This window comes from Mycobacterium sp. D16R24 (genome assembly GCF_002013385.1).
GTDB lineage: Bacteria > Actinomycetota > Actinomycetes > Mycobacteriales > Mycobacteriaceae > Mycobacterium.
Window position 1 is genome coordinate 1 of record NZ_MAEV01000004.1, and the last position, 54,309, is coordinate 54,309.

63 protein-coding genes and 1 tRNA gene (1 of these 64 only partly in view) are annotated in these 54,309 nt (G+C 64.0%); 34 read left to right on the plus strand and 30 right to left on the minus strand.

The genetic code is table 11. The features are described from left to right. Positions 1–10: 10 nt before the first annotated feature. Positions 11–784, plus strand: coding sequence for an S-methyl-5'-thioadenosine phosphorylase (locus B4383_RS02320; protein ID WP_078288702.1), 774 nt, complete (start codon positions 11–13; stop codon positions 782–784). Here B4383_RS02320 and B4383_RS02325 read toward each other — a convergent pair. Beyond that, positions 781–1,278 carry a pyridoxamine 5'-phosphate oxidase family protein gene (locus tag B4383_RS02325; protein WP_078288699.1) on the minus strand — a complete coding sequence of 166 codons (498 nt, stop codon included), beginning with the start codon at positions 1,276–1,278 and terminating at the stop codon, positions 781–783. The genes B4383_RS02320 and B4383_RS02325 overlap by 4 nt on opposite strands. Positions 1,279–1,330: 52 nt before the next feature. Between B4383_RS02325 and B4383_RS02330 the strand changes: the two genes are divergently transcribed. Then, complete coding sequence (locus tag B4383_RS02330) at positions 1,331–1,789, plus strand: SRPBCC family protein (RefSeq protein WP_078288786.1); 459 nt, start codon at positions 1,331–1,333, stop codon at positions 1,787–1,789. Here the strand turns inward: B4383_RS02330 and B4383_RS02335 are convergent, their stop codons facing one another. From B4383_RS02335 to B4383_RS02345, 3 genes are read right to left on the minus strand one after another with little or no spacing between them, the layout of a single operon-like run. Further along, positions 1,790–2,311, minus strand: a complete 522-nt coding sequence (locus B4383_RS02335) for a cupin domain-containing protein (protein WP_078288697.1) — start codon at positions 2,309–2,311, stop codon at positions 1,790–1,792. A 34-nt stretch (positions 2,312–2,345) separates the two neighbouring features. Next, positions 2,346–3,494: an o-succinylbenzoate--CoA ligase gene (gene menE / locus B4383_RS02340; RefSeq protein WP_078288695.1), complete on the minus strand. Its 1,149-nt coding sequence runs from the start codon at positions 3,492–3,494 to the stop codon at positions 2,346–2,348. Beyond that, entirely contained in the window at positions 3,491–3,832 is a 342-nt protein-coding gene (locus B4383_RS02345) for a DUF3349 domain-containing protein (protein ID WP_078288693.1), read from the minus strand. Before B4383_RS02345 ends, menE begins: the two co-directional genes overlap by 4 nt. A 260-nt stretch (positions 3,833–4,092) precedes the next feature. Here B4383_RS02345 and B4383_RS02355 point away from each other — a divergent pair, with 260 nt between their 5' ends. After that, the gene (locus tag B4383_RS02355) at positions 4,093–5,376 is read left to right on the plus strand and encodes an inorganic phosphate transporter (protein WP_078288691.1); all 1,284 of its coding nucleotides are present in this window, start codon (positions 4,093–4,095) and stop codon (positions 5,374–5,376) included. A 45-nt stretch (positions 5,377–5,421) separates the two neighbouring features. Then, positions 5,422–5,700 carry a hypothetical protein gene (locus tag B4383_RS02360; RefSeq protein ID WP_078288689.1) on the plus strand — a complete coding sequence of 93 codons (279 nt, stop codon included), beginning with the start codon at positions 5,422–5,424 and terminating at the stop codon, positions 5,698–5,700. 34 nt (positions 5,701–5,734) lie between these two features. Here B4383_RS02360 and B4383_RS02365 read toward each other — a convergent pair whose 3' ends face one another. Beyond that, positions 5,735–6,121, minus strand: coding sequence for a VOC family protein (locus B4383_RS02365; protein ID WP_078288686.1), 387 nt, complete (start codon positions 6,119–6,121; stop codon positions 5,735–5,737). A 30-nt stretch (positions 6,122–6,151) separates the two neighbouring features. Continuing rightward, positions 6,152–7,036: an SDR family oxidoreductase gene (locus B4383_RS02370; protein WP_078288684.1), complete on the minus strand. Its 885-nt coding sequence runs from the start codon at positions 7,034–7,036 to the stop codon at positions 6,152–6,154. A gap of 109 nt (positions 7,037–7,145) precedes the next feature. Between B4383_RS02370 and B4383_RS02375 the strand changes: the two genes are divergently transcribed. Continuing rightward, positions 7,146–7,982, plus strand: coding sequence for an NAD(P)-dependent oxidoreductase (locus B4383_RS02375; RefSeq protein WP_078288680.1), 837 nt, complete (start codon positions 7,146–7,148; stop codon positions 7,980–7,982). Between the two features lie 131 nt (positions 7,983–8,113). Here the strand turns inward: B4383_RS02375 and B4383_RS02380 are convergent, their stop codons facing one another. From B4383_RS02380 to B4383_RS02395, 4 genes are all read right to left on the minus strand, one after another. Then, positions 8,114–9,034 (minus strand): 1,4-dihydroxy-2-naphthoyl-CoA synthase, encoded by a 921-nt coding sequence (locus tag B4383_RS02380; RefSeq protein WP_078288678.1) that lies wholly within the window; start codon positions 9,032–9,034, stop codon positions 8,114–8,116. A gap of 56 nt (positions 9,035–9,090) precedes the next feature. Then, a complete protein-coding gene (locus B4383_RS02385) occupies positions 9,091–9,789 on the minus strand; it encodes a hypothetical protein (protein WP_078288676.1) in 699 nt (232 codons plus the stop codon). Between the two features lie 112 nt (positions 9,790–9,901). Further along, complete coding sequence (locus B4383_RS02390) at positions 9,902–10,360, minus strand: carboxymuconolactone decarboxylase family protein (protein WP_078288674.1); 459 nt, start codon at positions 10,358–10,360, stop codon at positions 9,902–9,904. Next, positions 10,357–10,707, minus strand: a complete 351-nt coding sequence (locus tag B4383_RS02395; protein ID WP_078288672.1) for a GNAT family N-acetyltransferase — start codon at positions 10,705–10,707, stop codon at positions 10,357–10,359. The genes B4383_RS02390 and B4383_RS02395 overlap by 4 nt, the downstream gene beginning before the upstream one ends. 49 nt (positions 10,708–10,756) lie before the next feature. On the opposite strand from B4383_RS02395, the gene B4383_RS02400 reads away from it, so the two are divergent. Continuing rightward, the gene (locus tag B4383_RS02400) at positions 10,757–11,764 is read left to right on the plus strand and encodes a pirin family protein (protein ID WP_078288784.1); all 1,008 of its coding nucleotides are present in this window, start codon (positions 10,757–10,759) and stop codon (positions 11,762–11,764) included. Further along, complete coding sequence (locus B4383_RS02405) at positions 11,765–12,937, plus strand: GGDEF domain-containing protein (RefSeq protein WP_139360497.1); 1,173 nt, start codon at positions 11,765–11,767, stop codon at positions 12,935–12,937. Positions 12,938–13,553: 616 nt separating this feature from the next. On the opposite strand, the gene B4383_RS02410 is transcribed toward B4383_RS02405, so the two are convergent. The 6 genes from B4383_RS02410 to B4383_RS02435 all read right to left on the minus strand — a co-directional run bounded on the left by B4383_RS02410 (position 13,554) and on the right by B4383_RS02435 (position 20,396). After that, the gene (locus B4383_RS02410) at positions 13,554–14,573 is read right to left on the minus strand and encodes an alpha/beta hydrolase (protein ID WP_078288670.1); all 1,020 of its coding nucleotides are present in this window, start codon (positions 14,571–14,573) and stop codon (positions 13,554–13,556) included. Between the two features lie 226 nt (positions 14,574–14,799). Beyond that, on the minus strand, positions 14,800–15,744 hold the full coding sequence (locus B4383_RS02415; protein WP_078288668.1) for an amidohydrolase family protein: 945 nt from the start codon (positions 15,742–15,744) through the stop codon (positions 14,800–14,802). Positions 15,745–15,820: 76 nt separating this feature from the next. Next, positions 15,821–16,738 carry an alpha/beta hydrolase gene (locus tag B4383_RS02420; protein WP_078288665.1) on the minus strand — a complete coding sequence of 306 codons (918 nt, stop codon included), beginning with the start codon at positions 16,736–16,738 and terminating at the stop codon, positions 15,821–15,823. A gap of 162 nt (positions 16,739–16,900) precedes the next feature. Further along, the gene (locus tag B4383_RS02425) at positions 16,901–17,923 is read right to left on the minus strand and encodes a VOC family protein (RefSeq protein WP_286143952.1); all 1,023 of its coding nucleotides are present in this window, start codon (positions 17,921–17,923) and stop codon (positions 16,901–16,903) included. Further along, positions 17,920–18,801, minus strand: a complete 882-nt coding sequence (locus B4383_RS02430) for an alpha/beta fold hydrolase (RefSeq protein WP_078288663.1) — start codon at positions 18,799–18,801, stop codon at positions 17,920–17,922. Before B4383_RS02430 ends, B4383_RS02425 begins: the two co-directional genes overlap by 4 nt. After that, positions 18,798–20,396: a bifunctional 3-(3-hydroxy-phenyl)propionate/3-hydroxycinnamic acid hydroxylase gene (locus tag B4383_RS02435; RefSeq protein WP_286143953.1), complete on the minus strand. Its 1,599-nt coding sequence runs from the start codon at positions 20,394–20,396 to the stop codon at positions 18,798–18,800. The genes B4383_RS02430 and B4383_RS02435 overlap by 4 nt, the downstream gene beginning before the upstream one ends. Positions 20,397–20,510: 114 nt before the next feature. On the opposite strand from B4383_RS02435, the gene B4383_RS02440 reads away from it, so the two are divergent. From B4383_RS02440 to B4383_RS02490, 10 genes are all read left to right on the plus strand, one after another. Continuing rightward, a complete protein-coding gene (locus B4383_RS02440; protein ID WP_078288659.1) occupies positions 20,511–21,149 on the plus strand; it encodes a TetR/AcrR family transcriptional regulator in 639 nt (212 codons plus the stop codon). Further along, the gene (locus B4383_RS02445; RefSeq protein WP_078288657.1) at positions 21,149–21,937 is read left to right on the plus strand and encodes a fumarylacetoacetate hydrolase family protein; all 789 of its coding nucleotides are present in this window, start codon (positions 21,149–21,151) and stop codon (positions 21,935–21,937) included. Before B4383_RS02440 ends, B4383_RS02445 begins: the two co-directional genes overlap by 1 nt. Before the next feature lie 9 nt (positions 21,938–21,946). Next, on the plus strand, positions 21,947–22,903 hold the full coding sequence (locus B4383_RS02450; protein WP_078288655.1) for an acetaldehyde dehydrogenase (acetylating): 957 nt from the start codon (positions 21,947–21,949) through the stop codon (positions 22,901–22,903). Continuing rightward, complete coding sequence (dmpG, locus tag B4383_RS02455; protein WP_078288653.1) at positions 22,900–23,925, plus strand: 4-hydroxy-2-oxovalerate aldolase; 1,026 nt, start codon at positions 22,900–22,902, stop codon at positions 23,923–23,925. Before B4383_RS02450 ends, dmpG begins: the two co-directional genes overlap by 4 nt. Positions 23,926–24,411: 486 nt before the next feature. Continuing rightward, positions 24,412–25,380: an o-succinylbenzoate synthase gene (locus tag B4383_RS02465; protein ID WP_078288651.1), complete on the plus strand. Its 969-nt coding sequence runs from the start codon at positions 24,412–24,414 to the stop codon at positions 25,378–25,380. Between the two features lie 11 nt (positions 25,381–25,391). After that, positions 25,392–26,228 (plus strand): alpha/beta hydrolase, encoded by an 837-nt coding sequence (locus B4383_RS02470; protein ID WP_078288649.1) that lies wholly within the window; start codon positions 25,392–25,394, stop codon positions 26,226–26,228. A 12-nt stretch (positions 26,229–26,240) separates the two neighbouring features. Next, positions 26,241–27,863, plus strand: coding sequence for a 2-succinyl-5-enolpyruvyl-6-hydroxy-3-cyclohexene-1-carboxylic-acid synthase (gene menD, locus B4383_RS02475; protein WP_078288647.1), 1,623 nt, complete (start codon positions 26,241–26,243; stop codon positions 27,861–27,863). Then, a complete protein-coding gene (locus B4383_RS02480; protein ID WP_078288645.1) occupies positions 27,860–28,300 on the plus strand; it encodes a DUF3592 domain-containing protein in 441 nt (146 codons plus the stop codon). Before menD ends, B4383_RS02480 begins: the two co-directional genes overlap by 4 nt. A 61-nt stretch (positions 28,301–28,361) precedes the next feature. Continuing rightward, positions 28,362–29,504, plus strand: a complete 1,143-nt coding sequence (locus B4383_RS02485; RefSeq protein WP_078288644.1) for a glycosyltransferase family 1 protein — start codon at positions 28,362–28,364, stop codon at positions 29,502–29,504. 19 nt (positions 29,505–29,523) lie between these two features. Further along, positions 29,524–30,207 carry a demethylmenaquinone methyltransferase gene (locus B4383_RS02490; RefSeq protein WP_078288642.1) on the plus strand — a complete coding sequence of 228 codons (684 nt, stop codon included), beginning with the start codon at positions 29,524–29,526 and terminating at the stop codon, positions 30,205–30,207. Positions 30,208–30,220: 13 nt separating this feature from the next. On the opposite strand, the gene menJ is transcribed toward B4383_RS02490, so the two are convergent. Continuing rightward, a complete protein-coding gene (menJ, locus tag B4383_RS02495; protein ID WP_078288779.1) occupies positions 30,221–31,450 on the minus strand; it encodes a menaquinone reductase in 1,230 nt (409 codons plus the stop codon). 38 nt (positions 31,451–31,488) lie between these two features. Between menJ and B4383_RS02500 the strand changes: the two genes are divergently transcribed. Both B4383_RS02500 and htpX read left to right on the plus strand, forming a co-directional pair. Next, positions 31,489–32,475, plus strand: coding sequence for a polyprenyl synthetase family protein (locus B4383_RS02500; RefSeq protein ID WP_078288640.1), 987 nt, complete (start codon positions 31,489–31,491; stop codon positions 32,473–32,475). A gap of 77 nt (positions 32,476–32,552) precedes the next feature. After that, on the plus strand, positions 32,553–33,413 hold the full coding sequence (htpX, locus tag B4383_RS02505) for a zinc metalloprotease HtpX (protein ID WP_078288638.1): 861 nt from the start codon (positions 32,553–32,555) through the stop codon (positions 33,411–33,413). A 76-nt stretch (positions 33,414–33,489) separates the two neighbouring features. On the opposite strand, the gene B4383_RS02510 is transcribed toward htpX, so the two are convergent. Next, positions 33,490–34,053 (minus strand): TIGR03086 family metal-binding protein, encoded by a 564-nt coding sequence (locus B4383_RS02510; protein WP_078288636.1) that lies wholly within the window; start codon positions 34,051–34,053, stop codon positions 33,490–33,492. Then, positions 34,053–34,493, minus strand: coding sequence for a PaaI family thioesterase (locus tag B4383_RS02515; RefSeq protein WP_078288634.1), 441 nt, complete (start codon positions 34,491–34,493; stop codon positions 34,053–34,055). The genes B4383_RS02510 and B4383_RS02515 overlap by 1 nt, the downstream gene beginning before the upstream one ends. Positions 34,494–34,558: 65 nt before the next feature. Between B4383_RS02515 and B4383_RS02520 the strand changes: the two genes are divergently transcribed. Then, entirely contained in the window at positions 34,559–35,143 is a 585-nt protein-coding gene (locus B4383_RS02520; protein WP_078288632.1) for a TetR/AcrR family transcriptional regulator, read from the plus strand. 12 nt (positions 35,144–35,155) lie between these two features. Here B4383_RS02520 and B4383_RS02525 read toward each other — a convergent pair whose 3' ends face one another. Further along, positions 35,156–35,521 (minus strand): DUF4873 domain-containing protein, encoded by a 366-nt coding sequence (locus tag B4383_RS02525; RefSeq protein ID WP_078288630.1) that lies wholly within the window; start codon positions 35,519–35,521, stop codon positions 35,156–35,158. Between the two features lie 135 nt (positions 35,522–35,656). On the opposite strand from B4383_RS02525, the gene B4383_RS02530 reads away from it, so the two are divergent. From B4383_RS02530 to B4383_RS02560, 7 genes are all read left to right on the plus strand, one after another. Beyond that, positions 35,657–36,640, plus strand: a complete 984-nt coding sequence (locus B4383_RS02530; RefSeq protein WP_078288628.1) for a diiron oxygenase — start codon at positions 35,657–35,659, stop codon at positions 36,638–36,640. A gap of 91 nt (positions 36,641–36,731) precedes the next feature. Further along, positions 36,732–37,715 carry a diiron oxygenase gene (locus B4383_RS02535; protein WP_078288626.1) on the plus strand — a complete coding sequence of 328 codons (984 nt, stop codon included), beginning with the start codon at positions 36,732–36,734 and terminating at the stop codon, positions 37,713–37,715. A 91-nt stretch (positions 37,716–37,806) separates the two neighbouring features. Beyond that, positions 37,807–39,411 (plus strand): NAD(P)/FAD-dependent oxidoreductase, encoded by a 1,605-nt coding sequence (locus tag B4383_RS02540; protein ID WP_078288624.1) that lies wholly within the window; start codon positions 37,807–37,809, stop codon positions 39,409–39,411. Between the two features lie 29 nt (positions 39,412–39,440). Continuing rightward, on the plus strand, positions 39,441–40,304 hold the full coding sequence (locus tag B4383_RS02545) for an SDR family NAD(P)-dependent oxidoreductase (RefSeq protein WP_078288622.1): 864 nt from the start codon (positions 39,441–39,443) through the stop codon (positions 40,302–40,304). 10 nt (positions 40,305–40,314) lie between these two features. Further along, complete coding sequence (locus tag B4383_RS02550; RefSeq protein WP_078288619.1) at positions 40,315–41,385, plus strand: ferredoxin--NADP reductase; 1,071 nt, start codon at positions 40,315–40,317, stop codon at positions 41,383–41,385. 37 nt (positions 41,386–41,422) lie between these two features. Next, complete coding sequence (locus B4383_RS02555; protein WP_078288616.1) at positions 41,423–41,914, plus strand: hypothetical protein; 492 nt, start codon at positions 41,423–41,425, stop codon at positions 41,912–41,914. 20 nt (positions 41,915–41,934) lie between these two features. Further along, on the plus strand, positions 41,935–42,747 hold the full coding sequence (locus B4383_RS02560) for an RsiV family protein (protein ID WP_078288613.1): 813 nt from the start codon (positions 41,935–41,937) through the stop codon (positions 42,745–42,747). On the opposite strand, the gene B4383_RS02565 is transcribed toward B4383_RS02560, so the two are convergent. Beyond that, positions 42,748–43,770, minus strand: a complete 1,023-nt coding sequence (locus B4383_RS02565) for an NAD(P)H-dependent glycerol-3-phosphate dehydrogenase (RefSeq protein ID WP_078288610.1) — start codon at positions 43,768–43,770, stop codon at positions 42,748–42,750. Between the two features lie 34 nt (positions 43,771–43,804). On the opposite strand from B4383_RS02565, the gene B4383_RS02570 reads away from it, so the two are divergent. Further along, a complete protein-coding gene (locus tag B4383_RS02570; RefSeq protein ID WP_078288608.1) occupies positions 43,805–44,854 on the plus strand; it encodes a TIGR03617 family F420-dependent LLM class oxidoreductase in 1,050 nt (349 codons plus the stop codon). On the opposite strand, the gene B4383_RS02575 is transcribed toward B4383_RS02570, so the two are convergent. Beyond that, positions 44,851–45,489: a LysE family translocator gene (locus B4383_RS02575; RefSeq protein WP_078288604.1), complete on the minus strand. Its 639-nt coding sequence runs from the start codon at positions 45,487–45,489 to the stop codon at positions 44,851–44,853. The genes B4383_RS02570 and B4383_RS02575 overlap by 4 nt on opposite strands. Positions 45,490–45,501: 12 nt before the next feature. Then, positions 45,502–45,993: a YajQ family cyclic di-GMP-binding protein gene (locus tag B4383_RS02580; RefSeq protein WP_078288602.1), complete on the minus strand. Its 492-nt coding sequence runs from the start codon at positions 45,991–45,993 to the stop codon at positions 45,502–45,504. A 91-nt stretch (positions 45,994–46,084) separates the two neighbouring features. Between B4383_RS02580 and B4383_RS02585 the strand changes: the two genes are divergently transcribed. The 4 genes from B4383_RS02585 (at position 46,085) to B4383_RS02600 (ending at position 49,217) form a co-directional block, all read left to right on the plus strand. Next, a tRNA-Tyr gene (locus B4383_RS02585) sits at positions 46,085–46,167 on the plus strand. A gap of 457 nt (positions 46,168–46,624) precedes the next feature. Beyond that, complete coding sequence (locus B4383_RS02590) at positions 46,625–48,112, plus strand: hypothetical protein (protein ID WP_078288600.1); 1,488 nt, start codon at positions 46,625–46,627, stop codon at positions 48,110–48,112. Positions 48,113–48,136: 24 nt separating this feature from the next. Further along, positions 48,137–48,643: a hypothetical protein gene (locus B4383_RS26565; protein ID WP_176126553.1), complete on the plus strand. Its 507-nt coding sequence runs from the start codon at positions 48,137–48,139 to the stop codon at positions 48,641–48,643. 4 nt (positions 48,644–48,647) lie between these two features. Beyond that, the gene (locus B4383_RS02600) at positions 48,648–49,217 is read left to right on the plus strand and encodes a hypothetical protein (RefSeq protein WP_286143954.1); all 570 of its coding nucleotides are present in this window, start codon (positions 48,648–48,650) and stop codon (positions 49,215–49,217) included. A gap of 447 nt (positions 49,218–49,664) precedes the next feature. Here B4383_RS02600 and B4383_RS02610 read toward each other — a convergent pair whose 3' ends face one another. After that, the gene (locus B4383_RS02610) at positions 49,665–49,883 is read right to left on the minus strand and encodes a hypothetical protein (protein ID WP_078288594.1); all 219 of its coding nucleotides are present in this window, start codon (positions 49,881–49,883) and stop codon (positions 49,665–49,667) included. Between the two features lie 168 nt (positions 49,884–50,051). Here B4383_RS02610 and B4383_RS02615 point away from each other — a divergent pair, with 168 nt between their 5' ends. Beyond that, positions 50,052–50,315, plus strand: coding sequence for a hypothetical protein (locus B4383_RS02615; RefSeq protein WP_078288592.1), 264 nt, complete (start codon positions 50,052–50,054; stop codon positions 50,313–50,315). Positions 50,316–50,343: 28 nt separating this feature from the next. On the opposite strand, the gene B4383_RS02620 is transcribed toward B4383_RS02615, so the two are convergent. The 3 genes from B4383_RS02620 to B4383_RS02630 are packed head-to-tail and all read right to left on the minus strand — an operon-like array spanning position 50,344 to position 52,039. Further along, entirely contained in the window at positions 50,344–51,201 is an 858-nt protein-coding gene (locus B4383_RS02620) for a metal-dependent hydrolase (protein ID WP_078288590.1), read from the minus strand. Further along, the gene (locus B4383_RS02625; RefSeq protein WP_078288587.1) at positions 51,198–51,575 is read right to left on the minus strand and encodes a 2TM domain-containing protein; all 378 of its coding nucleotides are present in this window, start codon (positions 51,573–51,575) and stop codon (positions 51,198–51,200) included. Before B4383_RS02625 ends, B4383_RS02620 begins: the two co-directional genes overlap by 4 nt. After that, a complete protein-coding gene (locus tag B4383_RS02630) occupies positions 51,575–52,039 on the minus strand; it encodes a PadR family transcriptional regulator (RefSeq protein WP_078288585.1) in 465 nt (154 codons plus the stop codon). Before B4383_RS02630 ends, B4383_RS02625 begins: the two co-directional genes overlap by 1 nt. Positions 52,040–52,214: 175 nt before the next feature. On the opposite strand from B4383_RS02630, the gene B4383_RS02635 reads away from it, so the two are divergent. Further along, positions 52,215–52,463, plus strand: coding sequence for a hypothetical protein (locus B4383_RS02635; RefSeq protein WP_286143955.1), 249 nt, complete (start codon positions 52,215–52,217; stop codon positions 52,461–52,463). Between the two features lie 16 nt (positions 52,464–52,479). Here B4383_RS02635 and B4383_RS02640 read toward each other — a convergent pair whose 3' ends face one another. From B4383_RS02640 to B4383_RS02650, 3 genes are all read right to left on the minus strand, one after another. Then, positions 52,480–52,722, minus strand: coding sequence for a hypothetical protein (locus B4383_RS02640; RefSeq protein WP_078297793.1), 243 nt, complete (start codon positions 52,720–52,722; stop codon positions 52,480–52,482). A 45-nt stretch (positions 52,723–52,767) separates the two neighbouring features. Then, complete coding sequence (locus B4383_RS02645; RefSeq protein ID WP_078288581.1) at positions 52,768–53,712, minus strand: trypsin-like serine protease; 945 nt, start codon at positions 53,710–53,712, stop codon at positions 52,768–52,770. Between the two features lie 125 nt (positions 53,713–53,837). Beyond that, positions 53,838–54,309: the 3' portion of a serine/threonine protein kinase gene (locus B4383_RS02650; RefSeq protein WP_078288579.1), read on the minus strand. Its footprint extends 803 nt past the window's final position; the window shows 472 of its 1,275 coding nt (coding positions 804–1,275); its start codon lies beyond the right edge, outside the window; its stop codon occupies positions 53,838–53,840.

Below are 54,309 nucleotides of genomic sequence, written 5' to 3' on the forward strand. Positions count from 1 at the left end.
CAATATCGGCATGCTCGCGGTGATCGGTGGTAGCGGTTTCTACTCGTTCTTCGACAAACCGGTGCGGACCGTCACCCCGGCGACGCCGTACGGGCAGGCCAGTGCGCCCATCACGATTGGGCTGGTGGGGGAGCGCGAAGTGGCGTTTCTGCCCCGGCATGGCAGTCGCCACGAGTTCTCGCCGCACACCGTGCCCTATCGCGCCAACATGTGGGCGCTACGTGCCCTTGGGGTGCGCCGGGTCTTTGCGCCGTGCGCCGTGGGCAGCCTCACCCCCGATCTGGGTCCCGGCACCATCGTGGTGCCCGATCAGCTGGTGGACCGCACCAGTGGGCGTGAGCAGACATTCTTCGACAGTGCCGGTATCCACGTGGAATTCGCTGACCCCTACTGCCCCGGGCTGCGCGCCGTATCGCTGCAACCAGAGACCGTCGACGGCGGCACGATGGTGGTGGTGCAGGGGCCGCGGTTCTCGACACGGGCCGAAAGCCGGTGGTACGCATCGCAGGGTTTCACTCTGGTCAACATGACCGGATATCCCGAGGCGGTACTGGCTCGCGAGCTTGAAATCTGCTATGCCGCAATCGCTTTGGTCACCGATTTGGATGCCGGAATCGAACACGGCCAGGGCGTCCGGGCGGTTGACGTGTTCGCCGAGTTCGAGCGGAACATCGGCGGATTCAAGGAGCTGGTGCGCTCCGCGGTGACCGCGACCGAATCCGTCGACACCTGTGGGCACTGCCGTGCACATGACGGCGTCACACTGCCGATCGAACTTCCCTAGGGAGCGTAGCGCGTCTGTCCGTGCGGATTCTTGGTAAAGGACAGCACCTTCGACGGAACAACCTTGTATACGGCGGCGAACTGATCGCCCTCGCCGAATCCGCCCTCACTCGGCGTGAATTTCCAGTCCTCGCCGTACTTTTCGAAGTAGGCGTTCGCCAGTTTTTGTAGGGCCGCGGCATCGAGCACCCGTTCGGCTGTTCCTTCGACGACGACATCATGTCCGTCATTCCAGGTATTGACGCCGGTCGTGACGGCCACCGTGCAGTTCGCGTCGAGATTGCGTGCCTTCTGCTCGGTAGACCCGGTACAGAACACGAAGAAGTCCCCCTGCCACAGCCCGACCAGAGGAGTCGTGTGTGGGCTGCCGTCGGCGCGGACGGTGGTCATCCAGTACAGCTCGGCGGCGGCCAGTAGCGCCGATACGTCGCGCCATGCGGGCGCGGTGGCATCGGGCTCGCTGAACCGCTGATCGAAATGGGAGGTAAGGGTCATGGTGATAGAGACCCCGCCCGTCACCGAGATTCATCGCGGGTACCGTAACGCCATGCGTGATTCGGTCACCGTGCACATCGCCGCTCCTGCCGACAAGATCTGGGAACTGGTCAGCGATATCACCAACACCGGGAAGTTCAGTCCGGAGACGTTCGAGGCCGAATGGCTCGACGGCGCCACCGGCCCTGCGGTGGGTGTGCGCTTCCGCGGTCATGTGAAGCGCAATCAGAAGGGGCCCGTCTACTGGACGGTGTGCCGAATCGTCGACTGCGACCGCGGTCGGTCCTTCGGTTTCGCGGTGCTCTGGCCCAACGGTAAGACGGTGAACACTTGGCGCTATCGGTTCGAGCCCACGGGCGACGGTACGGATGTCACCGAATCCTTTGAGCTGACACCGACGTTGCCGCTGCGCATCTACTGGGCGCTACTCGGCTGGGCACGCGGACGCACCAACCGTAACGGCATGCGTGAGACCCTCAACAGGATCAAAGCGGTCGCCGAGGCTCGCTGATCAAGGGGCGGCGTCGAGTGCTGACAGGCCACGCCCCTCGGACCACACCGGGCTCTCGATAAAGTGGTTGTCATAGCTTTCCTGCGCGGCCCGCAGCTCGCTGATATCGGCCTGGCCGTGTACGATTCGGTCCAGCAGCCGAAAGTAGTCGAAGCGCTGTACGCCGGGGGAGAGCACCGTGAAAATATTGGCATCGCTGTCGCCGGTGGCGCCGAACGCGTGCGGCATCAGCCGGGGAACCAACAGTGTGTCGCCCTGTTCCAGCACCTCGATGCGATCTCCCGCCAGGATTTCCAGCCGCCCCGACACCAGGTAGAACAACTCGGTGGATCGAGTGTGAAAATGCGGGGCAGCGCCATTCGCGCCCTTGGGCAGGTAGATACTCAGGACGCTGACCGCCCCACCCGTGACGTCGGAGTCCATCACCAATCCGGTCTCGTTCCCGGCCGCGGTGCTGACGATCTCGCGGTCGCCGTCCCGAACCAGAGGCGCCGGATCCGGCTCAAACTCTTCACGTGTCATGGCATCAACGCTATGAACTCAAGTCAGCTTGAGGTCAAGAGAAGCGTTTGACGAGGGCGCGGCGGTCCAGTTTTCCGATCCCGCGCCGGGGTAGTTCGTCGAGAAGGTGCAGTTCGCGCGGGGCGGCGGTGTCTTCGAGTGCCGCAGTGATATGCGCCCGCAGATCCTCCAACGTCGGGGTGCCTTCCGGGGAGGGCACCACCGCGACAGCGACGCGCTGGCCGAGCCGGTCGTCGGGCACGCCGAACACAGCGCATTCGGCGACCATCGGGTGAGTGGCCAGAACCGCCTCCACCACCTGCGGAACCACGGTAAGCCCACCGGTGCCGATGGCCTCGTCCAATCTTCCCAGCACCCGTAATCGGCCCTCGTAGAGCTCGCCGAAGTCCTCGGTATGGAACCATGTGGGATCTGCAAATGCCTTGTGGTCCGGCATATTTCGATACCCCGATGCCACGGTGGCGCCACCGAGGCTGATCCGGCCTTCCGGGCCGATGCGCACCTGGACGCCCGCGAGGGCCAGGCCGTCGTACACGCACCCGCCGCAGGTCTCGCTCATTCCGTAGGTCCGGACCACCGGGACACGGGCCTGCTCTGCCCTAATGGCGACGGAGGCGGGTAGCGGACCGCCACCCAGGAGTACGGCGTCAAAGGAGGCGAGCGCCTCCGATGCCACGGGATCGTCCAGCACCTTCACCAACTGTGTTGCCACCAAGGAGATGTACCGGCGATTCCCGGTCATTTCGGCGGACCCCCGTACGAAGTCGGATAGGGAGAAGCCGGCCGACACGTCAATGACGACGGGTTCGGTTCCGGCCTGGATGCTGCGCAGCAGCACCTGCATTCCGGCGATGTGATGGGGTGGAAGTGCCAGCAGCCATTGGCCGATACCGCCCAGGCGGGCGTGCGTGGCCGAGCCGCTGGCCGCGAGGGCATCGCCGGTGAGCATGGCGCCCTTGGGTTTTCCCGTTGTGCCTGACGTTGAGACCACCACCGCGACGTCCTCGGCGATCGGTTTATCGGCGGCGAGCTCAGAGGCGAGGAAATGGGCCTGATCGGCGTCGTCGGCGGGTACGGGCAAGATCGCGTCGCCGCGGCCGTCCAGCAGCTCCGCCAGGCGGGGCAGGAGGCCAAGCATGGTCTGCCCGCTCGGTACGGGCAGGGCGCGCAGTAGCCGGGTCACGCCGGGTGGTCGGAGGCCTGACCGGAGCCCGGCTCGTCACGATGATCCGCGGGCTCACGCGGATCATCAAGGGGCCAACCCTTTTTCGCCAGTCGCTCGCGGACGCGCTCGATATCTTCTCCGGTCGGCAGCTCATCGGTTACCTGGGTGATGAGCACGGCGATGTCGATGTTGTCGAAGTCGCCCCGGGCCATCAGTTCACGCGCCACGGTTTTGACTTCGTCATTGCTCAATCTGCGTCCCAGTAGCGCCAGCAGCGGAACATAGTCAGGTGGCGGGACGCCTTCGGGGTACCCCGCCCGAAGCCAGGTGACGATCTTGCTTAGAAATGCGTTCACGGCCTCAAACTCCTGTACGGACGGGCGGCCGTCCTGTTCGTATCGACTGCTAGGGATCGTAGTGCTGTTGGCGGGCGTTGTCGCCAGGCAAAACTAGCCGCAATCAGCCAGGAAGCCCGCGTCCAATCCGAACAGTCAGCACCCGGAAGGTTAACGGAATGTGAACTCCTTGCGGGAAATATCAAACTGGCCGGTCAGCGCCCAAACTTGCTCTTCCATCAGCTGGTCAAAGTCAAGGCCTTTACCCCAGAATTAGCGCCATGGACGCAACCATGATCATTCTGGTGCTGTTGATCGCAACGGCATTGGCCTTCGACTTCACCAACGGGTTTCATGACACCGGTAACGCCATGGCGACGTCCATCGCAACGGGTGCGCTCAAGCCCAAGACCGCGGTTCTGCTCGCCGGCGTCCTCAACCTGGTCGGTGCCTTCCTCTCCGTAGAGGTCGCCGTCACCGTGACCACCTCGGTTATCAAGGTGCAGGACAGTAAGACCGGTCATCTGCTGCCCAACATCACCCCGTCCATGGGTCTGACGATCATCTTCGCGGGCCTCATCGGCGGCATCCTGTGGAACCTGCTGACGTGGCTCTTCGGTATTCCGTCCAGCTCGTCGCACGCGCTCTTCGGTGGCCTTATCGGTGCTGCCCTCGCCGCCATCGGTTTGTCGGGCGTGAAGTGGGACGGCATCCTGCAGAAGGTCATCATCCCCGCGTTCGCCGCGCCCCTTATCGCGGGCCTGGTCGCCGCCGCCGGCACCTGGCTGGTCTACCGCCTCACCCGCAACGTGGTGAAGAAGCGTCGCGAGGAGGGTTTCCGCTGGGGCCAGATCGCCACCGCGTCCCTGGTTGCGCTGTCCCACGGAACCAATGACGCGCAGAAGACCATGGGCGTCATCGCCCTGGCGCTCATCACCACCGGCCATCTGTCCGGAAACGTCAAGGAGACCGGTCTGCCGTTCTGGATCATCGCCAGCTGCGCTCTCGCGATCGGCCTCGGCACCTACCTCGGGGGATGGCGAGTCATCCGCACCCTGGGCAAGGGCCTCGTCGAGATCGAGTCGCCGCAGGGTCTGGCCGCCGAAGCGTCCTCGGCCGCGATCATCCTGAGCTCCAGCGCCGCCGGTATGGCCCTGTCCACCACGCACGTGGCCACCGGCTCCATCCTGGGCAGTGGCGTCGGCAAGCCCGGTGCCGAGGTGCGCTGGGCCGTGGCCGGGCGCATGGTGCTGGCCTGGCTGGTCACCTTGCCTGCCGCCGGTATCGTCGGCGCGCTGTCCTACTGGGTGTCCAAGGGCATCGGAGATCTCACCACTCCGATGGTCGGCGACCTCATCATCTTCGGCCTGCTCGTCGTGCTCTCCGGTTACATGTGGTGGCGTGCTCAGCAGGAGAAGGTCGACTCCAGCAACGTCAACGCCGACTGGGACGACGCCACCAACTCGGTGGTGCCCGCCGATGTCCGCGAGTCCAAGACCGAAGTGCCCGCCGAGAGCAAGGATGCCTCGAAGCAGGACTCCGCCAACGACACGGCCTCGGTCTAACCCAGTCCAGCGCAGTAGACCCAAAGAAATAGTAAGGAAGCCTCAATGAACTACTTGGAAGCCATCGGCAAGGTGCTCGTTGTTGGGTTGGTCCTCGGTGCGGGTCTGCCGGCGGTGTTCGCGGCGGGCCTGGTCGCCTACTCGTCGGGTGTTGGCGGCACCAATGAGGACGGCACCGTCGCCGCACCCAATCCGGCCGTGAAGTTCCTGGGACTGGCGCTCTTCACTCTGGTCGGAGCGGTTGTCGTCCTCGCGCTGTTGTGGATTACCCGGACGACGATCATCCACCACACGGGCATCGACTTCTTCCCGTTCGTTAAGTAGTAACGCGACCTACTCCAAAGACACCCGGCGGAAGCTACCGCCGGGTGTCTTTGCGTAGTGGGTGGTCCGGGGGGATCTGCACGAAGATCAGCGTGACGCCGTCGGGGGCCGCGACATGCATCTCATGCAGGCCCCACGGCTCCTGTTGTGCGGCGCGGCTTATCGATGCGCCGTGGCCTTCGAGGTCGGCCTGGGCCGCGTAGACGTCGCGCACCTGGAGCCAGAGCGCACCGGGAAATGCCGTGGGGGGTCCGTCCGCTTGGCCGTGTCCGGCGATCTCGATGAGGGATTGTCCGGCGAAGAACACCATGCCCGCGCCGTAGTCGCGCGCGACAGCAAGGCCCAGCGTGTCCCGATAGAACTCCAGCGTCGCGTCATAGTTATTAGGCCGCAACAGTATTCGGCTGGACAATATCTCCATACCTGTGTCTACCACGGGTATGGAGCCCTATCAGAGGGTTTCGCGCCCCGACATAGCCACCTTTGTCACCAGGCTGGGTGCCACGGCATTGGTGGCGGCTGACATCACCGAGATCCTCGGCGCGATGCGCACCACGCGAGTGCGGGCCGCCAGCACCATCCACTCGGCGGCCTCCGCGGAGGTCAGCGCCGCCGCGTTGGTGTATGCCTCGGTGGGCGCGATCATCGGGGTGCGCACCAACGGGAAGTACAGGGTGGTGGTGTGCACGTTGTACTTGCCGTATTCGGCGTCCACGATTCGGCTGACCGTCGACAGCGCGGCCTTGGAGGCGTTGTACACGGCGAACTGCGGCACGACGTCCGTGAGCACGCCCCAGGTGGCCACGTTGATGATGTGACCGCTGCGACGTTCGACCATGCCGGGGGCGAACCCGCGGATTAGCCGCAACGGCGAGAAGTAGTTGAGCTGCATGGTCCGCTCGGCGTCATGCCAGCGATCCAGAGACTCGTAGGTCTTGCGCCGGATGGAGCGACCGGCGTTGTTGACCAGGATGTCGACGCCGCCATGGCGTTGGTTCACGGTCTCCACCAGCTTGTCGATCGCGTCCAGGTCGGATAGGTCGCATGCGATGGCATCCGCGGTGCCGCCGGCGGCGGTGATACGCGCGGCGACCTCGTTCAGCAGGTCTTCACGCCGTGCCACCACGATGACCTTGGCGCCGAGCTTGCCGAATTGGTACGCGGCCTCCTCGCCGATACCCGAGGACGCGCCGGTGATGAGGACGCGCTTGTCCTTGACCGAGACACCGTAGTTTGCGTCGAGCTTCGCCCGAAGGAGCGATGGGCTGGGGAAAGGCTGCATCAGGGCACGCGCAAAGGCGGTGTTGAGCCGCTTGCTCACCGAGTTCTTACTCACGAGTAAGAATCGTAGGCCCCATCGACCAAGTGGGGTACCGGTGGGCCCTCGTGACGTACGTCTCGTCCTAGGCTGGGCTCATTCACCCTATGACGACAAGGACGTAGCTATGGGATCGCTGGCAGGTAAGACCATCATCATGTCGGGAGGCAGCCGCGGCATCGGGCTGGCGATCGCACTTCGGGCCGCGCGGGACGGCGCGAATATCGCGATCATGGCGAAGACGGCAGAGCCGCACCCGAAGCTGCCCGGCACCATCTACACGGCCGCCGAGGAAATCGAGGCCGCCGGTGGTCATGCGCTCCCGATTCTCGGCGACGTCCGTGATGACGAGGTCGTGGCCTCGGCCGTGGCCCAGACAGTCGAGAAGTTCGGCGGGATCGACATCGTGGTCAACAATGCGAGCGCGTTGAATCTCGCTCCTTCGGAATCGATTTCGATGAAGGCCTACGACCTGATGCAGGACATCAACGCGCGGGGCGCCTTCTCGCTCTCGACGTCGGCGATCGGCGCGCTCAAGGAGGCGGAGAATCCGCACATCCTGACCCTGTCGCCGCCCATCACGCTGGAACCCAAGTGGTTCGATCAGACCACTACCGCGTACACCATCTCGAAGTTCTCCATGAGCTTGGTGGCCATCGGGCTGGCCGCCGAACTACGCAAGTACGGCATCGCGTCGAACTCGCTGTGGCCGCGCACCACCATCGACACCGCCGCCATCCGCAATATCCTCGGCGCGGAGCTCGTTGCCCGCTGTCGCTCGGCCGAGATCATGGCCGACGCCGCGTACGAGATCCTGATCAAGCCCAGCCGGGAGGTCACCGGAAACAGCTTCGTCGACGACGAGGTGCTCACCGAGGCCGGTGTCACCGACTTCTCGACGTATCGTCAATGCGCCGAAGAGGACCTCGAGCTCGACTTCTGGATGGAGCGCGCGGCACGGTAACCGCGCAGAAAATCGAGTAGTCGCCCCCCGGTTCCTCGCGACGGCTATTTCTGCGGCGACTGTCACGGTCTCGGCGCCGTCGTCGGGCGGTCGCTGCAGGCCGAACCCGTGCTGAGCGGAGCGCTCAGGTCCTAGTAGTGCCAAGGGTAGGGCGACCAGTCCGGCTTGCGCTTCTCCAGGAATGAGTCACGGCCTTCGACGGCCTCATCGGTCATGTAGGCCAATCGTGTTGCCTCCCCAGCGAACAACTGTTGTCCGACGAGGCCGTCATCGGCGAGGTTGAAGGCGTACTTCAGCATTCGTTGTGCCTGAGGGGACTTCTCGTTGATAGCGGCGGCCCACTCCAGCGCGACCGTCTCCAGACGTTCGTGGTCGACGACCTCGTTGACGGCGCCCATGTGATGCATCTGTTCGGCCGTGTACGGCCGGCCCAGGAAGAAGATCTCACGGGCGAACTTCTGTCCAACCATCTTGGCCAGGTATGCACTGCCGTAGCCACCGTCGAAGCTGCCCACATCGGCGTCGGTCTGCTTGAAGCGAGCGTGTTCGCGGCTGGCCAATGTCAGGTCGCACACCACGTGCAGGCTGTGTCCACCGCCCGCGGCCCACCCATTCACCAAGGCGATCACCACCTTTGGCATGAAACGGATGAGGCGCTGTACCTCCAGGATGTGCAGGCGGCCCGCACGACCCGCGTCCACGGTCTCGGCGGTCTCGCCCCCCGCGTACTGATACCCGGTGCGGCCCCTGATGCGCTGATCGCCACCGGAACAGAATGCCCAGCCGCCGTCCTTGGGGCTGGGGCCGTTCCCGGTCAGTAGCACCGCCCCCACGTCGGAGGTCATCCGGGCGTGGTCCAAGGTGCGGTAGAGCTCGTCGACGGTGTGTGGCCGAAAGGCATTGCGTACCTCGGGCCGGTCGAAAGCGATCCGCACGGTTCCCTGGCTGACGTGCCGGTGATAGGTGATGTCGGTCAGGTCCTCGAATCCCGCCACCGGTTGCCAGCGAGTCGGGTCAAAGGGATTGGCGGTCTGCCCGTCGTCTTGGGTCATGGCTCCGACTCTAGAGGCCGCCCAGTTCGGGGTCGGTCGACGCTACCGGTGAACCACTACGCGGACGATTGGCTCGCCGAGGACGTCGTCCACTGGGTGAACAGGCCCGGTGGTGGCTGCTGGCACCACGCCCACGTGCCGCCCTCCTTGCGGAACTGGTTCGGCTTGGTCTGGGTCTGGGTGGCGGCACCGCCCAGGCTGTACGTCGCGGTGATGTCGCCGGTGGCACTGTCACCGACGATCTTGATGTTGTCGATCGCGAACTTCTCGACCGTGGTGGACTCGCGAATTACCTGCAACACGGTGGCCGTGTAGGCGAACTGGTCGCGCTTCACGATCGCAGTGACGAGCGTGGCGCGTTCGCCGCCACCCGCACTGGGGAACCGTTGTGCCACATGGCTGGACAGGGTAGAGGTATCGCCGTACATCAGCGCCTCCTCGGCGCCCTGCCAGGAATTGATCGAGGGGACGAGCTTCTCGTCGGCTGTGCGGCTGGACACCTGGTAGCGCGGGCAGGTCAGGGTGTTGGCGGCGTCCAAATCGAGGCTGCCGATCACCTTGCCCATCTGGGCGGTCACTTGCCGGATCTGGTCTTGGTCACTGGCTGGTGAGGTAGCGGCCGGCGGCGGGGGAGTTTCCTGGGGCTTCGTGAGCGTCTGGTAGACGGTGCACCCGGACAGTGTGGTGGCGAGCGTCACGGCGAGTACCGCTGAGCGCGCCGTCTTGCGGAAGTATGTGGCACGCACCTGCGGCATCGTCGAATACCTTCCCCGTGAGTGAGATAAGTCAGTAACCAGTTCATTACTCTGGCTCATGAAATCTAACTCATGGTGCTTCGGTTGTATTCCCGCCCCATGCGATCGGGTGTCAGCGTCTCTTGATCGGGTGGCGGCTCAGAATCGAGATCCGGTTGAAGGTGTTGATCATGATGGCCGACCACACCAGCGCCGATATCTGATCATCGGACAGGTGTTCACGTGCGGCGGCGTACTGCTCGTCGGTGAGGTGACGATCAGCGACCTTCGTCACCGCCTCGGCGATCGTCAGCGCCGCGCGCTCCATATCGCTGAACAGTTCGGCCTCCTGCCACACCGGCAGCACGGCGATCCGCTGAGTGGACTCGCCTTCCTCCAGCGCGACGCGGGTGTGTAGGTCGAGGCAGAACAGGCAATGATTGAGTTGAGATACTCGAATGTTGACCAATTCCAGCGTTGTTCGCGAGAGCCCGGCCTCGGTAGCCCGGGTGCGGAGCTCGGCGGCGGTCTTGGTCAGCCCCTGGTAGACGGATGGAGTCTGCTTGTCGATGTAGACACGATGATCGGTCATCCCTGGTGCGCCTCGACGGCGGCCAGCGCCTCCCGCGTCACCGGGTCGACCACGTCATCGAACTCATGGTGCTTGCCGACGAACTTGCTGACGTACGGGCATACCGGGACGATTCTTCGTCCCGTGGACCGTGTGGATGTCAGCGCCGACTGCACGAGGGTCCCAGCGAGGCCGCGGCCGCCGAACTTCTCGTCGATCTCCGTGTGATAGAAAATCCGCACGTCAGTGCCGCCCAGTGTGGTATCCAGGTATTCGGTGAAGCCCGCGAGTTCACCGTCTGCTGTGATCTCGAACCGGTGGTGATTGGGTGCGTCGGCGACCGTGGCGCTGGCTTCGGATTCGTCCATGGTGACCAACTATGCCGCACACGCCGCGAGTTCGGCCGATGATGATCGCATGAGCAATGCAGAGACCACCCCGACGGAAACCCGCTGCGAGGGCGGCCCGTGCTCACGGGATGGAGCGGGTCATCCCGTGGTTGAAACACTCACTCCCCGAGAGGTTCCGCTCGGAGGACCGCGTGCGATGACGGTGTTGCGGACCTTGCCCCAGGCGAGGCGATCGCTGATCGGCGCCTGGTGCTTCGCCGACCATTACGGGCCCGAAGACATCACGCAGAGCCGCAGAATGGATGTGGCACCTCATCCGCATACCGGACTGCAGACAGTGAGCTGGCTGTTCACCGGGGAGATCGAGCATCGCGACAGCCAGGGAGTACACGCGATGGTGCGTCCGGGTGAGCTCAACCTGATGACGGGCGGCCACGGTATCTGCCATTCGGAGGTGTCGACGGCTCAAACCACCACGCTGCACGGCGTGCAGCTATGGGTCGCCTTGCCCGATAAATCCCGGGATGCGGCACGCGATTTTCAGCATTACGCGCCGGAGGCGGTCGCCGTGGGTGGGGTGAGCCTGCGGGTGTTCTTGGGGAGCCTGGCGGGGCAGGCATCGCCGGTGCGTACCGCCACCCCCTTGCTGGGTGCCGAGCTGCTGCTGGAACCTCGCAGCATGGTGCGGTTCGATGTCGATCCCGGGTTTGAGCATGGGTTGTTGGTGGATACCGAGACGGTCGAGTTATCCGGCACAAGGTTGTCGCGGGGCGAGCTCGGTTACGTGGGCACCGGAGTCGATCAGCTCACCGTCCTCAACCCAACAGATGCCGTAGCACGGGCGATCCTATTGGGCGGCAAGCCGTTCGGAGAGCAGATCGTCATGTGGTGGAATTTTGTCGGCCGCGATCACGACGAGATCGCGCAATTCCGCGAGGCATGGCAGGCCGAGTCCGAACGCTTCGGCCATGTCGAGGGATACCAGGGTGCGGTAGCGCGCCTGCCCGCACCGCCGCTGCCCACCGTGCGTATGGTCCCTAGGCGCAATCCGCCGACCGCCAATCCGGAGAGCTAGATGCCGCTGAACAGAATTGTCACCTACATCAGTTCCACCGCCTGGATGAGTTTTCTGATCCAGTGGTGGACCGAGCCGGTTCCCACGGGCTGGCTGCGGGCTTTCCTGCGCGCACGCAAGCTCGATCGGACCGTACGCAACCTCATCGGCGGGTATGCGTTAATCTTCGCGGCGATCTGCGTCGCAGTACAGTTCAGCGACACCGGGCCCCGGAGCACAGTGGGTCGCGTCATCGTCGGGGTGTGCGCCGTGGGGGCATTGGGGTGGGCAGTGCGCTGGGCGGTGGGGCCATGGCCGTCCCTGCGCGAGGCGGTGGCCTTCGTTGCCTTCGCGGACGTCGGGATCGCGATCGCCTGCTGGCAGGACTCCGATCCCCTGGCAGGTCTCGTGGGCACGGTGATGTTTACACCGGTCGGAGCGTACGTCAGCTTCTTCCTGGGGAACCGGCTGTTGTTGGCGCATGTCGCGTGGTGCGGCCCGATGATCCTCGCTCTGTCCTCCCGCCTGTTCGCCGAGGGCACGGTGGGTGCGGCGATGACCGCGGTGGTGAAGGTGACCAGCATGCTGCTGGTGGTGGTGTTGATACCCGCGGTCATCCAGTTCGGGATCGCGGTGGTGCGCTTGGACGCGCTTGCCGCACAGCGCGATCCGCTCACCGGGCTCCTCAACCGCCGTGGTATCTACGGTGAATGGCAGCGGCTGCACAGTGGGCTGACGCGTGGGGACATGTTAGAGGGTGACCGGGTGATCGCCGCCGCCATCGTCGACATCGACCGGTTCAAGTCGATCAACGACCGGTATGGCCACGGGACGGGTGACCGGGTGCTCGTCGACCTGGCCAACGCGCTCACCGCCGAGTCGAGCCGGGGGAACCTGGTGGGCCGCTCGGGTGGTGAGGAGTTCCTCGTGGTGACGGTCTGCCCGGCGGAGGCAGTCGCCGAATTCTCCACCCGGCTCAGGGAAGCCGTGACGACGTCCACACCGGCAGGTATCGCCGTGACCGCGAGCGTGGGGGTTGCGGCCCAGGCGGTTGCGAGCGTGGCGTCGGCGACTTCAGAAAAGGCGATCGACGTGTTGACCGCCTGCGCCGACCGCGCGATGTACGAGGCAAAACGCAACGGTGGCAATCAATCCCGAATACTGCATCCGGGCCACGCCCTCGTCGATGATTGACTGTGATGAGGGCCCAGCCGTCCAGGCACAGACATATCGCTGTACACCCGGGCAGGCCTCGAAGCAGTTGCCGCCGCACTCAGCTCACGGCCCCGCAAAACCTTGGACGGGGGACACCCCAGCTCAACGCTCGCCGCCATTATCAACAGCGCCGCTGAGCTAATCCATGCGTGTAGGGCGGAACTAGTAAGAGCTCATCGTCATGATCGGTGCCGCGAACCCTCCCGTGTTGGCAATCTCCTGCGCCCTCAGCTGACAACGGGTGAATGCCTGCTGGATCTCTGATGGACTGGCTCCATGCGGCAACGGGCGACGGCGCCCGGGCTAAATGCGAGCATCAGCAGCGATGCCCCGGATCTGCGACCGAGCCCAAGGACGGTTGCCCAGCCAGTCAAACAGGGGACAACCCCGTGCATCCCGCCACAGCCTGGGCGCCATCCAGCGGTCAGTGCGGATATTCAGCCTGGAGGCCATCGTGAGCATCGGATGCTCGACGCGGACACGCCATCAAGGTCTCGAACAGTTGACGGCGATTGTCGGGCAGCCTTCCTGATCCCCGGCGGTATTTGGGTTCTGCACGGTGCGCTGCAGACTTCTTGGACCGCTGTTTCATGTGTCAACGTCTGGCTTCCATCGCGCAGCGCATCGCAAATGCAATCTGCTCGAAATGCCATGCGGTGCCTAAGCGGTGGTGGTCGATGCAATGGCCGACTCCGCGATAGATTCCGCCGGTGACAGTGGCTGCTTGAGTGAACGCCGATCCGAATTCGTGGCAGGTGGACGGCTGAACTGTCCACAGGGCATCGAATTCAGGCTGTGCGAATTGGACCGGTACCTTGACGCGCCTGGCGATCGTTGAGAACTCTGCCAGCCAGCTGGTGTACACCTCGGCGAGCTCTGCGACGAGCGCGGGTTCCATGGCGGCATCGAAGTAGTTGTCGGGGACGGTCGGCATTGTCCAGTCCGGGCCGTAGAGCAACAGCCGACGCGCCTCTCGCGGAATATCGATGCGGCCGCCCTCTGGAGTAGCACCGGCCCACGCCCCGCCTGCGTTACCTGGTGGGATATGGCCGATGCCTGCCACAGATACGCCCAACAACGGCCACTCATGATCTGCCGCCGCGAGGTGGAGCGCAATCGCGCCTCCGATCGAGTGGCCCACGACGACGAACCCAGGGCAACCGGCCGGGCTTTCCTTCCACAAGACAGCCAATGCGCCGTCGATCACCTCGGCTGATCTCGACATTCCGTCGTAGTCGCCTTCGCAGGACGCGCTGCGCCCATAGCCCGGTCGGTCGATACTCACGCCCGTGAGCCCGTGCTCGGACGCAACATCGAGCAGGGAATGCCCGGGTATATCGAAATACCTTCCGTTGCAGCCGCCGCCGTGCAGGCATATCAGTATCGGTGCCGGATCTGAGGTTCCCGCCGAAGTTTCGAGCGTCCGGAGCGAGGCCGCGATGGTCACCTCCAGGGCTACTCCGTTCGCTGCGATAAGCGTCTTTCGGCTGCGGAACCGGTCAGATCCACGGGGCTCGGAACCCTCCTCTCCGTAGCCGATCGCTGCTGGGGGTACTGCGCCAAACGTCTGTGATCGTGTCGCGTTGCTGTCACCATGTGTTGTGCCACGCTGCATGTCGTTTCCTCTCGGTGGGGGCTTGGAGAAGCGCAGCGCGTGCTCAGCGATGCTGCGCTGCGGCGGGTGTCTGCGTGCGATTCCTTTCTGCGTTCAGGTCGCCGAATACTGTTGTGCACCTTCGTGATGGCTGGTTCGAGGCCGCGCTGGCGAACTGGCTTTCGTGAACTGGATTCTCAATGACGGCAGCCGTCGTCTGCGCTGACGCAGGAGCGTTGGCATGCCTTTATTCGACCGGTCGGACGAAGCGTGGAAAGAGCGACATCGCGGTGGTCTCGTTGATGGCGGCGAGACCGGCAGTGTCGATCTGGGTATAGGTGTCCAGGTTTGTCGAGAACCATTTCGCCGCGTCGAGGGGTGCAAATGGCCAATCCGATCCGAAGGTGATGTGCCCTCGCTTGGCGAAAGCGAGCAGGCTCGGCAGCGCCGCCGGGCTGGACGACAGTGCCGTATCGAAGTAGAAGGTCGCGAACTCATCAAGGATGTCGGCAAGGCTGCGCCCGGTATCGGCCGATATCGCCAACGACATCCGGTGTGACGCGTAGGGCACGAATCCGCCGCCGTGACTGAGGATGAATCGGATATTCGGATAGGTTTGGCGAATTCCATTGCGCACAAGTAAGTAAGCCGCGCGTGTGGTATCGAGCAGGAAGTCTGCGGCGAACGGCGGCAGGTGCTGGATTGCCGGTCCGGGCAGGTCGCCAGGATGTATGAATACCCGCGCCGAACGCGCATCGAGGGCGGCGAATAGTTCGTCGTAGCCCATCTCGCCGAGGTAGACGCCAGCGCTATTTGCCAGCAACACCACGCCATCGGCATGCAACTCGTCGAGTGCCCGTATCGATTCGGCAACCGTGGCAGCTCTGTGTGGCAAGGGAACTGTGGCAAAGAACCCAAAACTGCTTGGCCGCTTCGCCACTAGGTCGGCCGTGTGGTCGTTGAGGTCACGTGCAAGTGCGACGGCATCGCCGCCGTCGGTCAGAAAGGTGGTGCCAGGAGTCGACACCGAGAGGATCGCAGCGCTGACGCCCAGCGCGTCCATCGCCTCAAGCGACGCATCCGCGCTCCACTCGGGCAACGCTCGTCCCCCCGCCTCGTCGATCCCGGCCTTGCGCAGCGCGGCCCGATAAAACGGTGGCACCAAATGGTGGTGGGTGTCGATTCGCGACATGAGTCCACGTCCTGTCAGTTGTAAATGGCGAGGTTGGTGTGAGAGCGCACAAGTCTCCGGTGCAGGTGAGAGGGTCCTATGAGGCGGGCCGATGCGGAAGCGGACTAAATGCAGAGGTGATAGCGGCAAGTCGGCATTCTTCGGCGAAGGCAAGCTCGTGAAGGTAGAAAGCGCGGGCAGCATAGTTTGCGCCCAGCTGATGGCCTGCGAAGCGTTGCTGGTGAACCTCGACCAGCGGTGCCGTGGTGAAGAGTTTCTGCAATGCACGCAGGTCTGGCGGCGTCGATGACCACCGGTCGTCGTATTCCGCGATCGCGACTCGCAGTGGAACCGAGATCGATCCGGCGATCCGGTCGAGTCGTTGCGGCCATTGAAGCGCGTCATGTAGTTCCCTTACCGGGGCTGGCGCAGAACCGTCGAGCAACGATTGTGCAGTCTGCGGCGGCCACGTCCATTCGGGGCCGAAGACGACGGTGCTCCGACCACGGGGATCGATATGGGTCGACGCTTCGCGATCCATGCGGCCTTGCAGTTCCGTAGCGAAGCCGGGAATCCAGTTGTAGCCAGCGCTATGGGCGCTGGCTCCGAGCAGCGGGAAGTTGCAGTTCTCCGCTGCAAGGCACAGTGCCAGCATTCCGCCGATTGAGTTTCCGGTTAGGACGACCCCGGCGCTCTCGCCACCGATCCGAGCCCAGAGGTCTGCGATGGCGGTTCGCAGGATGGCGATCTGTTCGTCGAAGCAGGTTTTGTCTGGGCTGATTCCGGAACTTGCCCCATACCCTGGCCGATCGACTGCGACTGCGGCGAAGCCCAGTTGTGCGGCCAGATCCAAGTAGGAAGAATCACCTGGGATGTGTTGATCGTAGATCCGAGACGTTACAGAACCGCCGTGCAGCGCGACAATCAGTGCACGCGGCCGATTCTCCGGTTTGGCATAGATTCCTGACAACACGATGTCACCGACGTCGACCGAGATCGGAGCGATGTTCATCATCCTTCTTTCCTTCCAGTTCTGCGAGCGGGTTTGGCGAGCCGCAGGATCGGCAGCGCCGAAAGTGTCCGGCGCACCAATGCCTAAGACTTGCCGTTCGCCTGCTAGACAGTCTGTGCTGCAATGTGTTTGCTGTTTATGGACCGATCCCTACCCTTCGGTCGGTCAGTGGTCAGGAATTCCGTTGGACAGGGCCGGGACAGTGCCTTCTCGTTGTACTAGTGACTGCGCACCGATCTTGAACTGCGCGAGCTTGTCGCAGATCGTCTGCCCGTGGGCGGTGTGTCCCCAGATGCTGATGCCTTGGTGCGTCGTTGGCTCCCAGGCATCTTCGTTGTCGATCACGATGGGGTTCCATCCCACTTCCCATTCGAATCCCGACGGTGTGATCGCATAGAACGACAGTTCCTTGTCGTTGGTGTGTTGGCCGATCGACAGGGCCACCCCGAATCCGTTCTCCGCCATCCGTTGATAGGCGGCCACCATGTCATCGAGGGCGGCTACCTGGATGTTGACGTGCTGGATTCGGGTGCGAATGGGCTTGATGGGCAATCGATGCACCGAAGCGATCGCCACGCTGTGGTGACGTTCGTTGACGCGCAGGAATCGGATCTTGAATTTGAGTCCACTGATGGTCTCGTCGATATAGTCCGACAGACGTGCGTCGAACACCGTCCGGTAGTAGCCGTGCATCTGGTGTGGGCGCTTGCTCACTATCGCCACATGCCCAAGTCCACTCTGGCCGGTGACGAATCCCTCTTTCGTCAGCAGCACCGGCGCGGTGTGGCTCACTTGCGGTCGCGTGTAGATCTCCTGCATCAGCCCATTGGGGCCTGGGAACCTTGCCAGCCTCTCGACGCCGCGCAGTGCGGCATCCTCGGCGCTACCTTCTGTCAACGCAACGCCGTGTGAGGTGATGCGTGCTGCCACGGCGTCGAAGACATCATGGTCATCAAGTTCCCAGCCAAGGGCGGTGACATCTTCGGCGGGGCCGCGCTGCAGCAGGAATCGGCAACTGTGGTCATCCAACCGAAACCGCATGGTGTTGGACAGTGTTTCGTCCACGTGCAAGCCGACGGCATCGCGTCCGAATCTGCGCCAGTCGGCGAATCGCTGGGTTTCGATGACGACGTAACCGAGATGGACATCACCAAATATCGATTGCGAAGGGATGAGGTTGCGGGTCACCGGTCACCCCGAGCCAGCGTCGAGTCGGGCTGCAGGAAGTCGGTGACCAGTCGATTGAAGAGTGCTGCGCGTTCCCACTGCATCCAGTGGCCGGTGTGCGACGTCATCACCAGTTCTGCGCTGGGCAGGGTGTTGAGCAGCGTGGGTCCGCCGTTGGGTCGGTTGACCTTGTCATCGCGGCCCCACAACACCAGTGTCGGGTTTTGCAGAGTCTTCAGCCGCGGGTCACGGGTGAGGTCCATCCGCCACAGGGTGCGCAACGCCGTTGACCCCGACGGGCGCCGAAGCGGAGGCGCTGCCACCACAGCGGGGTCGATGGACGCCAGGTAGCGCTGTTCGATGAGTTCATCAGGAACTGCGGCCCCGTCATACACGAGGTGGGTGCGGACGAACGACGCAAGCTTCTCGCGGCTGGGCCCTTCGCCACCGTAATACGCGAACAAGCTTTTGAGGCCAGCCGTCGGGAGGGCGCGAGTTGTGCCTATCCCGCCTGGGCCCATCAAAACCAGTTTTCCGACACGGTTGGGGGTGTCGAGCGCAAGACGCAGTGCCGCCGCGCCGCCATAGGAGTTGCCGACCAGATGTGCTGTGTCGATGTCGAGTTGGTGCAGCAGGCCCCGGATCGTTGTTGCGAGGTAACCGAACGGATCGGAGTGGTCGAAGCTCTTGGTCGAGCGGCCGTATCCGGGCAGGTCGGGAACGATGACCCGGAAGTGCTGCGCGAGCGCGTCGATGTTGCGTGAGTAGTTCGACACTCCGGACGCCCCTGGCCCACCGCCGTGCAGCAGGACCACCGGCATACCGGTGCCGCACTCTGCGTAGAAGATCGGGTTCCCCGCAACGGAGACGGTGTTCTCAACGAGGGCGTGGCTTGTCATGCGGTGGCTCCGGTTCTGATTGAGGGGGCGGCAGCGGTCTTGCCGCAGCTGGCAAGGCCGCCAGGTGGCGGCGGCAGAGACTCCTCGGATTGGGCTGCGCCGTAGACGAATCCGTCGGGGCGCAACACCACGGCCACGGCCTTGTGGGTGGCCAGCCAGGTGTTCAAAGCGCCAGTTTTGTCGACGACTGTTCCCGGCGCCGAAGGCACGTTGACACGACGCACTGCCACACTGGGCACTCCCAGCTGCTCCCAGCGCTGAGCGCCTGGCGGTTTCTGGCCCGTGTACAGCAGGGTCCAGCGACCGCCGATGATGTCGTCGAGCCGTGCCGTGACGCCCTCACCGTCGACGACGAACGGTTGCGGTATCAGTCGGCCGGTTGCGGGATGCGAGTCTGTGGCGAAGTAGCCACGCGCGTAGTGCGGTTCGGGTACCCAGTAGAACCGCTGACCTGCGCGTATCAAGCCCGGCACGCGACTGAGCGTGCGCAGCAGGTGATTACGGACGGCAGCAGCCCACTGCCGACGCTCGGTAATGACCCGGCCGACGAAGACCGCGCGGCGGGTCACCTCGGTGACGTGCGGCTGTCGTTCGACTTGATAGGAGTCCAGTAGTTCTTCGGGTGCATGGCCCTGCACCACTGCGGCCAGTTTCCAACACAGATTGGCCACGTCTCGCACGCCGGCGCACATGCCCTGGCCGATCCACGGCGGCATTGCGTGTGCAGCGTCACCGGCCAGGAACACTCGTCCGGCCCGCCACCGGTCGGCCACACGGACGTGGTGACTGTAGATCACGGATCGCAGGATCTTGACGTGCTGCTCGGTGATGCCCTGTTCGTTGAGGACTTTCCAGATCGCTTCGGGTTGAAGGAGTGTGCGATCGTCCTCACCGGCCCGAGCGGGGAACTCCCAACGATGATGTCCCAGGGGCGTGGGGCAATCGACGGTGGGGCGAGCGGGTTTGCAGTGAAACCGCAGCGCGTCGTGGTTCTCCCACGGGTGCAGCATCTCGGTATCGATGACCACCCACCGTTCGGCGTAGGTGCGTCCTGCGTAGCCGATGCCGAGTTGACCTCGGATGGCCGACCCGCCACCGTCTGCGGCGATCACATACGACGCGGTGAGCCGTTTGAAGGTGTCGGTCTTCAGGTCGGCCAACATCAGCTCGACCTTGTCCCCCTTGGTCGACACCCGCAAACACTCGTGCTCCAGCAGCACTTCGACATTGGGAAAACGCCCCACACCCGCACGTAGGGCCTGATCGACTGCCGGCTGGTAGATGAACTGTTGAGGTGGGTGCCCCGATCCGCGAGGGGTGAGTGCCAGTTGGACGAACGGTCTACCCGACGCGTCCACGAACATCAGTGGGCGGTTGGGCAGCATGTCGGCCTGCAACTGTTCGGCCAACCCAACCAACTGCCATACCCGCAGCACTTCCTCGTCAATCGAGATGGCCCGGGCGCGACCGAAAATGTCCGGATCACGCTCCAGAACAACGACTTTGAGACCGATCTGGCCGAGCAGGTTGGCGGCCGTCGCGCCCGACGGACCGTAACCGACAATCGCGACGTCGTAGTTCTTTTCCTCAGCCAAGGCCATCCTCGTTCACCAGATCCATCGTGTAGTGATCACTACGGTAGTGTAGTGATCGATACGGTAGGGTGTTAGGGACACCACGTCAACCCCCTGAACATGAGGAGCGTCACCATGCCAACCGACAAGCCGCAACGCCAGAACGCCCAGCGGCGCAGGCTCGACGGCGCGGCATCGCGCGCGCGAATCGTCGACGCTGCCGCGGAGATAGCGGCCGAACGCGGGTACGAGGGCACCGGTATCGCCGCGGTCAGCGCCAAGTGCGGGCTGCCGGCGAGTTCGATCTACTGGCATTTCAAAGACAAGGACGACCTGATCGCCGCAGTGATCGAGCGGAGCTACCACGACTGGTTGCGAAGCTGGCAATTACCCGACGAGGGATCGCCACAAGAACGGCTGGTGGCTATGGTGACCCAGATCGCTAAGGCGCTTTCGGATTCGCCGGACTTCTTGCGACTGGGCCTGATGCTGTCGCTGGAGCGACGCCCTGTCGAACCTCGCGCGCGGTCGATGTTTCTGGAGGTGCGCGCTCATGCGGTCAAGAACGTTTCCTCCGCAGTCGCCGATCTCGTGCCCGGGCTCACTGCGGCCCAACTCCGTCAACTGTCAACCTATGCGGTTGCCGGCGCCGACGGACTGTTTATCGCCAAGGAGATCGATGGCGACGCCCTCGATTTGGTGGCGATGTTCGAACAGCACGCGCTGTCGCTATACGGGCTCGCACATCGCATGGCCAGTCAGGACACGCACTAATGGCATTGAGTGACAACATGATCAACAACGCCGCGACGGTGTTGGAGACGGCGCAGAACAGCCGGGTCCCGGCTCCGCCGCTCACCGAGTCCTATCCTGGATTCAACCAGGACGACGCCTACGCAGTTCAGCGAGTCAACCTAGCCCGCAGGCTAAAGCAAGGGCGCGTCGTCATTGGCCACAAGGTCGGGTTGACCTCGGCGGCAATGCAACAGCTTCTCGGGGTCGATCAGCCTGATTTCGGCTACATCCTTGACGACATGGTCGTGCCCGACAACGCTGTCGTCGCGGCCGACCAGTTCTGTGCTCCCCGTGTGGAACCCGAGGTGGCGTTCCTGCTCCGAGCTCCACTGCGCGGACCCCACGTCACCGTCGAAGAGGTGTATGAGGCCACAGAGTCGGTGGCCGCGGCACTGGAAATCGTCGACAGTCGCATCGCGGACTGGCGGATCACCTTTCCTGATACCGTCGCCGACAACGCCAGCTCCGGCGTGATGGTTCTAGGCACTTGGGTGCCCTACCGCCGCAACTTCGATCTGCCTGGGCTCTGCGCATCACTGCTGATCAACGGAGTCGAAACTGATACCGGTGCGGGGGCAGCGGTGATGGGTGACCCAGCTGCGGCAGTGGCCTGGCTCGCCAACGCACTGGCCGCATTCTCGGTAGCCATCGAGCCAGGACAGTTCGTGATGTCTGGCTCGTTCACGTCCGCGCGCTTCATCCACGCAGGCGACACCGCCACTGCCAATATCACTGGGCTCGGCGCGGTCTCGCTCAGGTTCAGCTGAAGGATTGACATGACAACACAACATCAGTGGCCGGTTGCTGTCATCGGCTCAGGCAACATCGGTACCGATCTCATGATCAAGATCATGCGCAGTGACGGGCCGTTGACCATGGCTGCGATGGTCGGCATCGACCCGGAATCAGACGGATTGGCCCGAGCACGACGCCTGGGCATAGCCACCTCATCCGACGGGATCGACGGCCTTCTTACGATGCCTGAGTTCGACGGAGTTCGAATTGTGTTCGACGCGACATCGGCGAGCGCTCACCGCGTCAACTGGAACATGCTGCAGAACACCGGAGTGCGGGTGCTCGACCTCACCCCGGCGGCGCTGGGTCCCTACTGTGTGCCGGTGGTCAACCTTGACGAGCATGTCGACGAACACAACTTGAACATGGTTACCTGCGGCGGGCAGGCCACCGTGCCCATCGTCTCCGCCGTGGGGCAGGCTGGCACCGTCTCCTACGCAGAGATTGTATCCGCGATCTCGGCGAGATCAGCAGGCCCCGGAACCCGGGCGAACATCGATGAGTTCACCGAAACCACCTCTGCGGCACTGGAAGTGGTGGGCGGCGCCCGGCGGGGCAAAGCCGTGATGGTCCTCAACCCGGCTGACCCGCCGGTCTTGATGCGTAACACCGTCTACTGCCTTGTCGACGGCGACGCAGACCACGCGGTCATTGAGGAGGCGGTCGAGGACATGGTCGCCAAGGTCGGCGCCTATGTTCCCGGGTATCGACTCAAACAGCGGGTGCAGTTCGAGACGTTCGGCAGCCGCAACGCGCTCTACATACCAGAGATCGGCAATTTCACAGGTACACGGGTGACCGTTATGTTGGAAGTCGCGGGTGCAGCGCACTACCTGCCTGCCTACGCGGGCAACCTCGACATCATGACATCGGCGGCCAAGTCCACCGCCGAACGGGTCGCCGCTGTAGACACCGAGATCGCAGGATTCGCCTCATGATTCATGACCTCTACATCAGTGACGTCACGCTACGCGACGGCATGCACGCCATCCGCCACCAGTACAGCATCCGCCAGGCAGTCGCCATCGCCAGTGCACTTGACGCCGCCGGCGTCGACTCCATCGAAGTCGCCCACGGTGACGGGTTGGGCGGATCGAGTTGCATCTACGGATTCGGCGCCCACACCGACATTGAATGGATTGAGGCAGTGGCCACTGCCGTGCACCGCGCCAAAGTCGCGACACTGCTGCTTCCCGGCATCGGGAGTGTGCAGAGATTGAAGGATGCCCACCGCGCCGGAGCAAGCATCGTCCGCGTCGCCACACACTGCACCGAAGCCGACATCGCTGCCCAACACATCGCGGCAGCACGTGAGCTGGATATAGACACCGTCGGCTTTCTGATGATGAGCCATATGACCACACCGCACGCACTCGCCGAACAGGCAAAGCTCATGGAGAACTACGGCGCGACCTGCGTCTACATCGTGGACTCAGGTGGCGCCATGACTATGCGTGATGTCGCCGAACGTGTCGACGCACTGGCCCAGACCCTGCTGCCGACCACCGCCATCGGAATCCACGCCCATCACAACCTCGCGCTGGGCGTGGCGAACTCCATCGTGGCAGTCGAGCACGGCGCTCGCCGGGTCGACGCCTCGCTGACCGGCATGGGCGCCGGTGCGGGCAACGCACCGCTGGAAGTCTTCGTCGCCACCGCGAACCGGATGGGCTGGCAACACGGTTGTGACCTGCACGCGCTGCAGGACGCCGCCGACGACATCGTCCGTCCGCTGCAAGACCGGCCGGTGCGCGTTGACCGCGAAACTCTCAGTCTGGGCTATGCCGGCGTGTACTCCAGCTTCCTTCGCCATGCCGAGGCCGCGGCGGCTCGCTACGGTCTCGACGCTCGCACCATCATCGAGGAGGCCGGCCGGCGCGGCATGGTGGGTGGTCAAGAGGACATGCTCGTCGATATCGCCCTCGATCTGACCGCACCGGTGCGTTCTGCCCCGCAGTGAACTGGCAAAACTTTCCCCTCAGGCCCACGAGTTCCCACGCTCATCTCGTTGCAAAAACTGCCGCCGGCCGCTCCCACAGCGATCCAGTCCCACGGCCTGACCTATCGCGAAGCCGAGCCAGGCCCCAGGAGCGGCTGGACAGGAGGTCCGTGCCGCCGCCCGCGGTGGGCGACCGGATGGCACACGATGAGGGGATCGCCGGGGCGAAGACCAAAAGCATTTTTCCGCAACGGGTCTACGAGGCCACCCGGGTGATCCTAGAGAGTCGCTGCCGTCACCGGGCCATCGTGACGCATGGCGCGCTGACCTTTGTGGGGTGCACGTGGATCACGATGTCTATCGAATCAACCGACTATGTATTGTTCCGCGTTCCACCGGGAAGCACCAGCGTGCTGAGCGAGGACGACTACTTTCACAACCGAACGGTCGCCGAGCTGGGGGAGTACCGGTCACCTCGCTTCGTCCTGGCGTGCGACGATCGCTGTTGTGGAGCTGCCCGCGTTAGACGATGTGCTCGACCGGCTGCACGTCGTCGCATTGCCCATGCGGGTGCGATTCCGCGGCATCACTACCCGTGAGATCGCCCTTATCGAGGGTTCGGCCGGTTGGGGCGAGTTCGGTGCCTTTCCCGAGTACGACCCGCCCGAGGCCTCTGCCTGGCTGGGGGCCGCCATCGAGGCCGCGTACACCGAGCTTCCCGCCGCCCGGCGCGCCCGCATACCCGTCAACGCGACGGTGCCCGCGGTGTCCGCCGCGGACGTGCCCGAGGTGCTGACCCGCTTCCCGGGCGCCCGCACCGCCAAGGTCAAGGTGGCCGAACCCGGGCAGACCCTCGACGACGATGTCGCCCGTGTCGAAGCGGTCCGCGCGCAGATGCCCACCGTGCGGGTGGATGCCAACGGGGGCTGGACCGTCGAGCAGGCCATCCAGGCGCTGACCGCGCTGACCCGCGACGGCGCTCTCGAGTACGCCGAACAGCCCTGCGCCACCGTCGAGGAACTCGCCGAGGTGCGCCGCCGCCTCCCGGATGTACCGATCGCCGCTGACGAAAGCATCAGGCGGGCAAGTGATCCGTTGCGTGTTGCCCGGGCGGGTGCGGCCGATGTCGCGGTGCTCAAGGTGGCCCCGCTCGGTGGGGTGACCGCGCTGCTGGACATCGCGGAACGGATCGGTATGCCCGTGGTGATCTCCAGCGCTCTGGACAGCGCGGTGGGCATCGGCATCGGTCTGCGTACGGCCGCGGCACTGCCGGTGCTGGAGCATGCCTGTGGGCTGGGAACCGGAGGGTTTTTCGTCGAGGACGTGGCCGAGGCCCCGGCACCCGAGAACGGTTACTTGACGGTGGCGTCGTTCACCCCCGACCCGGCGCGGCTGGCGGCGCTTGCCGCGCCTGCCGACCGGCGCGACTGGTGGCGGCGCCGAGTGGCCGACTGCTATCCACTGTTGAACCGGTAGGTTCAGTCACCGTGCCTCTCGCGAACATCAACGGCATCCAGATCAGTTACGACGATCGTGGGCCCCTGGCGCTCGGCGCCTCCGGTGATCCCGTCGTCTTTATTTCCGGGCGCGGTGGCGCGGGGCGCAGCTGGCACCTTCATCAGGTACCAGCATTCCGCGCCGCGGGATATCGCACGATCACCTTCAACAACCGGGGGATACCGCCGACCACCGAGTGCGCCGATGGCTTCACCCTGCAGGACATGGTGGCCGATGCCGCAGCGCTCATCGAGGATCTCGGTGCGGCCCCGGCCCGTCTGGTCGGGTTCTCCATGGGGGCGCTCATCGCCCAGGAGCTCACGCTCACCCGCCCGGATCTGGTGACCGCCGCGGTGTTCATGGGGACCCGGGGGCGCGAGGATTCCACGCGGTCGTTCTTCCGCAAGGCCGAGCTCGAGCTGTCCGCATCGGGTGCCGAGGTGCCGGCGTCCTACCAGGCGGCCATGCGCCTGTTGTTGAACTTCTCGCCGAAGACTCTGAACAACGATGCCGCGATCAAGGACTGGATCGATATGTTCACGCTGTGGCCCGAGCCGGCCTCGGGTGGCATCGATCACCAGCGCAGCGCCATACCCGCCCCCGACCGGCCCGGTGCGTACGCGGGGATCACCGTCCCGTCACTGGTCATCGGGTTCAGCGACGATATGACCCTGCCGCCCTACCTTGGCCGTGAGGTGGCCGATGCCATCCCGGGCGGCAAGTACGTCGAGATTGCCGACGCCGGGCATCTGGGCTTCATCGAACGCCCCGATGAGGTCAACCGCGTGATCCTGGAGTTCTTTTTGAGCGCCTCTCAGGCGGTATGACACCCTGATGGCATGAACCCGTCGACCGCTCAGGCCCATGCCGTCGTCGACGAGCTCATCCGCGGCGGAGTCCGGGATGTGGTGCTGTGTCCCGGGTCGCGCAATGCCCCGCTGGCCTTTGCATTGCACGATGCGGACAAGGCCGGGCGGTTGCGGCTGCACGTGCGTATCGACGAACGCACCGCGGGCTTCCTGGCCGTCGGGCTGGCCGCCGCCAGCGGCGCCCCGGTTCCGGTGGCGATGACGTCCGGAACGGCGGTAGCTAATCTCGGCCCCGCGGTGGTGGAGGCCAACTACGCGCGGGTTCCGCTGATTGTGTTGTCTGCCAACCGCCCCTACGAACTGCTCGGCACCGGCGCCAACCAGACGATGGAGCAGCTCGGCTACTTCGGTACCCAGGTGCGCGCCGCGATCAGTCTCGGCCTGGCGGAAGACGGTTCGGAGAAGATCGAGGCGCAGAACCCGCACTGGCGTTCCGCGACCTGCCGAGTCCTGGCCGCTGCCAAGGGGTCGCGTACCGCCAATGCCGGCCCCGTACAGTTCGACATCCCGCTACGGGAACCGCTTGTGCCCGATCGCGATGGAGGGCCGATCCCTGCGGGCCGCCCCGGCGGGGTGCCCTGGACATACACCCCGGACGTGACGTTCGACGAACCCGTCGAGATCGATCTGAGTCCTGACACCGTGGTGATCGCGGGCCATGGCGCGCCCGCACACGCCAACCTGGCGATGTTGCCCACGGTGGCCGAACCGACGGCGCCCCAACCCGACAACCCGGTGCATCCGCTGGCGCTCGCCCTGCTGCATCCGCAACAGGTGATCATGTTGGGCCGGCCGACCCTGCACCGGCAGGTGTCATCGCTGTTGGCGGACAACCGGATTCCGGTGTACGCGTTGACCACCGGCCCGCGCTGGCCCGATGTGTCCGGCAACTCGCAGGCCACCGGAACCCGTGCCATCATCTCCGGTAAGCCGGATGCCGCATGGCTGCAACGGTGCGCGCACGCGCACCAGAAGGCGCTCGATGCGGTGCGCGGGCAGTTGGGTACTCACCCGCTGACCACGGGTCTGCACGTGGCGGCAACGGTGTGTGGGTCATTGCGCGATGGTGACCAGCTGGTGCTCGGTGCGTCCAACGCGGTACGCGATGCCGCGCTCGTTCCGTGGGGGGCCAAAGACGTTCGCGTGCGCTCCAATCGGGGTGTCGCCGGCATCGACGGCACGGTATCGACCGCGATCGGTGCGGCGCTGGCGCACAAGGGGGGCCGCACCGTGGCCTTGATCGGCGATCTCACCTTCGTACACGACAGCTCGGGTCTGCTGATCGGGCCGACCGAGCCGCGCCCCGAGAACCTGACCATCGTGGTCTCAAATGACAACGGCGGCGGCATCTTCGAACTGCTGGAGCAGGGCGACCCGCGATTTCGCGACGTTTCCTCCCGCATCTTCGGCACCCCGCATGACGTTGATATCGCGGCGCTGTGCCGGGCCTACCACGTGGATTCACGATCCATCTCGGTGGAGGAACTCGGCCCTGCGCTGGACGAACCGGCCGGTGGCATCAGGGTTCTGGAGGTCAAGGCCGACCGCTCCACCCTGCGCGAGCTGCATGCGGCCATCAGGGCCGCCCTATGAAGCGGCGCTCCCGCGTCATCAAGAGAGTCCGGATCGTGGTGCTGGTGCTGGCGGGACTGATGACGCTGCAGTCACTGCTGCTGGTCGCCGGGGCCTGGCGAAACGACAATGCCATCGAACGGGATATGGGTGTCGCGCTGGCCGAGGTACTCAGCGCCGGGCCACGGCGGTCCACCATCGAGTTCGTCACACCCGAACGAGTCACGTATCGGCCCGAATTGGGCGTTCTCTACCCCTCTGAGCTCAGCCCGGGTATGCGCATCTACGTCGAGTACGACACATCCAACCCGGATTTGGTTCGCGTGCAAGGACGTAACGCATCGTTATCGATTGTCCCCGCCGGGTCCATCATTGTCGTGGTGTGGTTGGTCGCCGGGACGATACTGCTGGGGCTTGCCCGGATGCAGCGCCGAAGTCCGGCACCCGTTCACGCTTAAGTTTGCGTGACGTATGCCTGGGGGCAACCTAACTGCTAAGTGACGCTGACATGCTCTCAGTGTGCGCATCGCGATCGTCGCCGAGTCGTTTTTGCCGAACGTCAACGGAGTCTCCAACTCGGTGCTGCGGGTACTGGAACACCTCCGCCGCACCGGGCATGAGGCCGTCGTCATTGCACCGGACACCCCCCGCGGACAGCCCCCCGCCGGTGCCGAACACGACGGCGTGCCCGTGCACCGGGTGCCGGCCATCATGTTTCCCAAGGTGAGCACCCTGCCGTTAGGTGTGCCGCAGCCGCGCATGGTGCGAATCCTTCGTGATTTCGCGCCCGATGTGGTGCACCTGGCCTCGCCGTTCGTCCTGGGATACGGGGGACTGCGCGCCGCGCAGCATCTCGACATCCCCACCGTCGCCGTCTACCAGACCGATGTGGCCGGGTTCGCCGACAGCTATGGCGCCGGGTTCGCCGCTCGCGCTGCCTGGCGCTGGACCAAGCACTTGCACGGCCGGGCCGACCGCACGTTGGCCCCATCTTCGTCCGCCATGGAAGGTCTTGCTGCACATGGCATCCCGCGGGTGTTCCGGTGGTCACGCGGTGTGGACATCGAACGCTTCGCACCCTCGGCGCGCGACGAGCAGCTGCGTCGATCCTGGTCGCCCGAGGGCAAGCCGATCATCGGGTTCGTCGGGCGGCTCGCCCCCGAGAAGCATGTGGAGCGTCTGGCCGTGCTGGCCGAACGCGACGACATGCGGCTCGTCATCGTGGGTGGCGGCGTAGAGCGGGACGCTCTTGAAAAGCTTATGCCCACAGCAATTTTCACCGGTGAGTTGACCGGATCGGCGCTGTCGCGGGCATACGCCAGCCTCGACGTCTTCATCCACCCGGGCGAGCATGAGACCTTCTGTCAGGCGGTGCAGGAGGCGCTGGCCAGCGGTGTTCCTGCCATCGCGCCGGATGCCGGCGGTCCGCGCGACCTGGTTATCCCGGGTCGCAACGGAATGCTGCTGCCGGTGGCCGACTTCGAGGCACGCCTCGGCATGGCGGTTGATCACCTGGTGCAACCGGCAACGCGCAGCCGATTCTCGGCGGCCGCGCGCCGGGGTGTGCTGTCGCGCACATGGCCCGCCATCTGCGATGAGCTGCTCGAGCACTACGCCGCCGCGGCGGGTACCACGCTGGGCCGCGGCATCATGACGGCCTAGTGCGCTGTACCGTCACGGTATGAACCGCGCCACCCTGGAAAAGGACCCGCACGAGGTCGCGTCCATGTTTGACGCGGTGGCCAAGCGATACGACATCACCAATACGGTGTTGTCCTTTGGCCGGGACCGTGCCTGGCGCCGCGCCACCCGCGAATCGCTGAAGCTGAAGGCCGGGGACAGGGTGCTCGACATCGCCGCGGGGACCGCGGTCTCGACGGCAGAGCTCACCCAGTCCGGTGCCTGGTGTGTGGCGGCGGATTTCTCTGTCGGCATGCTCAAGGCCGGTGCGCGTCGCGATGTACCCAAGGTCGCCGGGGACGCGACACGGCTGCCGTTCGCGGATCACTCGTTTGACGCGGTGACCATCAGCTTCGGTCTGCGCAATGTGGTCGATCACGTGGAAGGGCTGCGCGAGATGGCTCGCGTCACCAAACCCGGTGGCCGCCTTGCGGTGTGCGAATTCTCGACTCCGGTCAACCGGCCTTTCCGCACGCTGTACATGGAGTACCTGATGAAGGCGCTGCCGTCGGTGGCGCGCGCCGTCAGCAGCAATCCGGACGCGTACGTGTACCTGGCCGAATCGATCCGGGCATGGCCCGATCAGGAGGCGCTGGCTCAGCAGATCATCTCGGCGGGCTGGTCGAATGTGCGGTGGCGCAATCTCACTGGCGGCATCGTTGCCCTGCATGTAGCGGCGCTCTAACCGCGATCGGCTATCAGCTGAACGGCGGACGCGCGTCGAGACGTCGCGAGCCGCCGCCCGCCACTCGCCAGACGCGCGCAATCGCGTCATGGTCTTCGTCGGTTACGAGATTTCCCATGAGCCGTACGGCAATTCGCATCAGTACCTGAGAACGCATGCCGACCGGGCCCATGAGGGGCAGGAAGCGCGGCAGGGTCAGCAGCGCCGCGAGGCGTCGAGCAATTGAGAACGACTGGCCGTAGCGGTCCCGCAGCAGTTCCGGCCACAGCTGTGAGTAGTCGTTGGCGTCGAGCACCTCGGCGGCCAGGTGCCCGGTCTCCAGCCCGTAGTCGATGCCCTCGCCATTGAGCGGATTGACGCATGCCGCGGCGTCGCCGATGAGCATCCAGTTGGGACCCGCGACGCCGGACACCGCCCCGCCCATCGGCAGCAGCGCCGAGGCGATGGAGTGCAGGCTTCCACTGAGTCCGAAGTCCTCGCGCCGCAGCTCCGTGTAGTACTCGATGAGTGGACGCAACGCCGCATCGGCGGGGCGTTTCGAGGTGGCGAGTGCGCCGACACCGATGTTGATCTGCCCGCCACCCAACGGGAAAATCCAGCCGTATCCGGGTAACACATCGCCCTCGGGGGAACGCAGCTCCAGATGCGAGGTCATCCATTCCTCGTCGCCGCGCGCCGACTCGATGTACGCGCGCCCCGCGACGGCGTACACGGTGTCCTTATGCCACTCACGCCCAAGGACTTTCCCGAGAGGGGAGCGCACTCCGTCGGCGACGATCACGGCCTTGCAGGCAATCTCACCGGGTCCGCTGTTGTCGAGCACCCGGACGGAGGTCACTCGGCCCGCCGAGTCACGTTCCACGTCAACGGCCTTGGTGGACTCGGCCATGGTGGCCCCGGAGTCCACCGCCACCTGCCGGATCTTGTCGTCCAGCTCGGTGCGACGCACCGCGCTGCCGGTACCGCCGAAAGATGGACCTGGCCAAGGAACTTCGATATTGCCGCCGAACCCGTGCAGGCGCAGACCCCGGTATCGGATGTGTTCGTCGAGCCATGGTCCGAGACCGAGTAGCTCAAGTTGTTCGACGGCGCGGGGGGTCAGTCCGTCGCCGCAGGTCTTGTCCCGGGGGAACACCGCCGAGTCGACCAGGACCACCTCACGCCCGGATCGCGCCGCCCACGCCGCGGCCGCCGATCCGGCTGGTCCGGCACCGACGACGACCAGGTCCGCTGAGGTCTGCACCTTCACAGTATGTTGGACCGGTGAGTAACTCGACCACGGTGGCCGGAGTTGATCTTGGCGATCCCGTATTCGCCGCGAAGGTGCGCGACCATTTGGCCGCCATCGAAGCGCTCATCGTGTCCGAGCTGGGGCAGTCCGACCCGCTGTTGACGGAGTCTGTGCTGCATCTTTTCCACGCCGGCGGTAAGCGCTTCCGCCCGCTGTTCACGGTGCTAGCCGCCCAGACCGGACCGGATCCGGACAACGACGAGGTGATTCTCGCGGGAGCAGTGTGCGAGCTCATTCACCTGGCCACGCTGTACCACGACGACGTCATGGACGAGGCGCAGAAGCGTCGTGGCGTGCCCAGCGCCAACGCGCGGTGGGGTAACAATGTGGCGATCCTCGCCGGGGACTATCTGCTGGCCACAGCCTCGCGGCTGGTGTCGCGGCTCGGTCCCACGGCCGTGCGGATCGTCGCCGAGACCTTCGCCGAGCTCGTCACTGGCCAGATGCGGGAAACCGTCGGGGTACCCGAGGGCGGCGATGAGACCGAGCACTATCTCAAGGTGATCCACGAGAAGACTGGATCCTTGATCGCGGCGGCGGGGCGGTTCGGTGCGATGACCTCCCGGTGCGATGACGAGCAGATCGAACGGCTGAGCCGCCTGGGCGCCATCGTCGGGACCGCCTTCCAGATCTCCGACGACATCATCGATATCGAGAGCCTCACGGACGAGTCGGGCAAGACACCCGGCACAGATCTGCGTGAGGGGGTGCACACCTTGCCCATGCTGTACGCCTTGCGCGATACCGGCACCGATGCCGATCGGCTGCGTACCTTGCTGACCGCGCCCATTACCGACGATGCCGAGGTGGACGAGGCATTGATGCTGCTGCGGGCCTCCCATGGACTCGTGGCGGCCAAGTCCGTCGTCATCGAATATGCCGACCGCGCCAAGGCCGAGCTGGTGGAGTTGCCCCCGGGCGCTGCCCGCGACGCGCTGGGCGTGCTGATCGAGTACACCGTCCTGCGGCACGGCTAGGTACCTGGCAACCCGTCCGGAACCCAGGAGCACTGTCCTTCGTTAGCGTGGTGAACCAGCTAGAAGGAAGGGACATCATGCACGGCCACGCCAATGGACTCAAGACGGTGCTGCTGCTCGGCGGCATGTCGGCGATGATCGTGTTCATCGGCTCGCTGTTCCACAGCAAGAGCATCCTGCTGCTGGCCATTGTGTTCGCCGTCGGCATGAACGCGTTCATGTACTTCAAGAGCGACACCTTGGCGCTGCGTGCGATGCACGCCCAGCCGGTGACGGAGTTGCAGCAGCCCGCGATGTACCGGATCGTGCGGGAGCTCGCAACCGTCGCGCGCCAGCCGATGCCGCGGTTGTACATCAGCGACACCAATGCGCCCAATGCCTTTGCCACGGGCCGTAATCCGAGGAATGCGGCAGTCTGCTGCACGAGCGGCATTCTCGATCTACTCTCGGAGCGTGAGCTGCGCGCGGTGCTGGGTCACGAGCTCTCGCACGTCTACAACCGCGACATCCTGATCTCGAGTGTGGCCGGCGCACTGGCCGCCGTCATCTCGGGGCTGGCCAATATGGCGATGCTCATGAACTTCTTCGGTGGTGGGGGCGAGAACCGTCCGAATCCCTTTGCGCTGTTCCTGGTTTCGATGCTGGGTCCGGTCGCTGCCACGGTGGTGAAGATGGCGGTGTCCCGTTCGCGGGAGTATCAGGCCGACCAGTCCGGCGCCGAGCTGACCGGAGATCCGCTGGCATTGGCCTCCGCGCTGCGGAAGATCTCCGGCGGGGTGCAGGTTGCTCCGCTGCCACCGGAACCACAGCTGGCCAGCCAGTCGCACCTGATGATCGCCAACCCGTTCCGGGCCGGCGACCGGGTGGCATCGCTGTTCTCGACACACCCGCCGATGGCTGATCGCATTGCGCGCCTTGAGGATATGGCCCGCTTCTGAGTTTGGGCCGCCGAGCGTGAAGCCACGGCGGACATTCGGCGAAAATCCCGCGGTAGCTTCACAGTCGGTGAAGCCGTCAGACGGATCGTCCGCTCAGCGCGGCCAGCCTCTCGAGTACCGGTGCGTTCGCGGCGACGGGCTGCGGGGTGCCGAACTTGCCGGACCGCGCGAATGCTCCCGCACGTTTCTCGACGAAGCCCAATGCGTCCTCGACGAGGTCGGCGGGCAGATTCGCGGGAATGCCGGTGGTCTGTGCCAGGTCCCAGCCGTGGGTCAACAGATCGGCCATGCGGACCTGTAGCTGCCTGTCGCCGGTGGTGTGCGCGAACGGGCCGGGGTAGGTCTGCTCGAGCACACCCGGAAGCGTCAGCGCGTCACTCAACGCCTGCGTTGACTGCTGGTATGCGATCACGGGATCTTCGCCAGTGCCGCCGCTGGGCCCGCCGAAGCGCGCTGCCAGGGAGTAGTTCACCTCGACGAGGTGGTTCACCAACTGGCGCAGGTTCCACTCGGTACAGGGCGTCGGGGCGTCCCATTGGTCTGGACGCACGGCCGCGATCAGTGCCTCGATGGCCGCCGAGGCCCGCAGGAAGTCGTCGGCGGGCCTCGGCGGCGTGTGATCTTCTTCGCTCGCGCTCATCAGCGGTACACCATGACCGTGGTGGTGCCATGCGCGACCAGCCTGCCCTGGGAGTCGACCACCTTGCCCTCTGCCGTCGCCACCCGGCGGCCGGGATGCAGGACATTGCCCGTCGCGATCAGCCGCTCGCCGTCCGTGGAGACAGTCCGGACATAGTTGACCTTGAGTTCGAGTGTCCCGTAGCCGATTCCGGGCTCCAGAGTGGAGTGCACGGCGCAGCCCAACACGGAGTCGAGCAGCGTCGCGCAGATCCCGCCGTGCAGAGTGCCGAGCGGATTGGCGAACTCGGGCCGGGTCACCACGCTGAAGGACACCGAGCCGAATTCGATCTCCTCCATCTGCATCCCGAGCAGACGCCCGATGGGCGGCATCCCATCGGATGTCCCGCCCATGCTGCGCAGCAGCTCGAGTCCGGTCAGATTCTCGATTTCCGTGGTCATGGCCACCCTTCCGCGTAGACTGATTGGTCCATACCGACGGTAGCAGGATATGGACCGACTGGTCCATGCTGAGTGAGGAGGCCGGGGTGACGACGGGTCCACGGCAGCGTCTGATAGACAACGCGATCGTCATGATGCGCGAGCGCGGTGTGCACGCGACGGGCCTTGCTGACCTGCTCAAACGCAGCGGCACCGCGCGTAACTCCATCTACCAGCACTTCCCGGAGGGCAAGGCGGAGCTCCTGGCGGCGGCCGAGCTCGCGGCGGCCGAGCTCGCCAACGGATTCCTCGACGCGCTGCGGGCCCGCGGAGACGCCGAGTACCTCATCACCAAGTTCGTCGCCTGGTGGGTCAATCAGCTCGAGACTCATGACTTCGACACCGGTTGCCCGCATGCCGCGGCCGCGCTCGCCGGCCCGGGGGAGGCGCAGATCCGCGCGGCGGCCAACGATGCCTTTATGGGGATGCGCGCCCGGCTGGCGGAATCCTTCCGGGATTCGGGGGTGACCGATGGCGCCGAGTCCCTCGCCTCGCTGACGGTCAGCGCGATCGAGGGGGCGCTACTGCAGGCGCAGGCCGCGCACTCGGTGCAACCGCTGCGCGACGTTGAGCATGAACTGATCTCGCTCCTGCGCGCTCGGCGGCAGTGAGGGCGAAAGACCTTATTCCGCTTCGATTTCCGTGAGGTCGGTGGCGACGTGGAACGGGGGAGTGCTCTTCCCGATCACTCGGTACCGGTTCCATGGGTCGGGATCGCCGATGAAGGCATCCCGGGCGCTGTGAGAAGTGCGAATCGTGGCCTTCACCCGTGCCTCGTCACCGATGATCGCGGTCAGCTGTTCGTTCGGCCTGATGCGGCCGATCCACCGATAAATGCCGTCGATCGGCTCGCTGTACCCCTTGAGCTCCAGCTCGACCGGGACGTCGACACCACGAACGCTCACCGTTGCCTCGCCGATGTAGTCCGAATCGTCATGCGGGCTGTGTGTGAAGACGCTGTTGGTGTCGTCCTGTCGGGGAAGGCTCATGATTCTCCGTCCGGCTTGGTTGCCTCTTGACAATCGGGACGCCGTCCCGACAAACTCGCTGACATATTCGTAACAAAGAGTACCCCATACTTTTGGATACGGATATTCAATCTTGGCTGACCAGAAGGCGATGACGTGACGTCCAGCAGTTACAAAGACATCAACTACACCGACTACGACTTCAGGCCGGCTACCACGGTCGATGGCGGGATTCCTGAGCGCAGGCGCCGGGTGGGTGATCGGCTCAAGACGGCCCGGCGACTGCTCTTCGAGGCCACGGAGCTCAGCTACGACCCCGAGCTGGATATCGACTGGGATGCGCCCCTGGACTCGGGGATGCACTGGCTGGCCGCCCAGCAGGTATCGCTCTACGGCACCCCGGAGTGGGACGTGCTTTCGGCTGAGCAGCGCGGTGAGCTGGCGCGCCAGGAGCTGGTCAGCCTGCTGAGCTTCGTCGTGGATGCCCAGGGCGCGCTGGCATCGCTGATGTTCCGCGACGTCATCGAAGGCAACACCCTGACCGACGATTACACCCGTTTCCTCCTCGCCAGCGTCCGCGATATCAGCCGTAACGCCACCATGGTCGGCCGGCTGATCAACAAGACGGGGTTGGAGCTGCAGCCCGCTCCGATGGCGGTGCAGCGCCTTCAGCGGTTCTTTGTGCCACTCATCCCACACGGTCCGCTCGGACGCGGATTCGTCCTCCTGCTCCAGCGGTTGATCCATCAGTTGATGTGTGAGCTTGAGGCTGACGAACAGGCCCAGCCCGTGGTCCGGCAGGTCGCGAAGATCTGCGTTCTGGTCGGCCGTCGCCAGCTTGAGTTCGCCGAGGATGAGCTCTACCGCGCCGTGGATGCGCGCAGGTATCTCCCGCCGGCGTTGGCCGATGTCTCGGCCGCGCTACTGACGGTCTTGGCGACGTCCTTGATCGTGCGCTCGCCGGTGTACCGCAGCGTGGGGTTGACCGAGCGGGCGGGTCGCAGAGCGGCCGCCCGCGGCGAGAACGGCCGCTATCGGAACACGGTGCTGCTGCGGCGCTACTTCGACGTCGCCCAGGACGCGGGCATGTTCAGAACCGGTGCTGCGCGGGCGATTCTCAGAGGTCGAGGGCTCCTGTGACCTCGCTGGGGGATTGACAAACGACAGTGCGAGCATGAAACTAAAAGTAACGGGTACTGAAAGTAATGCATAAACTTGGAGGGCGGGATCAATGACGACCATCGACCAACCGACGGCCCTGCACGAGGCGGGAGCCTCGTCGGTACGGGGTAAGACTGTGGGCGACCGGCAAAAGACAGCGCAACGACTGCTGCGCTCGGCCGCGGAGCGTGCCTATGACGGCGAGGTTGACATCGACTGGGACGCCCCGGTGGTGCCCGGCTTGTACTGGGCCACGCCGCGCCGAACGTCGCTGTATGGCACCAAGTTGTGGGACAAGCTGACTCAGGATCAGCGCATCGAACTGACGCGTCACGAGCTCGGCTCCGTGTTGAGCTTCGGCATCTACGTCGAGACCGGTCTCAGCGCCATGCTGTGGCGGCAGGTTGTGGAGCAGAACGGGGGAGCGACTGATCACGGCCGTTACGCGTTGACCGAGATCAGCGAGGAAGCGCGGCACTCCACCATGTTTGGCCGCCTGGTGAACAAGCTCGGCATTGAGCCGTACACCTATCCCAAGTTTGCGACGCGCGTCATCCGGCTCCTCGGTTTGGTGCCGCTGGGCCCCTCAGGGCTTGGCACCCTGCTGCTGGTCGAGGAGGTCCTGGACCGCGCGCAGCGCGAGACGATGATGGATGAGACGGTGCAGCCGCACGCTCGTCAGCTCATGAAGATTCACGTGCTGGAAGAGGCGCGGCATATCACTTATGCGCGTGAGGAACTGGTGCGACAGATCGCCGAGCGGGGGCCAGTCTCCAACGCTTTCCACCGTGCGGTCTTCGCCCTCTCGGTGATCGGCATCTATCCAGTGCTCTTCAACCCCAAGGCGTACCGGTCGGTGGGTATTCATCCCCTGCGCGGCATGTTCACGTTCCTCACCTCGCCGAACTATCGCGAGAATGCGACGTGGGTGTCGGAGCCGCTGATGCGCTTCATGCACGAGATCGGTTTCCTGGACGGCAAATTCACCGGCCGGCTGTTGCGGATGTCGCGGGCGATGCCGGACGACATCCTGGCCGAGATCAAGGCGCGGTAAGCGCCGCAGAGAACTGGCTCGTTGCCGGTGGCAATGAGCCAGTTCTGCCGTGTCAAGGGTCCACCTTCGAAAGAGAAAGCGATTGCGCCACATGACTGTTACCGATACACCGTCCGAAGAGCGGCAGCCAGACACTGTGGTCGAGGGCGGCCGGTCGGAGCCCATCCGTGTTCGTGCGCTGATTGTCGGCACCGGCTTCTCGGGTATCGGCGCGGCGATCGCGCTGCAGAAGATGGGGGTGCCCTTCCTCATCCTGGAAAAGGCCGGTGAAATGGGCGGCACCTGGCGCGACAACACCTATCCCGGTGCGGCGTGCGATGTGCCCACCCACCTGTATTCGTTCTCCTTCGAGCCGCGCTCGAACTGGGAACAGCTCTTCTCCCGGCAGCCCGAGATCTTCGACTACCTCAAGGAAGTCGCCGCCAAATATGGTCTGTATCGGCACGTCGCTTTCAATACGCGCGTCACCCGCGGGTATTGGGATGACAGCGAGTACCGCTGGCATGTGTTCACCGAGAGCGGGCAGGAATACATCTGTCAGTTCCTTATCTCCGGGGTCGGTGCCCTGCACATCCCGAGCATCCCGGAGATCGAGGGCCTGGATGGCTTCGAGGGGCCGGTCTTTCATTCCGCGCAGTGGAACCACGACTTCGGCCTGGCCGGCAAGAAGGTTGCCGTTATCGGTACGGGCGCCAGTGCTATTCAGTTCGTCCCTGAGATCGTCGGCCAGGTTGGCGAACTGAAGCTGTTCCAGCGCACCGCACCGTGGGTATTGCCACGCACCAATATCGAGTTCAGCTCGGTGGCCAAGCGTGCGTTTGCGAACATCCCGGGTTTGCGTGCGCTGTTCCGCAGCGGCATGTACTTCGGCGCTGAAGCCGGTGCGTACGCGATGAACCGGCGCCCCGCCCTTCTCAAAGGTGTTGAGCTGCTGGGCCGTGCGTACATCAAGAGCCAGATCTCGGATCCGGAAGTGCGCCGCAAGGTGACACCCGATTACCGCGCCGGATGCAAACGGCTCCTGGGGTCGGCGACGTACTACAAGGCCATCGAGAACTCGAAGACGGAACTGGTCACCGAGTCCATCGCGCGGGTGACCGCCGACGGCGTCGTCACCAGCGACGGGATTGAGCGCAAGGTCGACGCCATCATCTTCGGTACCGGATTTCACGTCACCGACTCGTACAAGTACCTGGATCTGAAGGGGCAGAACGGGGAGGACCTCGGCGACCGCTGGTCACGGGAGGGCGTCACCGCCCACCGCGGAATCACCATCGCCGGCATGCCCAACCTCTTCTTCCTCTTGGGTCCCAACACCGGGTTGGGCCACAACTCGATCGTGTTCATGATCGAGTCGCAGATCCACTACGTCACCGAGGCGATCAAACACATCGATGCGGCCTACGCCCAGGCGATCGTGCCCACCCGCGAAGCCCAGGACCGGTTCAACGCCGAAGTGCAGCGCAAGCTGCAGGGCTCGGTCTGGAACAACGGTGGCTGCCAGAGCTGGTACTTGGACGAGCATGGCAAGAATCGGACGCTATGGTCGGGATTCACCTTCGAATACTGGTCGCAGACAAGAAAAGTGGACCCCACCGAGTACGAGTTCGAGGGTGCGGTGCCTCCGGCCGTACGCAAGACCGTCCCGCTCGCAGACGGCCCCCGGCAGACCTCGCCGAGTATGGCCGCGAACTAGGCCACCCGCCCAACAGAAGCGAGAAAACGATGAAAAACTTCGATAACAAGGTCGCCGTAATCACCGGTGCCGGTTCGGGTATCGGCCGCAGCCTGGCCTTGACGCTGGCCCAGCGCGGAGCGCGTTTGGCGCTCTCGGACATCGACACCGCCGGGGTGGCCGATACCGCCGGGCGCTGTGAGAAGGCGGGCGCGACCGCCATCCCGTTCGAACTCGACGTTGCCGACAGGGCCGCCGTGTATGCCCACGCCGCCGATGTCAAGAACGAGTTCGGTCAGGTCAATCTGGTGTTCAACAACGCCGGGGTGGCGCTTTCTGCCGACGTCAAGGACATGGAATGGGATGACTTCGACTGGTTGATGAACATCAACTTCTGGGGTGTCGCGCACGGCACCAAGGCATTCCTGCCACACCTCATCGAATCGGGCGACGGCCACATCGTCAACGTGTCATCGGTGTTCGGATTTATGGGCATACCCTCGCAGAGTGCCTACAACGCAGCGAAATTCGCTGTCCGTGGCTTCACCGAGGCGCTGCGGCAGGAGATCCGGGCGGCAAAGTATCCCGTCGGCGTCACCTGTGTGCACCCCGGCGGGATCAAGACCAACATCGCCTCAAGTGCGCGCGGGATCCCGGAAGGTGTTGACCGGGAAACCGTCCGAAAGGGTTTCCAGCTCGCGGCCATCACCCGGCCGGATTCGGCGGCCCGGATCATTCTGCGGGGAGTCGAGAAGAATCGGCCCCGTGTGCTGATCGGTCCCGATGCCCGGGTGTTCGACGCCATACCGCGCATCATCGGACCGCGCTACGGGGACCTGATGGCGCCCTTCTACGGAATCGGCAAGTACGGAATCGGCAAGAAGGTCGCGGGCCGCTTCGGTATCGAACTCTAGGCCGCCGTCGATGACAGACACGGTCGCGCCCGATACGCGCACAGTGACCGGAAACCCCCACGTTCACTCGCTGGAGGTCGTCGAAATCATCAGGGAAACAGGCGATGCGGTCTCCCTGGTGTTCGAAGTGCCGGACGCGCTCGCGTCTGCTTTCCGCTACCGCCCGGGCCAGTTCCTCACGCTGAAAATCCCCAGTGAGCAGACGGGCTCGGTGGCCCGCTGCTATTCGCTGTCCAGCTCGCCCCATCTCGATGACGACCTCGTCGTCACCGTCAAACGCACAGACGGCGGGTATGCGTCGAACTGGCTGTGCGACAACGTCGTTGTCGGGGACCGCATCACCGTGCTCACCCCCTCCGGGGTCTTCGTGCCGCGTTCACTGGACGGCGACTTCTTACTGATCGCGGCGGGCAGCGGCATCACCCCGATGCTGTCCATAGCCAAGTCGGTTCTGCTCGGCGGCGCCGGAACGGTCTACCTCTTCTACGCGAACAGGGATGAGCACAGCGTCATCTTCGGTGCCGAGATCGAAGAGATCATGGTGGAATTCCCGGACAGGCTGCGGGTGGTGCACTGGCTCGAGTCCGAACGCGGACTGCCCACCCGCGAAGCCATGGCCGAGTTGTTCGCCGCCTATCGGCGGTACAGCACGTACATCTGTGGTCCGGCGCCCTTCATGGACGGTGCCCGTGCCGCGTTATCGGCCGTCGGGATGCCTGCCCATCACATTCACGTCGAGCTGTACCAGTCGCTGACCGGCGACCCGTTCGCCGACATCGTGGTGCCGCGGGCCGGTGATGGGGACGCCGCCGAGGCGAGCGTGGAACTCGACGGCACGCAGATCACCGTCGAGTGGCCCAGGAACACTCCGCTGCTAGATGTGCTGCTGGCCCGGGGCATCGACGCGCCGTACTCGTGCCGCGAAGGCGCGTGCAGTGCCTGTGCCTGCACGGTGCGCCGCGGTGAGGTACGGATGCTCCGCAACGACACGCTGGTCGACGCTGACCTCGCCATGGGGCTGACCCTGGCCTGCCAGGCCGTTCCGGTTACGGACAGTGTCGATATCGTCTTCGATCAGTAGACGCGAGATTGCGCGCGATCTTGGATATGGTCACGGGATGCGTACCCTGCCCATCCTTGGCGCTATGACCAGCGCGGTCGCCGCCGTCATGCTCGCGGGTGTGGCATCTGCCGACCCGGACACCCCGAATCCGCTTGACCCGTCCGGGCTTCCGAACGTCAACGGGTTTACCGCGGTATCGCCGTTGGAATACAGCATCATGGCGGACACGGCCTACGGTTTCACGATCCCCGGCGGGATCTCATGTCTGATCAAGCGCGCCGACGCCAGCTACGGCTGCAGTGGCCCGCTGCCCGGGGCACCGAACGGGGCGAACCTCGTCAGCGGCAGTACCGCTCCCGGTTTCGCCAGCACCGATCGGCCGATCTACGGCATCGGCGGTGAATCCTTCAAGCCCTTGCCTCCGGGGCATCGCCTGAGTTACCGCGAGGTCAGCTGCGGCCTGGACGGTGCTGGCACGCTGACCTGTGTCAACAACCGCTGGCAGAACGGCTTCGTGGTCGGTCCGGGCGGCAGCTACACCACCTAGTGGCCCGTTAGATTGGTGGCATGCGCTTTGGGAACTTGCTGATCGCCGCCGTGTGCGGCATCGTCCTCGTCGGTTGCGATCGGGGAGAAGCAGCCAGAGATACGCCTACTCGGGAATCCAGCAGCGCGTCAGAGCCGGCCTCGACCACCCCGACCGTGACGATCGATCCGGCTGCGGAGTCCGCGTGCCCCAAACACGGCGGTCGATGGGACGCCAGCCAGGGCTGCGTCATCGACGAGGTCACGCCACAGGCCACGCAACACCTGCTCATCCCCGTCCAGTGGGATTCGTCGTTCCCTGAGCTGCAGAAGGCGGTTGACGAGCTGGTGGTGGATATCCGCGCCAAATTCCGCACGTCCGTCGAGCGTGCCGGAGCTCCGCCCGTAGGCAAGCAGTGGGCGCTCAACGTCACCTTTGACGCGTACCAGGGTAAAGGTGTGCATCCGACCGATGGAGTCCGGTTCTCCATCAGTGAGTCGCTCGGCGGCTATCACCCGGGATTCGCGTTTCGCACCGTCACCTTCGACCGCATCACGAAACAGGCCGTCACGCTGGGGTCGCTGCTGATCGATCTCGCGGCGGCGCTGCCCAAGATCTCCGCGCTGGTCCGCAGCGATCTGCGCGCGCAACTCGGCGGTGTGGGCACCGAATTCGTGGACACCGGAACAGTTCCGGAGGCCGGGAACTTTAAGAACCTCTCCCTGGACGGCGACGCGCTGCTGTTCTCCTTCGAGCCCTACCAGGTCGCGGCGTATGCCGAGGGGCCGATGCAGAGCCGGGTAGCGCTGTCCGAGCTGCGTGATGTGGTGAAGCCCGAGTACTTGCCGGCCTGATCAGAATCCGGTGCCGTGCACCTCATGGCCGGGCGTCGCCGCCATGAGCCCGCGGTAGGCCTGCTCCACCGTGGAGCCGTGGTTGATCACCCCGTCAACCTCGCGGGCGATCGGCATGTGGATGCCGTACTCGTCGGCGAGCGTCATCACCACCGACGAGGCTTTCACGCCCTCAGCCACCTGATTCATCGCCTGGATGATCTCGTCGATGGTCTTGCCCTTGCCGATTTCCTCACCCACGTGCCGGTTGCGGCTGCTGGGGCTGGTGCAGGTGACGATGAGGTCGCCCAGGCCCGCCAGGCCCGGGAACGTCTCGGGGTTACCGCCCATGGCCACACCGAGTTTGGTCATCTCCCGCAGGGCCCGCGCGATCACCATGGCGCGGGTGTTCTCGCCGATCCCGATCGCATAACCCATACCGCTCGCGATGGCAAAGACGTTCTTGAGCGCGCCCGCCATCTCCACACCGACCACGTCGTTGGTGCTGTACACGCGAAAACGTGAGGTGCGGAAGAGCTCTCCGAGACGCGCTGCCTGGTGCTGATCGGGCATCGCGACAACACCGGCGGCCGCATACCCGCGGGCTACCTCCTTGGCGATGTTGGGCCCGGCCAGGATGCCCGCCGGGTGCCCGGGCAGAACTTCCTCGATGATCTGCGACATCCGCATCCGGGACCCCTGTTCGAGGCCCTTGACCAGCGAGACGATTGGCACCCACGGGCGCAGCGATTGCCCGATTTCGGTGAGCACCTCGCGAAAGCTGTGCGAGGGAACCCCCATGATCACCACGTCGGCCTGCTCGATGGCCTCGTGCAGGTCCGAGGTGGCGCGCAGGCTTTCGGTGAGCTCGACCTCGTCGGTGAGATATCGCGAATTGCGGTGCCGTTCATTGATGTCCGCCACGGTCTCCGGCGAGCGCGCCCACTGCAGGGTAGGGCTGCGACGCGCGACAATCGACGCCACAGTGGTGCCCCAGGATCCGCCCCCGAGGACGACGACTTGTGGTTCACGAAGTGCTGCCATGCCCGCCAGGGTATGGGCCCGGTGCGCCTCGAATATGGACTTCGGCAATATGAGTGCGGTGCTGATCGATGTAACGCTCACGACCGGGTTGACCGCCATGGCTGCCGACGCTGCCGAGGCCGAGGGTGCCGGGTACTCCGGTATCTGGACGTTCGAGGGAGCGCACGACCCCTTCTTGCCGCTGTTGCTGGCCGCCGAGCACACGAAGGAGGTCACCCTGGGCACCTCGATCGCGGTAGCGTTCGCGCGAAATCCGATGCTGCTCGCCAATATTGGCTGGGACCTGCAGGCATACTCGAATGGGCGATTCATCCTTGGGCTCGGCACGCAGATCAAACCCCACATCACCCGCCGGTTCGGCATGCCGTGGAGTAGTCCCGCCGCGAGGATGCGGGACATGGTGCTGGCCGTGCGCGCCATCTGGCAGTCCTGGCAGGAGCGTGGCCGCCTGGATTATCGCGGCGAGTTCTACCAGAACACCCTCATGACGCCGATGTTCATGCCCGATCCGGGTGAGGTGAGCGCCTTTGGCCCGCCACCTATCTGGCTGGCCGGTGTCGGTAGCGGGATGACCGAGGTGGCTGGCGAGGTCGCGGACGGATTCCTGTCGCACCCGTTCTGTACACCCGAGTACCTCGCGCAGGTCACCCTTCCGACGTTGGCGCGGGGCGCGGAGAAATCCGGAAAGACGCTCGCCGACATTCACATCCATCACTCGCCGATGATCATCATCGGGCGTGATGATGCGGAGCTGGCCAGCGCCCGCGCGGCGGTGCGCAAGCAGCTCGCCTTTTACGGGTCCACACCCGCCTACTGGCCGATCCTGGAATTGCACGGCCGGGCTGAGGTTGGGCCGAAACTGAAAGAGCTGTCCAAACAAGGCGAATGGGATGCGATGACCAGCCTGATCGACGACGAGTTCGTCGATACCGCGGCCGTTACCGTGACCGACGTCGTGCAGGGCGCACGTGAATTACAGGCCTGCTACGGCGTTCTGGTGCACCGATTGGGTTTCAACACCCCGTACCGGCCCTACCGCGCATTGCTGGCCGAGCTGCTTCGAGAGTGCGCGCAGGCCCGCTAGGCGTGGGTTCCGGAGATCGCCACCCCGGCGCCCAGCCCGACGATCATGAATCCGCCGGTGGCCCCGACCGCCTCAAGACGCTTGGGGGAGCGTGCGAACCAGTTGCGTGCGGTGCCCGCCAGCACCGCCCACAGGCTGTCCGAGGCGAGCGCGATCAGTACGAAGATGCCACCGAACACCGCGATTTGCACCGGTATCGACCCCGCCGCGGGATCGGCGAACTGGGGGAGTACCGCCGCGAAGAACAGTGCCGTCTTGGGGTTCGTCATACCGACGACGAAGCCCTGCCGGAACACACGTTGCGTACCGACCGCGGGATGCTGCGCGTTCAACGCGTCGATGAGCGACTTACGGTTCCGGATCGCCTGTACGCCAAGGTAGATCAGGTAGGCGGCGCCGACGAGCTTCACCACCGTCAGTGCCCAGGCGGACGCGGCCAGGAGTGCGCCCAGCCCGGCAGTTGTCAGCACCAGCGGCACCATCGTGCCGGTGGTGTTGCCGAGCACCGTGACCAGACCCGACTTGCGCCCCAGGCTCAACGAGCGGCCGACCGCAAACAGCACGCTGGGCCCGGGGATCACGATGATGGCGTAGGCCGCGATCGTGAAACCGATCAGATGCGTTGGAGAGATCACCGGACCATCGTCTTACCGATAGTTGACAAACTGCAACGCAATATCGAGATCGGAGCCCTTCAACAGGGCCTGAACGGCCTGCAGGTCGTCGCGCTTCTTGCTCGACACCCGGATTTCCTCGCCCTGTACCTGCGACTTGACGCCCTTGGGGCCCTCGTCGCGGATGATCTTGTTGATCTTCTTGGCGTTCTCGGCGTCGATGCCCTGCTTGAGGGTTCCGGTGAGCCGGTAAGTCTTGCCACTGGGGGCGGGGTCGCCCGCATCGAAGGCCTTCATGCTGATGTCCCGACGGATCAGCTTCTCCTTGAAGACGTCGACGGCCGCCTTCAGGCGCTCCTCGGTGGAGCTCACCAGCTCGATGGCCTCGTCACCCTTCCAGGCGATGGTGGTGTCGGTCCCACGGAAGTCGAATCGGGTGGCCAGTTCCTTGGCCGCCTGGTTCAGCGCGTTGTCGACCTCCTGACGGTCGATCTTGCTCACGATGTCGAATGATGAATCCGCCATGACTGCTCCCTCTTTCTGGTCCTCGTATGTTCCGTATCCAGTCGGTTTGCGTTAGCCCGACCCTATCGTTGTATCCTGCATCGTCTGATAAGGCGGGTTGCCCGAGCGGCCAATGGGAGCGGACTGTAAATCCGTCGGCTTACGCCTACGCAGGTTCGAATCCTGCACCCGCCACAGCACTCAGGCCCCCTCTCGAGGGGGCCTGAGGTCGTTTTAGGGGGTCTGGATCGTACGCAGTAGGTCTGCGAAGCGGTGTCGAGGGCGGTTGCAACGGCGTCCAGATCGTCGGGGATGGGCGCCCCGTACGGGCCCAAGGTCCCTCCGGTAGCTCTCTTATGGAGGGGCTGTGTCACCCCCCCCCCCCCCCGAATCTGAGGTGCCGCCCTCGACCTTGGGGGTTCTGGAGAACGAAGAGGGCGGCACCAGCGACGATCTTGACCGATTGCTGGTCGAATCACGCAATAGTGCGCGACATTCGCGGCCAGCGGAGATCTCTAGCCGTTTCAGCAAACTAGTTTCCTCTGGACAATCTCGGTTTTAGTGTGAGAGAGTCCGATCGCGGCTACCCACGGCCGCCTGTGGGGATTTGTGTGGAGGGGCTCATATCTTGGTCATCAAGCATCGTCGGCTGATGTCTTCGGGTTTGCGTAGGACTCTGGCAGTGACGGCACTAGCGGCTGTAATCGTTGGTGGAGTCAAGGTGGCTGGCGACTACACGACTCCAGGTAGCGGCTTCTCCACGATCGCCACAGGCGCAGCCGACCCCACTGGGCCCACGGGAGGCCCCAGCGGTCCAGGTGGGATGAACGGCTCCCAGTTCCAGCCCCCCGGCCTACCGCCACAGATGCCCGACTATCAGGGAGGCGTCAATCAGCCACCACTAGACCAAAACTCGGGAATCTCCATCTACAACACGGGATCACCTGGCGCCCAGCAGGTTCCAGGCCAGCAAGGCGCACAGCAGCCGCAGCAAGGCTGGGATCAGCCTGCCCACGGCACGCAGATTCCGGACTACTCCACTGCGCCTGGGTACACCCAGGGTCCTGGGCAGCCGAACCCTAATTACCAAGCGCCGCAGCAGCAGGCCCCACAGCAAGGTCAGCAGTCGCCGCAACAGGGCAACCAGAGTGGCCAAAATCAGCAGCCCCAACAAGCGAATCAGAATCAGGAGTCGCAGCAGCAACAGTCGCAAAACCAGCAAGACCAAGGCGATCAGCAGCGCCAGCAGAAGTGCGAAGCCATCCAGGAGGACATGGCGATCGACTCGGCGTTGCAGTTGCTCGACTCCATGAGCCAGGTGGGCGAGGTGGCTCAGCAGATAGCCCAAATAGCCGAAATGATCTTGCCGAAGGGCGGTGGAGGCGGACTCGGCCCGGATGGAAGTCGCAAGCCCGGGCGACTGCCGATCACGCCATTTGAGTGCTCTTACTGCCCACCAGACAAGCCCGTGAAGCCCAAGCCGGATAACCAGCCGGCGATGACGCCGGATACCAAACCGGACAACAAGCCTGTTCCCACGCAGGACAACAAACCGGAGCCGACTAAAGCGGACAAGCCGAAAGATAAGTCGGATGACCAGCTACTCGAAGACGTATGTGACGTCCTAAAGACGCCGTTCGGTGGTCTGGTGTGCGAGGGCATCAAACGGCTGATCTGCTTCCCTAGCGACCCAAATTGCAAGGGCCCCGTGCCGATCTGCTTTAAGAAGGGCACTGCCGCCCTGACGCCTGACCTGATCGCGCAGAGGCAGAAGTACATTGATCTTGGCAATGATTTGATTGAGCGCAATCAGGCCCTCGGCAGTGAGGTTTGGCGGCGAATAGGTACGAGATCATTTTGGGATGCCAGAGGTAGGAGGGAGGCGGAGGCGGCCAAGAAGGCTAACCCCGGCGCATACGCCGGTGGGTTAGTCGGTGGCCACGGGCCGGACCTTTTATGGGAAGGGTTAAAGGATGATGACCGACTCGTCTTCCCCATGGATAAATCGCTCAACAGCTCGATTGGATCGCAACAGAAAATATATAAATGGGGTTATGTTGTTACCGAATTCCAGCCAGGCAATTGGGTTACGACCGCCAACGGCGCGGAAAGGTGCATTGCAGAAGTTGCGATGCGTTAGAAGATTCTGGTGAATAGAGGGCAAGTGGCTGAGTTTATAGCGAAGTATCGAAAAACACTTACATCACTGATAGTGGTGGCGGCGGTTGTGGTTGCGGCGGTGTTGGGGTACGTTTTCGGCGTGAAAGACTCAGACGCCGCAAACGATGACACCCAGGTCCGTGCCGTCATCGAACAGTATATCGATGCTATGAATAACGGCGACCTGAAGAAAATCAAGTCGCTGTCCATTGGGGAGGCGAAAGACGAACTTACTCCCGGATTTAACGCGGGCGGCCGGGGAGTGTATCCCGAGAAGATCATAGCCAGAATCCAAAAACACGGCCCTATTCATATAGTCAGGCTTAATATATTGGCGCGCGGCGAGCAGGTATACGTTGCAGAACTATATACCGAGTTCGCCGATCAGAAAACTGAAGTTTACTTTGACCCCGCTGCTGCCGTGAGATTCAGCATGTTCCGGTTGCAAGGAAAATGGAAAGTCATGGGAATCGATAAATATGTCGATTACAACGGTGTCGGCGAAGAGTAAGGTCATGACCTTCAAGGCGATTGCTGCAATGACATTAGTTGTTGCCGTGGTAGCGGGCTGTCAAGATTCAAATAAGCCCGCGACAGCATCTACAAATGCGGCGCCGCCGGCAGAAACGAACTTCGCCTCCATCCCGGGCGAGTTCGCATCGCCCGCCGCCACGACGCAGGCCGGGGCCGAAGAGGCTCCGATAGGTGCGTGTGTGAAAGTGACCGGCAAGCCATGGGAAGCTGGCATGCGCCCAGCCGATTGTGGCGGGCCGGATGCGACGCATCGAGTCATTCAGCGCGTCACCACCCCGGACGAATGCGTGTCTGACATTGACCGACGCTTCTACCAGAACACGGCCGCGGGTGAATGGACCGCCTGCCTAGATATCTATTGGGCCTTCACAGATTGTCTGAGCATCACCGATGCCGGTACTCGCCGAGTTTCCTGCGTCGACCAATCATTCCCAACACGCGTACGCGCGACGAAGGTGGTCCTCGATACCAGTACCGCTGATATGTGTCCCGAAGGTGGATACGACCACCCGGAGCGCCAGTTCACTATCTGCACGGAGACTCAGAAGTAGACCCGTAACAAGCCATGAAGTCGAAGCCAAGACTGCCGATCGCCCTGATAGGGGTTGGGTCTGTTCTGATGATCACTGGATCCATCGTGGGCCTGGTTTCGGGATCGCCGTTCCTCCTCGTGGGTATGACGGGGTTCGTAGGCGCAATGTGCCTGGCCATATCGATGTATCTCTATCGTCAACTGGATGGGCCGCCAAGCGACGACAGTTAGCTTCTGTTGTCACATCCCAGATCTAGCGTCTGGGCTGTGGTCGCCCTGGACCGTCTGCGTGGCTCACAGGCCGTCGGCAAGGGTGGCGTTTCATACACGCCCCTTCGGCAACCTGCGTACCCGCTGAGGTCGTGCAGGTCCACGATTTGATAGTCAAAACCGGTGGTCCTTCAAGTCGGCGAAAGATGAACTGCTGCAAGCCTGCCCAGCTGGATCCTCAAATCCCAAGCTGTAGCTAGCCACGCCCGTCTACGTCGATTGGGTTGCCATCCTCGTCAATCGGCCAGAGTGGTCGCGGCACTGCGCGCTCTGCCTGCAACCGGGCATTTAACGAATCGGGATCGCCGGTGGCGAGTCTTCCCAGGGCGGGACCCCAAGCCTTGCGACTCCTGGAGACCACGTAGAGACTCACGCCGATGATGAGAAACGCGATGAGCGTCACGAGTGCGGCCACACCCCAACATATCTTCTGGTGCGCCTAGCGACTTGCTATACCTAGGGCTCAGCGTTCGGGGTGTGGTCGCCTTCCATGCTGACGAGAGTTCACCACCAGGCCGATGGAGTGCCGTATGCCAAGCACCGGGTAGGACGTCACCGATATGCCGAATGAGGGTGGGCATCGATGAGATTTGAAGATGTCTATTTCTCAATGGAGGACCGCTACTCAATTGGTATGGAGACCGATTCTGGCCGGTACTACGTCTCCATACCAGTCAGCAACGGACTCGTTGACTACGAAGAGCACTACGTGATCGACACCGAGCAGTACGAGCTATTCCTCGACGACAATTCCGCAGCGATCTCCTTTGTCGAAAGATGTCGAAAGCATGAGCATGACGACCTGCTGATTCAGAAGCCGGGCACTAATCGCGGCACGTCGGTCTAGATGGACCCCCTACGCCCGGCGCATCTCCTCAGCGCAGATGGCCGGCCAACTGTCCCTGCTCACCGAAGAGTTCGGTGTTCCAGCGATCCACAAGGTCGGTGTTGTCGAATTCATCCGGGTGGAAGCCGGGGCGGTTGTAGGCCCTGACTCGGTCGAGTACGTCCCGGGTGACAAACGGTGAATGCCGCAGCTCGGCAACGCTTTTGAACAACCTGGCCGGGTTGTACGTCGCCCTGTCCAGAATCAGGGACATCAGGGTGTCGAGGAGGGTCCCGCAGAGGAACACCGTGGTGATCAGCCGCATGGCCCACCTGCGCATCCGTTCGGTGCCCCCGACTGTTCGATAGACATCGATTGCGACGGCACGATGCTCGGACTCCTCAAGCGCATGCCAGAGAAGCATCGAGCGGACCTCGCCCTCGCCCAGTAGATCTTGTGCGCGCTGATCGGTCAGCAGAGTCTCGGCGAGCGTCGCGGTGTAATGCTCCAGGGCCGCCGTCATAGCGAGGTTGAAGCGAGGCGGCAGGTAGCGCGTGTAGAGATTCATCCCTCGCAGGGTCACCCGGTCGACGAGGCGCGTCGGGTAGCCCATCTGCTGCAACCGCTCGTTGAGCTCGCGGTGTTCGCGCCCGTGCGTCACCTCCTGGCCGATGAACCCGGCCACCTGCTTCTTCAGCACGGGATCGGTGATCTGGTCGGAGAAGTGCTTGACCGAGCGAATGAAATAGTCCTCCCCCTCGGGGAACACCGCGGAGAGCATGGCGATGATGTGGCTCATCACCAGATCGCCCTGCACGTAGTGGCGATTCAGCGAGCCTGTCGGATAACGGAATGTGATCCGTCTGGTCTTGATAGGCCGGGTTCTCTCGTCCGTAGGGGTGGTCATGGCAACTCCTGAGTGGGTGTTTCATGCGTAGCTCGGTTGGTACCCTCGGCGGGCCAGGGCTCGGGGGCGGGCTCGCCCTCGGCGTGACGCCAAATGGACCTGGCGACGACGTAATGCGCGATGAGAGCGATGCCCCAGCCCAGCAATGGGTAGATGAACCAGGGATAGGCGGTCCCGTGGTCGAATTTCCAGGTCAGCGCCCAGATCGCGACCAGAAGGATCTGCACAGCGACGTAGGTGGCGGCGTGGATCTGGAAGGCCGCTCGATTCACCTGCCCGATCCATGCCCGACGTTTTCGCTCGAGCCTGCGCTGTTCCTCCTCGGCCCGGCGTTCGGCGCGTTCCACCGCTCGTTCAAAGGCGTCACCGCTCACTATTTGGCTCCTCTCCTGCGGTCGTCAACTCGGGTAAGGCCAGTGATCTCGGTGGCGGCCCGATCGAGGATCGTCTCCACTGCGACGGGATCCACGCGCCCTGCGGACGGCATGATCCGCGCGGAGAACCGGGCGAGGATCTTCTCGAAGGAATCCCCGCGGCCGAACCGTGCGCCGGTACGCAACTCCACCGCCGCCAGCACGTCGGCTCGACCGGTCAGCGCTTGCTCGCCTTCTTCGGACGCCCGATAAACCGTCCGTCCCTCGCGTGTCTGACCCGTCAACAGGCCTTCCACGGCTAGTGCCTCGACCGCGGGATAGACCGTGCCGGGCGACGGTTGGTACCCGCCGGCCCCGAAGAGCCTCGACAGTTCGGACATCAGCTCGTAGCCATGCATCGGCCGCTGCGCCAGCAGTGCCAGAAGTACGAGCGGCAGCTCGCCATGACGGAAGAAACGTGCCATATCAGAGCCCCCTCTCTTCTCCTACGAAAGTATTACGAAAGCTATATCGAAACTATTACGAAGTCAACGGCTGGCAAGCGATGGTGCAGACAAGCCACTACGCCTGTCGTAGTTCATTTCCCGACGAGGACTGTGCCGTCGCGAACAGTCGGGGAAATGGTGCGACTATGCCCGCATGACGGAAGACGCAGCGGTGGCGCAGGCTCGGGTGCTGCTGCGGTCGCTGTATGAGCATGTGGACCACGTGTCTCAACAAATCGCCACCACCGAACGGCAGATCTGCCGCACCGGCAATGCGACGCCGCGGCATCGTAAGCGGCTGCGGACGATGCAGAAAGACCTTGATGAGGCGCATCATCTCATCAGCGGCCTGCACGGCTGTTATCCGGCCGCACGCGATATTCCGGGCCAGACGTCGCGTTGATCCGTGCCCGGACGGCCTAGCTGGCGGTCACGGTGAGTTGATCTTGTCCCTCGGCGATATGGGCCGTGGCATGAAAGGTCTTTCCCGTGTGCGACACAAGAAATCGATAGTCACCGGCCAAGGGTGCGGAGATCACTATCTCGCCCCAGTCGTCGGCGACCATCGCAATATCGTGGACCTCGCCGGGCGCCGCGGCGATGCTGATAACAGCACCGGCCATGGGACGCCCGGCGGGGTCACGGAATGAGATACCGACCACGTATCCTCCAGTGTCCGGATTTCTCGCGATACCTGAAATGCCTTGTCACATACCGTTACTCTTCCAGGTTGACATGTTGTTGAAGACGGCGCTGTTGACGCGGGTGGCCGAGTTGCCCGAGTTGGCGCCATTGGTGTGAACGCCGACGCCGTAACGGTTCCCGTTCTGCAGCACCCACACCGGTGAACCGCTCTGCCCGCCCGTGGTGTCGATGTTGTAGGTGATGACGCGATCGGAGACCGCCTTGGCGCTTTGCGCCATGAACCACTGCTCGCCATTCTTCTCGCCGGGATACCCGGACAGGTTCAGCGCCGCGGCCTTCAGGAAGTCGTCGTTGCGGGTCGCGAAACCGAAGTAGCCTGTCTGATCGCCCGGCCGCGACGACGACGGCAGGATGATCGCGCCGTAATCGTTGTCGCGGTTCTGGTTCTGGGTCCACCCGGTGACACTGCGGAAGGTGGTACCCACATGGGTCCCGAACGGACGGACACCGGAATTGCGGCCGGGAATCACCTGGATCGAGCGCACCCATCCACCGTCGGCATGCATGTAGACGCAGTGCCCGGCCGTCATGACGGTGCGAGGCGCGATCAGCCAGCCCGTCCCGACATAGGTGCGGTTGTTGGCGGAGGTGATGATCAGGTGGCAGATAGCGCGCCACGGGAACGTCGTGGTGTTGCCGACCCGAACGCGATCATCGGTACCGATAATGACTTCGGCATTATTGGCCAACTCGGGATAACTACCGAGGATGGCGTCCAGCGGCGCGAGCTCGGACTCATCGATAGTCAGCCCGTCGACCGAACCCAGTTCACTGACCGCCGATTCACCCTGTGCTTGCGTGGCGGCATTGGTCGTCTCGGTGTCGGCGTTACCCGCTTGCCCCGAGGGCAATTCGTGTTCGGTGACCGCAGCCGCACCGGCGGCCCCTGAGATTTCGTACTCGGTCTCGGACGGTTTGTGATTCGTTGACTTGACTGCGGTGGCCATGGTGGACTCCTTGCATAGTGCGTGAGGTTCGAGCTAGGACCTGCTCATCGTGTTCCGATATGCGGTCTGGTTCGCGCGTAGTCAGGTACTCGATCTCACAGTGCAGGAATGATTTTCGTGTTCGATCAGGTGGCGCGGGCGGCGGAGACGATCGCCCACGCCACCTCGGGGTGCTTGATATCGCTATGCGCACCACTGAATTCGGACTGGCTGGCGTCGTCGATAACCTTGTTGGCGTCAAGCCGGTAGAAATGCCCGCGCTGGAATTCGTAGGGCTTGCCGGCCTCGGACAGCTCAAGTGCCGTGGCGGCCGGGTCCTGCTGGTATCCGTCGTGACCCATTGCCCCCCAGCGGAACCACAGGTCTTGCCCGGCCTGACTGTCCTGCCGCGCGAGCATGCTGGCCGCCGGGTACCACCAGCCGACCGCGCGGTCGGCGGAGGAATACGTCGTGAGCAGCGGCCCGTCCACCCGCTCTTCGAGCCCGGCCAGGCCGCCGGGGCCACGGCCCGGATCGAAGAGCAGCTTGCGGTTGAAGGTGAAGTGGGAGAAGGCGCCCTGGATCAGGGTGAGCGACTTGACCGGGCTGGTGCCGGTC

Excerpts from the sequence above, each read along its gene's own strand:
- dmpG (WP_078288653.1), top strand. The coding sequence starts at position 22,900 with ATGATTCATGACCTCTACATCAGTGACGTCACGCTACGCGACGGCATG.
- B4383_RS02490 (WP_078288642.1), top strand. The coding sequence starts at position 29,524 with ATGAACCGCGCCACCCTGGAAAAGGACCCGCACGAGGTCGCGTCCATG.
- B4383_RS02590 (WP_078288600.1), top strand. The coding sequence starts at position 46,625 with ATGTCTTCGGGTTTGCGTAGGACTCTGGCAGTGACGGCACTAGCGGCT.
- B4383_RS02525 (WP_078288630.1), bottom strand. The coding sequence starts at position 35,521 with ATGAGCCTTCCCCGACAGGACGACACCAACAGCGTCTTCACACACAGC.
- B4383_RS02570 (WP_078288608.1), top strand. The coding sequence starts at position 43,805 with ATGGACTTCGGCAATATGAGTGCGGTGCTGATCGATGTAACGCTCACG.
- B4383_RS02335 (WP_078288697.1), bottom strand. The coding sequence starts at position 2,311 with ATGACACGTGAAGAGTTTGAGCCGGATCCGGCGCCTCTGGTTCGGGAC.
- B4383_RS02360 (WP_078288689.1), top strand. The coding sequence starts at position 5,422 with ATGAACTACTTGGAAGCCATCGGCAAGGTGCTCGTTGTTGGGTTGGTC.
- B4383_RS02515 (WP_078288634.1), bottom strand. The coding sequence starts at position 34,493 with ATGACCACGGAAATCGAGAATCTGACCGGACTCGAGCTGCTGCGCAGC.
- B4383_RS02450 (WP_078288655.1), top strand. The coding sequence starts at position 21,947 with ATGACAACACAACATCAGTGGCCGGTTGCTGTCATCGGCTCAGGCAAC.
- B4383_RS02420 (WP_078288665.1), bottom strand. The coding sequence starts at position 16,738 with ATGATGAACATCGCTCCGATCTCGGTCGACGTCGGTGACATCGTGTTG.
- htpX (WP_078288638.1), top strand. The coding sequence starts at position 32,553 with ATGCACGGCCACGCCAATGGACTCAAGACGGTGCTGCTGCTCGGCGGC.
- B4383_RS02630 (WP_078288585.1), bottom strand. The coding sequence starts at position 52,039 with ATGGCACGTTTCTTCCGTCATGGCGAGCTGCCGCTCGTACTTCTGGCA.
- B4383_RS02620 (WP_078288590.1), bottom strand. The coding sequence starts at position 51,201 with ATGACCACCCCTACGGACGAGAGAACCCGGCCTATCAAGACCAGACGG.
- B4383_RS02480 (WP_078288645.1), top strand. The coding sequence starts at position 27,860 with ATGAAGCGGCGCTCCCGCGTCATCAAGAGAGTCCGGATCGTGGTGCTG.
- B4383_RS02555 (WP_078288616.1), top strand. The coding sequence starts at position 41,423 with ATGCGTACCCTGCCCATCCTTGGCGCTATGACCAGCGCGGTCGCCGCC.
- B4383_RS02445 (WP_078288657.1), top strand. The coding sequence starts at position 21,149 with ATGGCATTGAGTGACAACATGATCAACAACGCCGCGACGGTGTTGGAG.
- B4383_RS02645 (WP_078288581.1), bottom strand. The coding sequence starts at position 53,712 with ATGGCCACCGCAGTCAAGTCAACGAATCACAAACCGTCCGAGACCGAG.
- B4383_RS02580 (WP_078288602.1), bottom strand. The coding sequence starts at position 45,993 with ATGGCGGATTCATCATTCGACATCGTGAGCAAGATCGACCGTCAGGAG.
- menD (WP_078288647.1), top strand. The coding sequence starts at position 26,241 with ATGAACCCGTCGACCGCTCAGGCCCATGCCGTCGTCGACGAGCTCATC.
- B4383_RS02320 (WP_078288702.1), top strand. The coding sequence starts at position 11 with ATGCTCGCGGTGATCGGTGGTAGCGGTTTCTACTCGTTCTTCGACAAA.
- B4383_RS02545 (WP_078288622.1), top strand. The coding sequence starts at position 39,441 with ATGAAAAACTTCGATAACAAGGTCGCCGTAATCACCGGTGCCGGTTCG.
- B4383_RS02560 (WP_078288613.1), top strand. The coding sequence starts at position 41,935 with ATGCGCTTTGGGAACTTGCTGATCGCCGCCGTGTGCGGCATCGTCCTC.
- B4383_RS02380 (WP_078288678.1), bottom strand. The coding sequence starts at position 9,034 with ATGACCCAAGACGACGGGCAGACCGCCAATCCCTTTGACCCGACTCGC.
- B4383_RS02405 (WP_139360497.1), top strand. The coding sequence starts at position 11,765 with ATGCCGCTGAACAGAATTGTCACCTACATCAGTTCCACCGCCTGGATG.
- B4383_RS02440 (WP_078288659.1), top strand. The coding sequence starts at position 20,511 with ATGCCAACCGACAAGCCGCAACGCCAGAACGCCCAGCGGCGCAGGCTC.
- B4383_RS02395 (WP_078288672.1), bottom strand. The coding sequence starts at position 10,707 with ATGGACGAATCCGAAGCCAGCGCCACGGTCGCCGACGCACCCAATCAC.
- B4383_RS02540 (WP_078288624.1), top strand. The coding sequence starts at position 37,807 with ATGACTGTTACCGATACACCGTCCGAAGAGCGGCAGCCAGACACTGTG.
- B4383_RS02635 (WP_286143955.1), top strand. The coding sequence starts at position 52,215 with ATGACGGAAGACGCAGCGGTGGCGCAGGCTCGGGTGCTGCTGCGGTCG.
- B4383_RS02355 (WP_078288691.1), top strand. The coding sequence starts at position 4,093 with ATGGACGCAACCATGATCATTCTGGTGCTGTTGATCGCAACGGCATTG.
- B4383_RS02600 (WP_286143954.1), top strand. The coding sequence starts at position 48,648 with ATGACCTTCAAGGCGATTGCTGCAATGACATTAGTTGTTGCCGTGGTA.
- B4383_RS02415 (WP_078288668.1), bottom strand. The coding sequence starts at position 15,744 with ATGTCGCGAATCGACACCCACCACCATTTGGTGCCACCGTTTTATCGG.
- B4383_RS02400 (WP_078288784.1), top strand. The coding sequence starts at position 10,757 with ATGAGCAATGCAGAGACCACCCCGACGGAAACCCGCTGCGAGGGCGGC.
- B4383_RS02550 (WP_078288619.1), top strand. The coding sequence starts at position 40,315 with ATGACAGACACGGTCGCGCCCGATACGCGCACAGTGACCGGAAACCCC.
- B4383_RS02385 (WP_078288676.1), bottom strand. The coding sequence starts at position 9,789 with ATGCCGCAGGTGCGTGCCACATACTTCCGCAAGACGGCGCGCTCAGCG.
- B4383_RS02410 (WP_078288670.1), bottom strand. The coding sequence starts at position 14,573 with ATGCAGCGTGGCACAACACATGGTGACAGCAACGCGACACGATCACAG.
- B4383_RS02535 (WP_078288626.1), top strand. The coding sequence starts at position 36,732 with ATGACGACCATCGACCAACCGACGGCCCTGCACGAGGCGGGAGCCTCG.
- B4383_RS02390 (WP_078288674.1), bottom strand. The coding sequence starts at position 10,360 with ATGACCGATCATCGTGTCTACATCGACAAGCAGACTCCATCCGTCTAC.
- B4383_RS02565 (WP_078288610.1), bottom strand. The coding sequence starts at position 43,770 with ATGGCAGCACTTCGTGAACCACAAGTCGTCGTCCTCGGGGGCGGATCC.
- B4383_RS02510 (WP_078288636.1), bottom strand. The coding sequence starts at position 34,053 with ATGAGCGCGAGCGAAGAAGATCACACGCCGCCGAGGCCCGCCGACGAC.
- B4383_RS02520 (WP_078288632.1), top strand. The coding sequence starts at position 34,559 with ATGCTGAGTGAGGAGGCCGGGGTGACGACGGGTCCACGGCAGCGTCTG.
- B4383_RS02375 (WP_078288680.1), top strand. The coding sequence starts at position 7,146 with ATGGGATCGCTGGCAGGTAAGACCATCATCATGTCGGGAGGCAGCCGC.
- B4383_RS02615 (WP_078288592.1), top strand. The coding sequence starts at position 50,052 with ATGAGATTTGAAGATGTCTATTTCTCAATGGAGGACCGCTACTCAATT.
- B4383_RS02325 (WP_078288699.1), bottom strand. The coding sequence starts at position 1,278 with ATGACCCTTACCTCCCATTTCGATCAGCGGTTCAGCGAGCCCGATGCC.
- B4383_RS02330 (WP_078288786.1), top strand. The coding sequence starts at position 1,331 with ATGCGTGATTCGGTCACCGTGCACATCGCCGCTCCTGCCGACAAGATC.
- B4383_RS02365 (WP_078288686.1), bottom strand. The coding sequence starts at position 6,121 with ATGGAGATATTGTCCAGCCGAATACTGTTGCGGCCTAATAACTATGAC.
- B4383_RS02430 (WP_078288663.1), bottom strand. The coding sequence starts at position 18,801 with ATGACAAGCCACGCCCTCGTTGAGAACACCGTCTCCGTTGCGGGGAAC.